45 protein-coding genes, 1 tRNA gene, 1 pseudogene and 1 riboswitch (1 of these 48 running past the window's edge) are annotated in these 57,671 nt (G+C 70.3%); of the genes and pseudogenes, 30 read left to right on the top strand and 17 right to left on the bottom strand.

Annotated features, from left to right (window positions below):
- The 4 genes from orn to OU415_RS20620 all read right to left on the bottom strand — a co-directional run.
- Nucleotides 1–337: the 5' portion of an oligoribonuclease gene (orn, locus tag OU415_RS20635; RefSeq protein ID WP_270950553.1), read on the bottom strand. It extends 305 nt beyond the left edge of the window; the window shows 337 of its 642 coding nt (coding positions 1–337); it begins with the start codon at nucleotides 335–337; its stop codon lies off the left edge, out of view.
- A gap of 48 nt (nucleotides 338–385) precedes the next feature.
- The gene (locus tag OU415_RS20630) at nucleotides 386–2,023 is read right to left on the bottom strand and encodes an AMP-binding protein (RefSeq protein ID WP_270950552.1); all 1,638 of its coding nucleotides are present in this window, start codon (nucleotides 2,021–2,023) and stop codon (nucleotides 386–388) included.
- 80 nt (nucleotides 2,024–2,103) lie between these two features.
- On the bottom strand, nucleotides 2,104–2,301 hold the full coding sequence (locus OU415_RS20625) for a hypothetical protein (RefSeq protein ID WP_270950551.1): 198 nt from the start codon (nucleotides 2,299–2,301) through the stop codon (nucleotides 2,104–2,106).
- Between the two features lie 169 nt (nucleotides 2,302–2,470).
- Nucleotides 2,471–3,205 carry a hypothetical protein gene (locus OU415_RS20620; RefSeq protein WP_270950550.1) on the bottom strand — a complete coding sequence of 245 codons (735 nt, stop codon included), beginning with the start codon at nucleotides 3,203–3,205 and terminating at the stop codon, nucleotides 2,471–2,473.
- Nucleotides 3,206–3,420: 215 nt separating this feature from the next.
- Here OU415_RS20620 and OU415_RS20615 point away from each other — a divergent pair, with 215 nt between their 5' ends.
- From OU415_RS20615 to OU415_RS20595, 5 genes are all read left to right on the top strand, one after another.
- On the top strand, nucleotides 3,421–4,209 hold the full coding sequence (locus OU415_RS20615) for an alpha/beta hydrolase family protein (RefSeq protein WP_270950549.1): 789 nt from the start codon (nucleotides 3,421–3,423) through the stop codon (nucleotides 4,207–4,209).
- Between the two features lie 213 nt (nucleotides 4,210–4,422).
- Entirely contained in the window at nucleotides 4,423–4,671 is a 249-nt protein-coding gene (locus tag OU415_RS20610; RefSeq protein ID WP_270950548.1) for an alpha/beta hydrolase, read from the top strand.
- 25 nt (nucleotides 4,672–4,696) lie between these two features.
- Nucleotides 4,697–4,794, top strand: a riboswitch (TPP riboswitch).
- Nucleotides 4,782–5,579 carry a bifunctional hydroxymethylpyrimidine kinase/phosphomethylpyrimidine kinase gene (thiD, locus tag OU415_RS20605; protein WP_270950546.1) on the top strand — a complete coding sequence of 266 codons (798 nt, stop codon included), beginning with the start codon at nucleotides 4,782–4,784 and terminating at the stop codon, nucleotides 5,577–5,579. (Overlaps the previous riboswitch by 13 nt.)
- 146 nt (nucleotides 5,580–5,725) lie before the next feature.
- Nucleotides 5,726–6,436 (top strand): thiaminase II, encoded by a 711-nt coding sequence (gene tenA, locus OU415_RS20600; protein WP_270950545.1) that lies wholly within the window; start codon nucleotides 5,726–5,728, stop codon nucleotides 6,434–6,436.
- 194 nt (nucleotides 6,437–6,630) lie between these two features.
- Entirely contained in the window at nucleotides 6,631–6,759 is a 129-nt protein-coding gene (locus OU415_RS20595) for a hypothetical protein (protein WP_270950544.1), read from the top strand.
- Nucleotides 6,760–6,788: 29 nt separating this feature from the next.
- Here the strand turns inward: OU415_RS20595 and OU415_RS20590 are convergent, their stop codons facing one another.
- Together OU415_RS20590 and OU415_RS20585 are read right to left on the bottom strand one after the other, a co-directional pair.
- Nucleotides 6,789–7,199 carry a hypothetical protein gene (locus OU415_RS20590; RefSeq protein WP_270950543.1) on the bottom strand — a complete coding sequence of 137 codons (411 nt, stop codon included), beginning with the start codon at nucleotides 7,197–7,199 and terminating at the stop codon, nucleotides 6,789–6,791.
- A gap of 12 nt (nucleotides 7,200–7,211) precedes the next feature.
- Nucleotides 7,212–8,123, bottom strand: coding sequence for a coiled-coil domain-containing protein (locus tag OU415_RS20585; protein ID WP_270950542.1), 912 nt, complete (start codon nucleotides 8,121–8,123; stop codon nucleotides 7,212–7,214).
- A gap of 266 nt (nucleotides 8,124–8,389) precedes the next feature.
- On the opposite strand from OU415_RS20585, the gene OU415_RS20580 reads away from it, so the two are divergent.
- From OU415_RS20580 to OU415_RS20540, 9 genes are all read left to right on the top strand, one after another.
- Nucleotides 8,390–9,730 (top strand): GNAT family N-acetyltransferase, encoded by a 1,341-nt coding sequence (locus OU415_RS20580; RefSeq protein WP_270950541.1) that lies wholly within the window; start codon nucleotides 8,390–8,392, stop codon nucleotides 9,728–9,730.
- Between the two features lie 75 nt (nucleotides 9,731–9,805).
- The gene (locus OU415_RS20575; RefSeq protein WP_270950540.1) at nucleotides 9,806–16,894 is read left to right on the top strand and encodes an amino acid adenylation domain-containing protein; all 7,089 of its coding nucleotides are present in this window, start codon (nucleotides 9,806–9,808) and stop codon (nucleotides 16,892–16,894) included.
- Between the two features lie 36 nt (nucleotides 16,895–16,930).
- Nucleotides 16,931–17,119: an MbtH family protein gene (locus tag OU415_RS20570; protein WP_270950539.1), complete on the top strand. Its 189-nt coding sequence runs from the start codon at nucleotides 16,931–16,933 to the stop codon at nucleotides 17,117–17,119.
- Nucleotides 17,119–18,498 (top strand): MDR family MFS transporter, encoded by a 1,380-nt coding sequence (locus OU415_RS20565; RefSeq protein WP_270950538.1) that lies wholly within the window; start codon nucleotides 17,119–17,121, stop codon nucleotides 18,496–18,498. Before OU415_RS20570 ends, OU415_RS20565 begins: the two co-directional genes overlap by 1 nt.
- 98 nt (nucleotides 18,499–18,596) lie before the next feature.
- Nucleotides 18,597–19,424: a siderophore-interacting protein gene (locus OU415_RS20560; RefSeq protein WP_270950537.1), complete on the top strand. Its 828-nt coding sequence runs from the start codon at nucleotides 18,597–18,599 to the stop codon at nucleotides 19,422–19,424.
- Between the two features lie 91 nt (nucleotides 19,425–19,515).
- Nucleotides 19,516–20,832 (top strand): lysine N(6)-hydroxylase/L-ornithine N(5)-oxygenase family protein, encoded by a 1,317-nt coding sequence (locus OU415_RS20555; protein WP_270950536.1) that lies wholly within the window; start codon nucleotides 19,516–19,518, stop codon nucleotides 20,830–20,832.
- A 288-nt stretch (nucleotides 20,833–21,120) separates the two neighbouring features.
- A complete protein-coding gene (locus OU415_RS20550) occupies nucleotides 21,121–22,215 on the top strand; it encodes an LLM class flavin-dependent oxidoreductase (protein ID WP_270950535.1) in 1,095 nt (364 codons plus the stop codon).
- A gap of 294 nt (nucleotides 22,216–22,509) precedes the next feature.
- Nucleotides 22,510–22,905: a DUF3817 domain-containing protein gene (locus OU415_RS20545; protein WP_270950534.1), complete on the top strand. Its 396-nt coding sequence runs from the start codon at nucleotides 22,510–22,512 to the stop codon at nucleotides 22,903–22,905.
- Complete coding sequence (locus OU415_RS20540; protein ID WP_270950533.1) at nucleotides 22,902–23,846, top strand: heme o synthase; 945 nt, start codon at nucleotides 22,902–22,904, stop codon at nucleotides 23,844–23,846. Before OU415_RS20545 ends, OU415_RS20540 begins: the two co-directional genes overlap by 4 nt.
- 112 nt (nucleotides 23,847–23,958) lie before the next feature.
- Here the strand turns inward: OU415_RS20540 and OU415_RS20535 are convergent, their stop codons facing one another.
- From OU415_RS20535 to OU415_RS20525, 3 genes are all read right to left on the bottom strand, one after another.
- Nucleotides 23,959–25,275 (bottom strand): amidohydrolase family protein, encoded by a 1,317-nt coding sequence (locus tag OU415_RS20535; protein WP_270950532.1) that lies wholly within the window; start codon nucleotides 25,273–25,275, stop codon nucleotides 23,959–23,961.
- A 161-nt stretch (nucleotides 25,276–25,436) separates the two neighbouring features.
- The gene (locus OU415_RS20530) at nucleotides 25,437–26,057 is read right to left on the bottom strand and encodes a maleylpyruvate isomerase N-terminal domain-containing protein (protein ID WP_270950531.1); all 621 of its coding nucleotides are present in this window, start codon (nucleotides 26,055–26,057) and stop codon (nucleotides 25,437–25,439) included.
- A complete protein-coding gene (locus tag OU415_RS20525; protein ID WP_270950530.1) occupies nucleotides 26,054–26,788 on the bottom strand; it encodes a PIG-L deacetylase family protein in 735 nt (244 codons plus the stop codon). Before OU415_RS20525 ends, OU415_RS20530 begins: the two co-directional genes overlap by 4 nt.
- 295 nt (nucleotides 26,789–27,083) lie before the next feature.
- Between OU415_RS20525 and OU415_RS20520 the strand changes: the two genes are divergently transcribed.
- The 9 genes from OU415_RS20520 to OU415_RS20480 all read left to right on the top strand — a co-directional run bounded on the left by OU415_RS20520 (nucleotide 27,084) and on the right by OU415_RS20480 (nucleotide 39,058).
- Nucleotides 27,084–27,632, top strand: a complete 549-nt coding sequence (locus OU415_RS20520) for a snapalysin family zinc-dependent metalloprotease (RefSeq protein WP_270950529.1) — start codon at nucleotides 27,084–27,086, stop codon at nucleotides 27,630–27,632.
- A gap of 228 nt (nucleotides 27,633–27,860) precedes the next feature.
- Nucleotides 27,861–28,511 carry a nucleotide exchange factor GrpE gene (locus OU415_RS20515; RefSeq protein WP_270950528.1) on the top strand — a complete coding sequence of 217 codons (651 nt, stop codon included), beginning with the start codon at nucleotides 27,861–27,863 and terminating at the stop codon, nucleotides 28,509–28,511.
- Nucleotides 28,504–30,150: an Hsp70 family protein gene (locus OU415_RS20510; RefSeq protein WP_270950527.1), complete on the top strand. Its 1,647-nt coding sequence runs from the start codon at nucleotides 28,504–28,506 to the stop codon at nucleotides 30,148–30,150. Before OU415_RS20515 ends, OU415_RS20510 begins: the two co-directional genes overlap by 8 nt.
- Before the next feature lie 258 nt (nucleotides 30,151–30,408).
- Nucleotides 30,409–32,748 carry a hypothetical protein gene (locus tag OU415_RS20505; RefSeq protein WP_270950526.1) on the top strand — a complete coding sequence of 780 codons (2,340 nt, stop codon included), beginning with the start codon at nucleotides 30,409–30,411 and terminating at the stop codon, nucleotides 32,746–32,748.
- Nucleotides 32,749–32,900: 152 nt separating this feature from the next.
- The gene (locus tag OU415_RS20500) at nucleotides 32,901–34,088 is read left to right on the top strand and encodes a TRAFAC clade GTPase domain-containing protein (RefSeq protein WP_270950525.1); all 1,188 of its coding nucleotides are present in this window, start codon (nucleotides 32,901–32,903) and stop codon (nucleotides 34,086–34,088) included.
- On the top strand, nucleotides 34,085–36,481 hold the full coding sequence (locus OU415_RS20495) for a GTPase-associated protein 1-related protein (RefSeq protein WP_270950524.1): 2,397 nt from the start codon (nucleotides 34,085–34,087) through the stop codon (nucleotides 36,479–36,481). Before OU415_RS20500 ends, OU415_RS20495 begins: the two co-directional genes overlap by 4 nt.
- Nucleotides 36,482–38,047 (top strand): TRAFAC clade GTPase domain-containing protein, encoded by a 1,566-nt coding sequence (locus tag OU415_RS20490; protein WP_270950523.1) that lies wholly within the window; start codon nucleotides 36,482–36,484, stop codon nucleotides 38,045–38,047.
- A gap of 55 nt (nucleotides 38,048–38,102) precedes the next feature.
- Nucleotides 38,103–38,231 carry a hypothetical protein gene (locus OU415_RS20485; RefSeq protein WP_270950522.1) on the top strand — a complete coding sequence of 43 codons (129 nt, stop codon included), beginning with the start codon at nucleotides 38,103–38,105 and terminating at the stop codon, nucleotides 38,229–38,231.
- A 218-nt stretch (nucleotides 38,232–38,449) separates the two neighbouring features.
- Nucleotides 38,450–39,058: an Rv1733c family protein gene (locus tag OU415_RS20480; RefSeq protein ID WP_270950521.1), complete on the top strand. Its 609-nt coding sequence runs from the start codon at nucleotides 38,450–38,452 to the stop codon at nucleotides 39,056–39,058.
- A 102-nt stretch (nucleotides 39,059–39,160) separates the two neighbouring features.
- Here OU415_RS20480 and OU415_RS20475 read toward each other — a convergent pair whose 3' ends face one another.
- The 4 genes from OU415_RS20475 to OU415_RS20460 form a co-directional block, all read right to left on the bottom strand.
- Nucleotides 39,161–39,820 (bottom strand): RES family NAD+ phosphorylase, encoded by a 660-nt coding sequence (locus OU415_RS20475; RefSeq protein ID WP_270950520.1) that lies wholly within the window; start codon nucleotides 39,818–39,820, stop codon nucleotides 39,161–39,163.
- Nucleotides 39,821–39,822: 2 nt separating this feature from the next.
- On the bottom strand, nucleotides 39,823–40,455 hold the full coding sequence (locus OU415_RS20470) for a hypothetical protein (RefSeq protein ID WP_270950519.1): 633 nt from the start codon (nucleotides 40,453–40,455) through the stop codon (nucleotides 39,823–39,825).
- A 135-nt stretch (nucleotides 40,456–40,590) separates the two neighbouring features.
- On the bottom strand, nucleotides 40,591–42,183 hold the full coding sequence (locus OU415_RS20465) for an Hsp70 family protein (RefSeq protein ID WP_270950518.1): 1,593 nt from the start codon (nucleotides 42,181–42,183) through the stop codon (nucleotides 40,591–40,593).
- Between the two features lie 12 nt (nucleotides 42,184–42,195).
- Nucleotides 42,196–45,918, bottom strand: coding sequence for a CHAT domain-containing protein (locus OU415_RS20460; protein ID WP_270950517.1), 3,723 nt, complete (start codon nucleotides 45,916–45,918; stop codon nucleotides 42,196–42,198).
- Nucleotides 45,919–46,085: 167 nt separating this feature from the next.
- On the opposite strand from OU415_RS20460, the gene OU415_RS20455 reads away from it, so the two are divergent.
- Entirely contained in the window at nucleotides 46,086–47,354 is a 1,269-nt protein-coding gene (locus OU415_RS20455) for an LVIVD repeat-containing protein (RefSeq protein ID WP_270950516.1), read from the top strand.
- Between the two features lie 146 nt (nucleotides 47,355–47,500).
- Here OU415_RS20455 and OU415_RS20450 read toward each other — a convergent pair whose 3' ends face one another.
- Entirely contained in the window at nucleotides 47,501–47,869 is a 369-nt protein-coding gene (locus tag OU415_RS20450) for a hypothetical protein (RefSeq protein ID WP_270950515.1), read from the bottom strand.
- Between the two features lie 72 nt (nucleotides 47,870–47,941).
- On the bottom strand, nucleotides 47,942–48,544 hold the full coding sequence (locus tag OU415_RS20445) for a dihydrofolate reductase family protein (protein ID WP_270950514.1): 603 nt from the start codon (nucleotides 48,542–48,544) through the stop codon (nucleotides 47,942–47,944).
- Between the two features lie 162 nt (nucleotides 48,545–48,706).
- Between OU415_RS20445 and OU415_RS20440 the strand changes: the two genes are divergently transcribed.
- Both OU415_RS20440 and OU415_RS20435 read left to right on the top strand, forming a co-directional pair.
- Entirely contained in the window at nucleotides 48,707–49,345 is a 639-nt protein-coding gene (locus tag OU415_RS20440) for a dihydrofolate reductase family protein (RefSeq protein ID WP_270950513.1), read from the top strand.
- 150 nt (nucleotides 49,346–49,495) lie between these two features.
- Entirely contained in the window at nucleotides 49,496–50,059 is a 564-nt protein-coding gene (locus OU415_RS20435; RefSeq protein ID WP_270950512.1) for a dihydrofolate reductase family protein, read from the top strand.
- A gap of 86 nt (nucleotides 50,060–50,145) precedes the next feature.
- Here OU415_RS20435 and OU415_RS20430 read toward each other — a convergent pair.
- Together OU415_RS20430 and OU415_RS20425 are read right to left on the bottom strand one after the other, a co-directional pair.
- Nucleotides 50,146–50,219: transfer RNA gene (locus tag OU415_RS20430), tRNA-Arg, on the bottom strand.
- Nucleotides 50,220–50,369: 150 nt separating this feature from the next.
- Nucleotides 50,370–50,936 carry a DUF3558 family protein gene (locus OU415_RS20425; protein WP_270950511.1) on the bottom strand — a complete coding sequence of 189 codons (567 nt, stop codon included), beginning with the start codon at nucleotides 50,934–50,936 and terminating at the stop codon, nucleotides 50,370–50,372.
- Between the two features lie 94 nt (nucleotides 50,937–51,030).
- Between OU415_RS20425 and OU415_RS20420 the strand changes: the two genes are divergently transcribed.
- The 4 genes and pseudogenes from OU415_RS20420 to OU415_RS20405 all read left to right on the top strand — a co-directional run.
- Nucleotides 51,031–53,058 (top strand): cytochrome c oxidase assembly protein, encoded by a 2,028-nt coding sequence (locus OU415_RS20420; RefSeq protein WP_456300263.1) that lies wholly within the window; start codon nucleotides 51,031–51,033, stop codon nucleotides 53,056–53,058.
- 157 nt (nucleotides 53,059–53,215) lie between these two features.
- On the top strand, nucleotides 53,216–53,611 hold the full coding sequence (gene ssb / locus OU415_RS20415) for a single-stranded DNA-binding protein (RefSeq protein ID WP_270950510.1): 396 nt from the start codon (nucleotides 53,216–53,218) through the stop codon (nucleotides 53,609–53,611).
- 131 nt (nucleotides 53,612–53,742) lie between these two features.
- A complete protein-coding gene (gene ettA, locus OU415_RS20410) occupies nucleotides 53,743–55,419 on the top strand; it encodes an energy-dependent translational throttle protein EttA (RefSeq protein WP_270950509.1) in 1,677 nt (558 codons plus the stop codon).
- 108 nt (nucleotides 55,420–55,527) lie between these two features.
- Nucleotides 55,528–57,671: pseudogene (locus OU415_RS20405) on the top strand (hypothetical protein); the annotation flags it as partial.

Genomic DNA, 57,671 nt, shown 5'->3' with positions numbered 1-57,671 from the left:
AGCCCCGGTCGGTGGCGATGGAGTTGCCCGCCAGCGGGGCCGAGCGCCCGTCCGGGACGTGCTGGCGGATGTAGTCCAGCACCTGCTGTTCGGCTTCGGCCAGGGTCACCGAGGACTGCCGCACCTCTTCGGTGAGCCCCGAGCGCTCGTGCATGTCCCGGACCACCTCGGGCATCCCGGCCAGGGTTTCGTCGTCGGCGTGGATGACGATGTCCACGCCTTCGCCGAGGATGTTCAGGTCGGCATCGGTGACCAGGGCGGCGATCTCGATCAGCGCGTCCTTGCTGAGATCGAGACCGGTCATTTCGCAGTCGATCCACACTAGACGGTCATTCACCCGAGGCAGCCTAGCTCGCCACGAGGTGTGATCGTGCATCCGTCCAGGTCATGTTCCGAGCCGTTCGCGGAGTTCGCGGGGCACGACCTTGCCGGTGGCGTTGCGGGGCAGCTCGTCCAGGAAGATCACGTCCCGCGGCAGCGCGAACTTCGACAGCCGGTCGCGGACCCGGTCGCGCACCTGCTCGGCGTCGAGGTCCTGGCCGGGGCGGAGCACCACGAACGCGGCGAGCCGCTGGCCGAAGTCCGGGTCGTCGACGCCGATGACGGCCGTCTCGGACACCTCCGGCAGGCGGCCGATGGCGTCCTCGGTCTCCTTGGGGTAGACGTTCTCGCCACCGGAGATGATCATGTCGTCCTCGCGGCCGACGACGAACAGCCGACCGGACGAGTCGGTGCGACCGAGGTCACCGGTGGACATCAGGCCGTCCACGACCTCCCGGCGCCCGCCGTTGGTGTAGCCCTCGAAGAGCATGTTGTTGCCGGCGAAGATGCGTCCGGTCTCGCCGCGCTTCACCTGGCTCCCGTCCTCGGCGAGGATGCGCACCGTCGTGCCGCGCGGCGGACGGCCAGCGGTGCCCGGTGCGGCGCGCAGGTCGCTCGGGTTGGCGATGCTGACCCACGAGACCTCGGTCGAGCCGTAGAGGTTGTAGAGCACGTTGCCGAAGGCGCGCTGGAACCGGGTCGCCAGGTCGGCGGGCAGCGCGGAACCGCTGCTCGCCACGATCCGCAGCGTGCTGTGGTCGTAGCGGTCGCGGATCGCTTCGGGCAGGTCCAGGAGGCGCTGGAGCATCACGGGCACCGCGAACAGCGCGGTGATCTGGTTGCGCTGCACGGAGGCCAGCGCCTGCTCGGGTTCGAACTTGCGGCGCAGCACCAGCGTCGAGTTGAGCACGGCGCCCAGCTGGAAGGCGGCCAGGCCCCAGGTGTGGAACAGCGGTGCGCAGACCAGCATCCGCTCGCCGCTGGTCAGCGGCAGGCGGGACAGGATCGAGGCGGCCGGGCTCAGGCTGGGCGGGTCCGGCCGGCGCGCGCCCTTGGGCGTGCCGGTGGTGCCGGAGGTCAGCACGATCATCCGGGCGTGCCGGCGCGGTTTGGCCGGGCGCCGCGGCGAGGACGTGGCGATCAGGTGTTCCAGCGTGTCGCGCCGGGTGGTGCCGTCGGTCCAGGCCAGCACCTGGTCGACCTCGTCGGGCAGCTCGGGCAGCTGGGCGCGGAACTCGGCGTCCAGGACCAGGACGCCGACCTGCTGCTGGGTGATCACGTCGGCCAGCTGCTGGCCGCTCAGCCCGGTGTTGAGCAGCACCACGTCCACGCCGAGCTTGGCCGCGGCCACCATCGTCTCGACCGGTCCGTGGTGGTTGCGGCACAGGATGCCGATGCGGGTGCCGCGCTTGACGCGCTTGCGCAGGCCGTTGGCCAGCCGCGAGGTGCGCTGCTCGAGCTCGGCGTAGCTGAACGCGCCGCGCTCGTCGATCACCGCCGCGCGGTCCGGGTACCGCACCGCGCCGATCGCGAAGCCGAGCGGCGGGGTGATGCCCCAGTGGCGCCAGGCGCGGACGATCCGCAGCACCTTGTCCGGCCGCAGCGGCCGGATGACGCCTTGCTTGGCCAGGATGAACGTCGTGTGCAAGCCCGGCACCACGCGGTGGAGCACGTTCCCGACCCGCTGCCTCAACACGCTCACGCATCCACCTCTCGGTCGCAGAGCTACTCGAGAGTAGATACTTACCCAAACAGCTCGGTGCTGGGAAGAGGCCGTCCCGGTCAGTCCTGATCGGCCGCCGACACGACCGCGTCGCGCAGCACCGCCCGCAGCCGTCCGACCTCCAGCGGCGAGAGCACCGCGGTCTCGCCGGGGGGCGCCACCAGCACGACGTCCCCCTGGTTGATGAACACCGACAAGTCCCGCCGCCTCCCTGCGACATCGCGGCAGCTCACGTGCCACTCCTTGGTGGGCTCCACGATTCCCCAGCCTCCCCTGGTGCAGTGCGCGCCTCCCGCGCGGTGTTGATCGAGGGACGGCGCAACGCACCAGGCGTGACGGCGGTTTTCGGAATATTCCAGAAATCCCAGCTCAGGAACCAAAAAGGCGCCGGGCGACTGCCCGGCGCCAACGTGGTGCTCGAGGCGATCAGACCGGTCGGACGACCAGGCCCTCGGGCTCGGCGGTGAAGGTGACCGCGCCTTCGAGGTCGGCGATCGGGAGCTCGTCGCGCACCAGGCGGTGCGGCGCCTCGGCCGTCTCCACCCGGAGCTCGGCAGTGGTGATCGACTGCTCGGCGATGCCCGCGCCACCGACCTGCACCTGCAGCTCGTGCCCCTGCACGGCCACGGTCAGCCAGCCGCCGGTGAGGGTCAGCTGCTCGCCGTTGTAGGTGAGCGTCAGCTGGCCGGCGGGGTCCTCGGAGCGCACCGCGACGTGCGAGAGCGCCACGTCGCGCTTGCCGGAGTCACCGGCCAGCGCGATCACGTCGCGGGTGACCTGCTCGCCCGCGGTCTCGCCCGGCTTCGGGCTGAGCACCGGGGCGCGCAGCTGCGCGGCGATGCGGTACGGCTGCCACGACTCGGCACCGATCAGGTTGACCACCGCGGTGACGTCGACGTCGGCCAGCAGCCGGTCGCTGCCCACCGCCGGAGTCACCTCGATCGAGGGGACGTCGCGCTGCTCCAGCAGATCGCGCAGCGCCTTGGCGCGCAGTCGGCTGTTGCGGTCGAAGCCGCGGGTGATCGCCACGGTCCCGGATCCGGCCGCGGCGACCGCGGCTTCGGTCAGGTCCGCCAGCGGAGCCCAGATCCGCGCGGGATCCTCCGGTCGGCGGGGCCGCCGGGAACGGGCGAAGCTCGGTGCATCGGTCGTGGTTTCCATCATCGCCGAGTTTAGTCCTCCACGAAGGGTCCCCTTGCCCACCGGTGGGCCCCTTCACCGTGTGAATTCGATCGCTTTCTCCTGATCTCCGGACCACGATTGCGCCCGCGGTGGTGATCGGGTCGGCCGGTGCGCTGATTTCGCCCGCTGTGAAGCGGATTCCGCTGATCGCGTAAGCGGGCGCCGCGGTGTGGCCGCGGTCATACCGTGGTCGCATGAACTCACCGATCACCGGCACCGCTGCGGGCGTGCCGTTCACCGCCTTGCCGCCGGCCACCGGTGGTCCGGCCCCGCTGATCGTCACCTGGCACATGCTCGACGCGCCGAGGTCGGACGCCGCGTTCGCCGCTGCGCTGCCGATGCACGACGTGCCCGCGTGGCGGGTGCACCTCGCGATGCCGATGTGCGGGGCGCGCATGGTCGACGGCAGCATGGACGCCGGTTTGGCGCTGCTCCGCGAGGATCCGCTGATGTCGGTGTTCCACCCGTTCGTCCAGCAGGCGAGCGAGGAGCTCCCGGCCGCGCTGGACTCGATCCGCGCGCAGCTGCCGGTCGACGACGGCCCGATCGGTGTGCTCGGCGGCTCGCTCGGTGGGGCCGTTGCGCTGCGGATCCTCGCCGACACCGCGATTCCGGTCTTCGCCGCAGCCGTGGTGAACTCCGCCATCCGGATCCGGACCGTCGTCGACATGTTCCCGGGCGAGTACTCCTACGACGCCGAATCCGCCCGGGCGGCCGACGACCTGGACTTCATCGCCAAGGCGGGCACCATCGCCGAGCGCGCGCCGCTGCTGGTCGTCAGCGGCGAGCTCGACGATCCACCGCTGCGCGCCGACGCGGTGAGCCTCGTCGACGCCGTGGGGGAGCGGGCCGAGCTGCTGTCCGTCCCGGGCCTGGCGCATCCGCTCGCCGACGAGCCCGGCATCGAGCCCGCACCCCAGCTGCCGCTGGCCCACGAGGTGGACGCCGGCCTGACCGCCTGGTTCCGCCGCCATCTCCCCTAGGTCGCTGTTTCCGCAGGTCACCACCCGTGAGTACTTTGAGTTGCTATAGCCCCCCAAAGTGCTCACGGGTGATGACCAGGCGAAACGCCGCGCTGATCGAGTTGGTGCTTTGGTCCGGTTGGCCGTGGGCCATTGGGTTGGTTCGGTTCCGCGCTCCTTGTTGGCGCGGACGGCCGGGGTGATGCTGGGGTGTTCGCGGAAAGGGGGGCGCGGATGACCGAGTTGGTGTTTCCGGAATTGCGGCGTCGTCCGGTGGCGAACCGGGCTCCGGTGCGCGGGGTGCTGGTGCGGTGGCTGGCCGCCGACGGGAGCTCTGTGCACGTCGGTGACCGGTTGGCCGAGGTCGGGACGGACGGCGAGGTCGTCGGGTGGGTGCTGGCGCTGGCCACCGGGACGCTCTGGCACCAGGCGCGGGCCGGTGAGGTGCTCAGCGCCGGTGCGGTGGTGGGGCTCATCGACTGATGACCCCGTCTCGGGTTAGGTTGGTGCGAGTGACGCGGGGTGCCCGGTTCCGGCCGGGCTGAGATCAGACCCGTCGAACCTGACCTAGCTCGTACTAGCGGAGGGACGTCATGGTTCCGAACGTGCTGACCATCGCGGGGACCGACCCCAGCGGTGGCGCCGGAGTCCAGGCAGACCTGAAGGCCTTCTCGGCGCACGGCGCCTACGGCATGTCCGTGATCACCGCCCTGGTCGCGCAGACCACCACCGGGGTCGCCGAGGTGCACGAGGTGCCGCCGGAGTTCATCACCTCGCAGCTGGTCACGCTGCTCGACGACGTGCGGGTGGACGCGGTCAAGATCGGCATGCTGGCCAACGCCGAGGTGATCCGCGCGGTGGTCGGCGTGCTCGACCGCTACGCGCCGCGGCACGTGGTGCTGGACCCGGTCATGGTCGCCAAGAGCGGGGACCGGCTGCTCGCGCCGGACGCGGTCGGGGCGCTGCGCGACGAGCTGCTGCCGCGGGTCGACCTGATCACCCCGAACCTGCCGGAGGCGGCCGACCTGCTGGAGGAGCCGGAGCTCGTCGGGGTCGACGGCATGGCCGCGCAGGCCGAACGGCTCGCCGGGCTCGGCGCCAAGCAGGTGCTGCTCAAGGGTGGCCACCTGTCCGGAGAGTCCAGTGTGGACCTGCTGTACGGCGACGGGGTCGCCGAGTTCCTGACCAGCGAGCGGGTCGTGACCACCAACGACCACGGCACCGGGTGCACCCTCTCGGCCGCCATCGCCGCGCTGCGCCCGCAGCGCCCGGACTGGCTGACGGCGGTGCGCGAGGCCAAGGAGTACCTGACCGAGGCGCTGCGCGCGTCCGAGCGCCTGGACGTCGGCCACGGCCACGGCCCGGTGCACCACTTCCACCAGTGGTGGTGATCTTCCCGCGGTTCTGATCGAACCCGCGGATCACCGGCGCGTCGGCCCGCGGCACGCCGGTCGTCGTGGACAACTCCCGCAAGTTCAATGGAATTTCGAGGTTCGATTTCCATTGAACTCGCGGTCCTTCGGAGGAGAGGACTTCGATGAGCAAGCTTCCCGCCCCGGCCGCCGACGGGTTCTGCGCGCAGGCCTGGGAGCACACCGCTCAGCTGCGGAAGGCGATCGTCGAGCACCCGTTCAACACCGGGCTCGCCGACGGCACCCTCGACCGCGAGGTGTTCGCCTTCTACATCGTGCAGGACGCCCGGTACCTGGTCGGGTTCGCGCAGGCCCTGGCCGCCGCGGCGACCCGGGCCGGCAACGCCGAGGACGCCGCGTTCCTGTCCGGTGCCGCCCAGGGCGCGCTGGTCGAGGAGCGCCGCCTGCACGCCGGGTACGTCACCGAGTTCGGGCTGACCGACGAGGAGATCGCCGGCATCGGGACCTCGCCGTCCTGCCTGGCCTACACCTCGTACCTGCGCGCGTGCGCGCTGACCGAGTCCTACCCGGTGCTGCTGGCGGCCGTGCTGCCGTGCTTCTGGGTGTACCAGCACGTGGGCAGCGCGATCCTGGAGTCCACCGGCGACACGTCCGGGCACCCGTACCGGGCGTGGATCGAGACCTACGCCGACGACGCGTTCGCCGAGGCGGTGCTGACCGCTCGCGAGCTCACCGACCGGGCCGCCGCGACCGCTGACGCCGAGACCCGGCAGCAGATGCTGGAGGCCTACATCCGCGCCACCGAGTACGAGTGGATGTTCTGGAACAGCGCGTGGATCAAGGAGGAGTGGCCGACCGCCGCGTTCCTCGGGTAGTCGTTGAAACCCGTTGCGGGACAAAGGAAAGCGCCGTCCGCAAATGTGACACGGGGCACACCGGCCGCCGGTTAACGAATTTCCGGATCTGGAACGATGTGCCCAGCGACACGCCCGTTCGGGCGTGGATTCTTCCCATTGCGGACGGGGCTTCGAGGGCCGTGGGCGGTTCGGTTCTGATCATTCTCCTGGGCATGTTGGTGCCCGTGCTCGCTGCTGCGCCGTTCTACGTGGCGGACCGCCGAAAAGAACAGCGGGAACTGGAACGGCCAGCTCGCGAGGGCGAGCTGGCCGAGGTGCAGACCGATGGTTCCAGCGACTGAGTGATAGCAGTCGCTGGAACCGGTGACGCTTACTCCTTGCTGATCTCGGCCCGGAGCCGGGCGATGCGCTGGCGGGACCGGTTGAACTTCGCCTCGAAGTGCTTCTCGTACAGGTCGGTGGGCAGTTCGGGGAGCTCGACCGGCTCCGACGTGCGCTGCGCCGGCGCGACGGCCTGAACTTCAGCCGCGGGCTGCTCCGCCTCGGCCTCGGTCGACTCGGCGGCCTCCGCAGACTCTGCGGGCTCCGCGGGCTCGGCGGCTGCCGTCGGCTCCGGGGTCCGGCGGGTGACCGTCGGCGGGGTGGGAGCGCGCAGCGCGTGCTTGCCGCGCGGGGCGGACTCCTGCTCGCCGAGCCGGCGGTTCGCTCGGTGCAGCAGCGGCCAGAAGATCAGTGTCGCCAGTGCGAAACCGGTGACGAACATCAGCACGAGCAGTTCCACGTGATGCTCCGATCAGTTCTGTCGGGCAGGTCCGGGCTGCGGGGTCGCACCGTTGTTGCTGGGGCGCTGACCGTTGATGGGGATGAGGTAGGTCTGCACGTTCTCGCGTTGCGAGGGCAGCTGGAGCGGTAGCTGCGCCTCGGGCTCGGCAGCGGGGGCGTGACCGCGCAGCTCTTCGGTCGAGGTGCTGAGCACTTGCCTTGCCTGGTCCATCGAGGACAGCACCGCGGCGCGCAGCTCTTCCAAGCGGCGCTGCTGGGAGTTGATCTCCTCCAGCGCTTCCAGGCGCATCTGCTCGGTCTCGGCGTCCCACTGCCCGCACTGCCTGCGGGTCTCGGCGATCAGCGCGTCGGCTTCTTCCTGCGCGGCGGTGACGATCCGCTTGTACTCGTTGCGGATGTTCTGGCGCATCCGGTGTTCCTGGGCGCGCAGCTCGCTGGCCTTCTGGTCGTGCTCGCGGTGCAGCCGGGCGCGGCGCTCTTCGACGTCGGCGATCAGCTGGCTGCACTCCTCGCGCATCTCGGTCGCGTTGCGCTCGGCCTCGCTGATCAGCTCGCGGGCCTCGGTCTCGGCGGTGCCGCGGATGATCTCGGCCTGCCGCCGGGCCTGGTCGCGGAGGGTCTGCACCTCCTCCTCGGCGATCGAGAGCATGTTCTGCACCCGCTGGGAGGCGGCGGGCAGGCCGGTGTCGGAGGACTCGATGCGCTGGAGGCGCTGCTCGGCGGCGTCCAGGCTGCGGCGGGTGTCGTCGCAGAGCTTGCGCAGGTCGCTGTTGAGCTGCGCGGCCTCGTTGCGGTCGATGGTGACCAGCCGCAGCTGGTCCTCCAGCAGCTCGATGTGGTCGACGACCTGGCTGCGGTTGAACCCGCGGACCTGGATGTCGAATCCCGGCCGGAGCGGAACGACGGAGTCGGCGTCATCCATGGGTGAACTCCTCTCCGGGCGGTGCGGCGGTTCGGTAGCTCGGAGAGTAGGGCTGATGGTCCGTGTTCGCCCAGCGAGACACAACGATCATCACCGGATCAGGTACTGATGGTCGATCGCTCGGTTGATCGCCTTGCGCTGGGTGATCAAAAACGCGGCCCGTCCACAGTGCACAGCCTCGGACGAGGGGTGTTTGTTGACACTGCCGTGTGAGGCAGTTATTAGGTTAGGCTCCGCTCACGTGTCCCCGGTTCGAGGAGCATTGCGTGACGAGTGGAGTCGACCTTCCCGGGCAGTCGCACCAGCGCGCGTCGGCGCTGCTGAGGCGGTGGTTGGCGGAGACGCACACGCCCGTCGTAGAGGGACCGCTGCGGCTGACCGTCGGAGCGCTGCGGTTGGGCACCGAAGTCGGGTACAGCTCGCCGACCGGTGCGCACGGATTCGGGACGATCCACGTGCTCGACGACTCCGGTGAGCCGGTCGCGGTCGCCGATCCCGCGCTGCTCGCCGCGGCCTGCTCGGCGGATGCGCGTGCTCGCGCGCTGCCCGATGCTCCGATCAACTCCGCGGACGCCGGTTCGCCGGTGGACTGGCTGATGCGCGCGCTGCCGAGGCGCGAGTTCGACCCGCTCGCGCTGTCGGAGGAACTGGTCGCGGTGGCCCGCTCGGTGTCCGACGCCGATGAGGCGCGGCGCTGGTTGGCCGCGCACGTCGAGGGCCGGCTGCTGCCCGCGGTGCTGGGCTGGGAGGGCGATGTCGCCGCCGCGACGGTGGAGCTGCTGACCCGCGGGCCGCTGGCGGTCATCGGGTTGTTGGGGCGGCGCGGCGTCGTCCACGAGGGCGATCTGCTCGCGGAGCTGCGGAAGTGGCTGGGCGGGGTCGCCGAGGCGCACCCGGGGTCCGCGTCGTTGGTCGAGCACTGGCTGGCGAGTTCGACGCTGACCGATCTCGCCGTGCTCAACGGCTCCGACCTGCGGTACCGGTCGAACACCGGCGAGGTTCAGATCCAGCCGGTCCGGTTCGAGGCGCCGAACCCGCTCTGGTCGGGCGCGGCCGAGGCGCCGGGCGTGCCGATCCCGGTGCTGGGCGGGGGTTGGTCGTTGCGGCCGGTGGAGGTCGTCGGCAGTGATGGCGGGCCGGACGTCGCGCTGGTGCACCGGTGGATGAACGCCGAGCACGTCGCGGTGAACTGGAACCAGGCGTGGCCGGTGGCGCAGTGGCACGAGGAGCTGGCCGGTCAGCTCGGCGGGCAGCATTCGGTGCCGTGCATCGTCGGGCTCGACGGGCGCGACGTCGCCTACCTGGAGCTCTACCGGGTGCAGCGGGACAAGCTCGCGCGCTGCTACTCGCACGATCCGCACGACCTCGGCGTGCACATCGCCATCGGCGAGCCGGATGCGATCGGGCGCGGGGTCGGTTCGGCGCTGCTGCGGGCGGTGGCCGACGGGTTGCTGGACGCCGACCGGGATTGCCGACGCGTGGTGGCCGAGCCGAACGTCCACAATGGAGCTTCGGTGGGCGCCTTCGGCAAGGCCGGTTTCAGCAGGTCGGGAGAGATCGGGTTGCCGGGCAAGAACTCGGCGCTGATGATCTTCGAGCGCGGGTGAGCAGCCCCACCTGTACTCCTGATCTCCAGAGAACTAAGGTAAGGCTTACTTACCTTGTTGATCGTGGGGAGAGCGATGCCGGGCCTAGCTGACCAGCAGTTGCCACTGTCGGCCGCGCAGGCGGGGATCTGGTTCGCCCAACAACTCGACCAGGCGAATCCGATCTTCAACACCGCCGAACGCGTGGAGATCCGCGGACCGGTGGAACCCGAGCGGTTCGCCATCGCGCTGCGCCGGGCGGTGGCCGAGGCCGACTCGCTGCGCATCCGGATCTGCGACGACGGGCCCGAACCGGTCCAGGTCGTCGAGGAGCCCGCCGAGTTCGACCTGCCGGTCGTCGACTGCTCGACCGCCGCCGACCCCGATGCGCAGGCGCTCGCCTGGATGGGGGCTGACCTGCGGGAACCGGTGGACCTGACGCGCGGGCAGGCCGGCCGGCTGTGGAGCGCCGCGCTGTTCAAGCTCGGCGAGCAGCGCTGGTGCTGGTACCAGCGGATCCACCACGTGGCCATCGACGGCTACGGCTTCTCGATCCTCATCCGCCGGGTCGCCGAGCTCTACGGCGACCTGAACCTCGGCCCGTCGCCGTTCGGCCCGCTGGAGTCGCTGCTGGACGACGAGCGGGAGTACCGGGAATCGGCGAAGTTCGAGCGGGACGCGGCGTTCTGGCAGGAGCAGTTCGCCGACCGACCGGACGTGGCGTCGCTGACCGGGAGCTCGCGGCCCACCGCGCACGACTTCCTGCGGCAGCGCGGGGAATCCGGGGCGGATCTGACCGCGGCGTCCGAGGAGGGCCGCACGATCTGGTCGGACGCGCTCATCGCCGCCTTCGGCGCCTACCTGCACCGGATGACCGGGGCGGACGACGTGGTGCTGGGGCTGCCGGTGATGGGGCGGCTCGGTTCGGCCGCGCTGCGGGTGCCCGGCATGGTCGTCAACGTGCTGCCGCTGCGGCTGCGGATCACCGCCGCGACCACGCGATCGGAACTGATCTCGCAGGTCACCAAGGCCGTTCGGCGGCTGCGCAAGCACCAGCGCACGCGCAGCGAGGACCTGCGCCGCGACCTCAAGCTGCTGGGATCGGACCGGCCGCTGTTCGGGCCGATGATCAACATCAAGGCCTTCGACTACGACCTGCGGTTCGGCGACAGCCCGGCCACCGTGCACAACCTCGCCGCCGGACCGGTCGACGACCTCACCGTCGCGGTCTACCACGAGGACGGGCAGCTGCGGTTCGAGTTCGACGCCAACCCCGACCGCTACCGCGAGGCCGACCTCACCGCGCACCGCGAGCGGTTCCTGCGCTTCCTCGGGAACTTCGCGGAATGCTCCGGCGAAACGCCGATCGGGCAGGTCGAACTGCTCTCCGCCGAGGAGCGCACCCGGATCCTGGAGGAGTGGAACGCGCCGATCGCCGGCGTGCCGGAGTCGCCCGCGGTGCCGCTGCCGCAGCTGTTCGAGGAACAGGTCGCGCGGACTCCCGGCTCGATCGCGGTCACCTTCGGCGACGAGCGGCTGACCTACGAGGAGCTCAACGCGCGCGCCAACCAGCTCGCGCACCACTTGATCGACCTCGGCGTCGGGCCGGAACAGCTGGTGGCGCTGGCGCTGCCGCGCTCGGCCGAACTGGTGGTGTCGCTGCTGGCGGTGCTCAAGGCAGGGGCGGCGTACCTGCCGCTGGATCCCGGGCACCCGGCCGATCGGATCGCCTACATCGTCGGTGACGCGCAGCCGACCGTGCTGATCAGCGACGCCGAACACGCATCGCGGCTGCCCGCCGGGATCACCTCCGTCCTGCTGGACGACCCGACCGCGCAGGCCGAGATCTCGCGGCACTCGCAGCGCGACCCCAAGCCCGGCGAGCGCGGGCCGCTGACCGTCGAGCACGCCGCGTACGTCATCTACACCTCCGGCTCCACCGGCCAGCCGAAGGGCGTGTCGATCCCGCACCACAACGTGGTCCGGTTGTTCGGCGCCACCGAGCCGTGGTTCTCGTTCGACGGCGACGACGTGTGGACGTTGTTCCACTCCTACGCCTTCGACTTCTCGGTGTGGGAGCTGTGGGGCGCGCTGCTGCACGGCGGACGGCTGGTGGTCGTGCCGCACGAGGTCAGCCGCTCGCCGCAGGAGTTCCGGCGGCTGCTCGTCGACGAGCAGGTCACCGTGCTCAACCAGACGCCGTCGGCGTTCTACCAGCTCAGCCAGGCCGATCGGGAGGATCCGGCGGGCGAACTGGCGCTGCGCGTGGTGATCTTCGGCGGCGAGGCGCTCGAACTGTCCAGGTTGGACGATTGGTACGAGCGGCATCCGGAGCTGCCCAAGCTGGTCAACATGTACGGGATCACCGAGACCACCGTGCACGTGTCCTACGTCGAGCTGGACCGCGAGCTGGTGGCCCGGCGCGACGGCAGCGTGATCGGCCGCGGCATCCCCGATCTGCGGGTGTACCTGCTGGATTCGCAGCTGCAGCCGGTGCCGCCCGGAGTGGTGGGCGAGCTGTACGTCGCGGGGGAGGGCCTGGCGCGCGGGTACCTCGGGCGCCGCGGTCTGACCGCGCAGCGGTTCGTCGCCGACCCGCACGGTGCGCCGGGAACCCGCATGTACCGCTCCGGTGACTTGGGGCGGTGGCGTCCGGACGGCAGCATCGAGTTCATCGGTCGCGCCGACCACCAGGTCAAGGTGCGCGGATTCCGCATCGAGCTGGGCGAGATCGAGGCGCACCTGGCCGCGCATCCGCAGGTCCGGCAGGCCGCTGTCGTGGTGCGCGAGGACCAGCCCGGCGACCAGCGGCTGGTCGGCTACACCGCCGGCGAGGCCGGGGAGGGGGAGCTGCGGACCCACTTGGCCGAGCGGCTACCTGGGTACATGGTGCCCTCGGCGTTCGTGCCGGTGGACGAGATCCCGTTGACCGCCAACGGGAAGCTCGACGTGCGTGCGCTGCCCGCGCCGGAGTTCGGCGGCGACATCGCGGGGCGTGCACCGCGCAACGAGGTCGAGGCCGGGCTGTGCCGGTTGTTCGCCGAGGTGCTCGGGGTGCCCGGGGTCAGCATCGACGACGGGTTCTTCGAGCTCGGCGGGCATTCGCTGCTGGCGGCGCGGCTGCTGGCGCGGGTGCGGGTCGAACTCGGCGCTGAGCTGACCATCCGCAGCCTCTTCGACCATCCGACCGTTGCCGGGCTGTCCGAGCAGCTGGGCGCCGTTGCGCGTCGACCGGAGCTGCGGCGGGTTGAGCGGCCTGAGCGGATTCCGCTTTCGTTCGCGCAGCAGCGTCTTTGGTTCCTCAACCGGTTGGAAGGTCCTAGCGCCACTTACAACTTGCCGCTGGTGCTGCGCATGTCCGGCGAGCTGGACGTCGAGGCGTTGCGCGCGGCGCTCGGCGATGTCGTGCAGCGGCACGAGAGCCTGCGCACGATCTTCCCGGACGAACTCGGCGAACCGCGCCAACAAGTCCTCGACTCCGGCCCGGAGCTGACCGTCGTTCAGGTCCCGTCGTCCGGTGATCCGCAAATTCCATTGAAATCGAACGTCCAATTTCCATTGAATTTGTGGAACTCCGCGACGGGGTCCGGTGTGGACGGTGCGGTGGCGGAGGCCGCTCGGGAGGGGTTCGACCTGGCGGTGGAGCCGCCGGTGCGGACCGTGCTGTTCGAGGCCGGGGACGAGCACGTGCTGTTGGTGCTGCTGCACCACATCGCCGTTGACGAGTGGTCGATCCGGCCGTTGGTTCGGGACCTGTCCACCGCGTACGCGGCGCGGATTCGGGGCGCGGCGCCGGAGTGGGACGAGCTGCCGGTGCAGTACGTGGATTACGCGCTGTGGCAGCGGGAACTGCTCGGCGCCGAGTCCGATCCGGCGGGGTTGGCCGGTCGGCAGCTGGAGTTCTGGCGCGGCGCGCTCGCCGATCTGCCCGACCAGCTGGAGCTGCCCACCGACTTCCCGCGGCCGGCCGTCGCGAGCCACCGGGGTGACTCGGTGAGCTTCGAGCTCGACGCCGAGCTGCACCGGGAGTTGCGGCGGATCGCCGGAGAGCACCAGGTCAGCGTGTTCATGGTGCTGCAAGCCGGACTGGCCGCGCTGCTGACCCGGCTGGGCGCGGGCACCGACATCCCCATCGGTTCGCCGGTGGCCGGTCGCGGCGACGACGCGCTCGACGAGCTGGTCGGGTTCTTCGTCAACAGCCTGGTGCTGCGTACCGACACCTCGGGCGAGCCCGGCTTCGCGGAGCTGGTCGACCGGGTGCGGCAGACCGACCTGGCCGCCTTCGACAACGCCGAGCTGCCCTTCGAACGGCTCGCGGAGGCGCTCAACCCGGCGCGTTCGCTGGCCCGGCACCCGCTGTTCCAGGTGATGCTCGCCTTCTGGGGCGCCACCGACGCCGTCACCGCGGACCTGCCCGGTTTGACGACCACTGTGGACACCGCGGATGCCGGTGCGGCGAAGTTCGACCTGGCGTTCAGCCTCAGCGAACGCGCTGATGGCGGGGTCGACGGGCTGGTGCAGTACAGCACCGACCTGTTCACCCGCCAGACCGTCGACGACCTGGCCGCGCGCTTCGTCCGGCTGCTGGCCGCAGCGGTGGCCGACCCCGCGAAGCCGATCAGCCGCCTGGACGTGCTGGGCCCGCAGGAGCGGCAGCGGGTTCTGGCCTGGGGCGATGCGGTCGGCGCGGTCGAACCGGCCGGGACGTTCCCCGAGCTGTTCGCGCGCGCCGCCGAGCGCGAGCCGGACAAGACCGCGCTGATCTTCGAGGACGTCGAGCTCAGCTACCGCGAATTGGACCGGCGGGTCACCGAGCAGGCGCGGCTGCTGGTCGAGCACGGCGTCGGGCCGGGCGACATCGTCGGCGTGCTGCTGCCGCGCTCGGCCGAACTGATCATCGGGCTGCTGGCCGCGATGCGCGCCGGGGCCGCGTACCTGGCGCTGGATCCGGAGTACCCGGTGGAGCGGTTGCGGCACATGGTCGAGGACGCCGAGCCGCGCCTGGTGCTCACCGACGACCTCGGCGCCGAACTGCCGACAGCCCTGCTGAGCTGCAACGATCGTCCGGAAGGCAGCTGGCAGCTGCCGACTCCGCGGCTCGACGACGCCGCGTACGTCATCTACACCTCGGGCTCCACCGGCACGCCGAAGGGCGTCGTGGTGCCGCACCGCGGCATCGCCAAGCTGCTGGCCACCCAGACCGAGCGGGTCGGCATCACCGCCGACAGCCGGGTGCTGCAGTTCGCCTCGCCGAGCTTCGACGTGGCGTTCTGGGAGATGTGCATGGGGCTGCTCAGCGGCGGCACGCTGGTCGTGGTGCCCGCCGATCGGCGCGTGCCCGGCGAACCGCTGGCCGAGTACGCCCGCCGCCACCAGGTCACGCACCTGGCGATCGGGCCGTCGATGATGGGCATGTTCCCGGCCGACACCGAGCTCCCGCCGAACGCGACCCTGTTGTGCGGGGCCGAGAAGGTGCCGTCCGACCTGGTGCTCCGCTGGGCGCGCGGCCGGAAGATGCTCAACTGCTACGGCCCCACCGAGGCGACGGTGAACTCCACGCTGTGGGACTGCGATCCGGACGCGGTGGGCAGTTCGGTGCCGATCGGCGTGCCCGACCCCGGTGCCCGGCTCTACGTGCTCGACGAGCAGCTGCAACCGACTCCGCCCGGTGTCGTCGGCGAGCTCTACGTCTCCGGCCTCGGCCTGGCGCGCGGCTACCTCAACCGGCCCGGCCTGACCGCCGAGCGCTTCGTCGCGGATCCGTTCGGGCCGGCCGGTTCCCGCATGTACCGCACCGGAGATCTGGTGCGCTGGCGCTCCGACGGGACGCTGGACTTCGCGGGTCGGGCCGACGACCAGGTCAAGGTCCGCGGATTCCGCATCGAGCTCGGCGAGGTCGAGGCGGTGCTCGCCCAGCACCCGGACGTCGCGCAGGTCGCGGCGGTGGTGCGCGAGGACACCCCCGGCGACAAGCGGCTGGTGGCCTACGCGGTGGGCGGCGGTGATGCCGGCGAGCTGCGCCGGCACGTTGCCGATGCGCTGCCGGACTACATGGTCCCGGCCGCCGTCGTGTTCGTCGACGCGCTGCCGCTGATGCCCAACGGCAAGCTCGACCGCCGCGCGCTTCCCGCGCCGGACCTGGGCGAATCGGTGGGCAACGCGATGCCGCGCAACCCCGCCGAGGAGATTCTCTGCGGGCTCTTCGCCGAGGTGCTCGGGCTGCCGCGGGTCGGCGTCGAGGACAGCTTCTTCGACCTCGGCGGGCATTCCCTGCTGGCGGCCAAGCTGATCGGCCGCATCCGCGACGCGCTGGGCGTGCGGGTCAACGTCGGAAGCCTGTTCGCGGCGCCGACCGTGGCCGGGCTCGCGGAGCGGCTGCACAGCGGTGGCGGTCGGGACGCGCTGGAGATCTTGCTGCCGCTGCGCACCGAAGGCAGCAAACCACCGCTGTTCTGCGTGCACCCCGCGGCCGGGCTGGCGTGGCCGTTCTCGGGGCTGCTCAAGCACATCGACGACGAGCGGCCGATCTACGGGATCCAGTCGCGCGGGCTCGCCGAACCGCAGCCCGTCGCGGCGAGCCTGAGCGAGATGGCCGCCGAGTACCTCGAGCACATCCGCCAGATCCAGCCGCGCGGGCCGTACTACTTCCTCGGCTGGTCCTTCGGCGGCGTGGTCGCGCACGAGATGAGCACCCAGCTGCAGCAGCAGGGCGAGGAAGTGCGGTTCCTGTGCATGCTCGACTCCTACCCGAAGGACGTGTGGGACGAGCTGCCGACCGAGACCGAAGCGCTCAAGGCCCTGCTCTACATGGCCGGCTACGACCTGGCCGCCATCGACGGCGACTCGCTGACCAGGGAAGGCGTGCTGGCGATCCTGTCCGCGGAGGGCAGTGCGCTGGCCAACCTGGAACCGCACAGCATCACCGCGATCATCGACAACTTCGCCAACTGCGCGGTGCTGGAGAACGAGGCCGACCACGACAAGTTCCGCGGCGACGTCCTGTTCTTCTACGCCACCGTCAACCCGGCGAAGGAGTCGCTGACCGCCCAGATGTGGCAGCCCTACGTCGACGGCGAGGTGCGCAACCACGACATCGCCTGCGAGCACAAGGACATGACCCAACCCGGACCGCTCGCCGAGATCGCCGCGGTCGTCGAGCGCGAGCTCGGCGAGGTGGACCGGTGAGGCGGGGTGTTCAGGTGACACTGGAGGAGCACGACGATGAGTAATCCGTTCGAGGACCCGGCCGCGGAGTACTACGCGCTGATCAACGATCAGGACCAGTACTCGCTGTGGCCGAGCGCGATCGCGGTGCCCGCCGGGTGGAGCGTCGCGCACGGCCCGGCCGACCGGGAGTCCTGCGTGGACCACATCGAGGTGAACTGGACCGACATGCGGCCCGCGCGCTGATGACCGCGCTCCGCCAGGTGAGCCCGCAGGCGGCGGTCTGCATCTGCTACGTCGCGGCGATGTTCATGAACGGCATGGACGCGACCATCGTCAACGTCGCGCTGCCGGCCATCGCCGGTGAGTTCTCGGTACCGGCCAGCGCGACTTCGGCGGTCAACGTCGGGTACCTGGTCAGCCTCGCGGTGTGCATCCCGGTGTCCGGTTGGCTCGGCGACCGGTTCGGCACCAAGCGGGTCTTCCTCGGCGCCTTCGGCGTGTTCGTGCTGGCATCGGCGTTGTGCGGGCTGGCCGGGGACCTGACCCAGCTGACCCTCGCGCGGGTGCTGCAGGGCGCGGGCGGCGGGGTGATGAGCCCGGTCGCGCTGACGATGCTGTTCCGCGCCTACCCGCCGGAACAGCGGATCCGGCTGTCCCGGGTGCTGCTGCTGCCGACCGCGGTGGCGCCCGCGCTCGGACCAGTCCTCGGCGGGTTCTTCGTCGAGAACCTCACCTGGCGCTGGGGTTTCTACGTCAACGTGCCGGTCGGCGCGCTGGCGTTGCTGTTCGGCGCGCTGCGGCTGGTCGAGCACGTCGAGGCCCGCGAGAAGCGGTTCGACGTGCTCGGTTTCGCGTTGGCCGCACCCGGGCTCGGACTGGTGATGTACGCGCTGGAATCGGTGGCGGGGAGCGGACTCGGCTCGCCGCACGTCTGGGGTGCCGGGCTCGCCGGGGTGATCTGCCTGGCGCTGCTGGTCAAAACCCAGCTGCGGGCCCGAGAACCGATGCTGGACCTGCGGCTGCTCGGCGACTCCTCGTTCCGCCGCGCGAGCCTGATCCTGTTCGCGTGCGTGGCCGGATTCCTCGGCACGCTCTACGGATTCACGCTGCTGTTCCAGCAAGGATTGGGCGCGTCGGCCTGGGAGACCGGGCTGGTGACGCTGCCGAAGGCGGTCGGGCTGATGATCGCCTCCCAGCTGGTCGGCTGGGCGCACCGCAGGTTCGGCGCGCGCCGGGTGATCGCCACCGCGATGCTCGGCGCGGCGATCTCGTTCGCGCTGCTCAACGCGATCAGCGCGGGGGACTTCTGGTTCGCCGCGTTCGTGCAGCTGCTGACCGGGTTCTTCGTCGGCGCGGCCTCCGCGGAGCTGCAGGTCGTCGCCTTCGCCACGATCAGCAAGTCCGCCACCGGGGGCGCCTCGACGCTGTTCAACGTGCAGCGGCAGGTCGGTTCCGCGCTCGGCGTGGCGCTCACCGCCTGCGTGCTGGCCGGTTCGCCGGGCTTGGACGGCTACCACCTGGCGATGTTCGTGTCGGCCGGGTTCGCGCTGGTCGGGATGGTGCTTGCGTTGCGCATCAAGGAAAAAGCACCCGAGAGGCAGCCGGTTGCGGTAGCGCGCTGAGAGATCTGAGCCACCGGGGGGAAGACAATCGGTGGATCTATGGTTAGGCTTGCCTTAACTGACATGATCGTTGGTGGACAGGAAGGAACGCATGGTCGATGGGTACCGCGGACCGAGTCCGGCACAGCCGGCCCCCAGCGCGCAATCTCCAGGTGCTGCGCACCGCTGAGCTGAGCCCCTCGATGCGGCGGGTGACCCTCGGCGGTGAAGAGCTCGAAGGCTTCCTGGATCAGCACAGCGGTCCGAACATCAAGGTCTTCGTGCCGCAGCAGGGCCAGCGGCGGCCGGTGCTGCCGACGCTGGACGAGGAGACCGGCCGCTACCGCTGGCCCGAACTGCACGAGCGCCCGACCATGCGCACCTACACCGTCCGCCGCTACGACGAGGCCCGCGGCGAGCTCGACGTCGACTTCGTGATGCACGGCGAGCACGGCGTGGCCTCCAACTGGGCGCGCAACGCCCGGCCCGGCGACCACCTCGGCGTGATGGGACCCGGCGGCAAGATCTGCCGGGCCGCCGACTACTACCTGCTGGTCGGCGACGAGACCGCGCTGCCGGCGATCTCCAGCATCGTCGAGGGCCTGCCGCCCACCGCGCGCGGCCAGGTGCTCGTCGAGATCGGCGGCGCCACCGAGCAGCAGCACGTCTCGTGCCCGCCGGACCTGCGGTGGACCTGGTTGCACCGCGACGGCGTCCCGGCCGGGCGCTCGCAGCAACTGGTCGACGCCGTGCAGCAGCTGGACGTGCCCGCCGACGTGGACGTGTCCGCGTGGGTCGCCGGGGAGTCCGGCATCGTCCGCGGCATCCGCCGCCACCTGCGCAACGACCGCGGCATGGACGCGAAGTCCGTGCTCGCCATCGGCTACTGGAAGTACGGGCTGGCCGAAACCGAATACCACGACAAGCACAACCACGACCGGGACTGACGGACGTGGACCGGGGTCCGGCGCGAACGCTCGATTCGCGCCGGTGAATCCGCGTGCCCGCGAACGGGCACCAGCGAGGCGAGGGGACAACGTGTCTGCCGTACCGAGCGAGGAAGAAGTCCACGACGTCCTGGGGATCGGTTTCGGACCGTCCAACCTGGCGCTGGCGATCGCGCTGGAGGAGCACAACCGCACCGCGCCCGCCGCCGACCGGCTCACCGGGGTCTTCTTCGAGCGCAAGCCCGAATTCGGGTGGCACCAGGGGATGCTGATCGACGGCGCCACCATGCAGGTGTCGTTCCTCAAGGACCTGGTCACCATGCGCAACCCGGCCAGCGACTTCTCCTTCCTGAGCTACCTGCACGACAAGCAGCGGCTGGTCGACTTCATCAACCACAAGACGATGTTCCCGACCCGCGTCGAGTACCACGACTACCTGGAGTGGGCGGCGGAGCGCGTGGCCGAAGCGGTGCGCTACGACGCGGAAGTCGTCGAACTGCACCGCTCCGGCGAGCTCTTCGAAGTGGTGGTCCGCGTCGGCGGGCAGCTGGAGCTGCACCGGGCCCGCAACGTCGTGCTCGCGGTCGGATTGGAGGCGAGCCTGCCGGACGGAGCGGAGCGCGGAGAGCGCGTGTGGCACAACCTCGACCTGCTGCACCGCGTCGACGAGCTGACCGAGCCACCGCGTCGATGCGTGGTCGTCGGAGCCGGCCAGAGCGCTGCGGAGGTCACCGAGTACCTGCACCGGACGTTCCCGGCGGCCGAGGTGTGCGCGGTGTTCAGCCGGTACGGCTACAGCCCGGCCGACGACAGCCCGTTCGCCAACCGGATCTTCGACCCGCAGGCGGTCGACGACTTCCACACCGCCTCGCCCGAGGTCCGCCGCGAACTGCTGGACTACCACCGCAACACCAACTACTCGGTGGTCGACCTGGACCTGATCGAAGACCTCTACGCCCGCTCCTACCAGGAGAAGGTGCGCGGCGAGGAGCGGCTGCGGATCCTCAACGCCTCCCGCGTGCGCGACGTCGTGGCCGGCGACGACGGGGTGGCGGTGACCGTCGAGTTCCTGCCGTCGGGGGAGCGCGCGGAACTCGCCGCCGATCTGCTGGTGTACGCGACCGGATGCCGCCCCCGCGACCCGTTCCCGCTGCTCGGCGACACCGCGCAGGACTGCGAGCGCGACGAGCACGGGCGCCTCCAGGTGGAGCGCGACTACCGGCTGCGCACCACGGCGGACCTCCCCGGCGGCATCTACCTCCAGGGCGGGACCGAGCACACCCACGGCCTGACGTCGTCGCTGCTGTCCAACGGAGCGGTCCGAGCCGGCGAGATCCGCGACTCGATCCTCACCCGCCGATCCCGCCCGAAGACCGCTCAACCGGACAAGGCCGTCACCTACGCCTGATCCAGTTCGGGGCTCCGTTCGCATTATTCCCCTGCGCCGTCCGTGTCAAGTCGAAACTGCAGTTTCAATTGAAACTGCGGATCCCAGCCACGGCGGATCACAGTTTCAATTGAAACTGCAGTTCTCCGGCGGCGTGTCGGGTGGGGGATGCGGGGAATCGGGGATGGGATTTCCGAGGGATTTTTGGGTTGAAGAGCGGGGGTTTCGCCGAATTCGGGAGTTCTGGACCGGTTGTAACCGCGGGCACAGGTGGGAACAAGGTGCGGGGTCGGGTGGTTGGACGTTGAGATGGACACCAATGCGACTCCGGAGCGCGCCGAGGGCGGTAGCGCGACCGCTGACCAGGCCGATCAGATCAGGGGCGTTGCGCGCGGTGACTCGCCGGTGCCGCTGTCGGTGCTCGACCTGTCCACCGTCGGCGTGCAGCACAGCGCCTCCGACGCGCTGAGCACCACCACCGAACTGGCCCGCCGGGTCGAGGAGTGGGGCTTCCAGCGGATGTGGCTCGCCGAGCACCACGGCATGCCCGGCATCGCCAGCTCCGCTCCGGCCGTCGTGATCGCCCACCTCGCCGCGCACACCAGCACCCTGCGGCTGGGATCGGGCGGCGTGATGCTGCCCAACCACGCGCCGCTGGTCGTCGCCGAGCAGTTCGGCACGCTGGAGGCGCTGCACCCCGGGCGCATCGACCTCGGCATCGGCCGCGCTCCCGGCACCGACCAGGCCACCGCCCGCGCCCTGCGGCGCACCAGCGGTCCGCTGTCCGCCGACGACTTCCCGCAGCAGCTCGGCGAGCTGCTGGCCTTCCTCGGCGACGACTTCCCGATCGACCACCCCTACGCGGCGATCCAGTCCGTCCCGAACGGGCCGGTGCCGCCGGTCTGGCTGCTCGGTTCCAGCGGGTTCAGCGCGCAGCTGGCCGGTCAGCTCGGCCTGCCGTTCGCCTTCGCGCACCACTTCAGCGCGCAGAACACGCTGCCCGCGCTGGAGCTGTACCGGCGGTCCTTCCAGCCGTCCTCGGTGCTCGACGAGCCGTACGCGCTGATCGGGGTCCAGGCGGTGGCCGCCGACACCGACGAGGAAGCGCTGGACATCGTCCGCCCGATCGCGCTGAGCATGCTCCGGCTGCGCCGCGGCATGCCCGGCAAGCAGCCGACCCGGCAGGAGGCGCGCGAGTACGCCTACACGGAGCTGGAGCAGAGCTTCGTCGACAGCTGGCTGGAGGACGCGGTCTACGGCTCGCCGGAGACGGTCCGCGGGGGCCTGGACGAGCTGCGCGAGCGCACCGGTGTGCAGGAGCTGATGCTGACCGCCAACGTGCCCGACCGCGACACCAAGCTGAACTCGTTCGAGCTGGTCGCCAAGGCCTACCGGATGATCTGACCCCAGCTGTTCGGCCTGGTCAGAGCCCGTGAGTACTTTGGGGTGCTATAGCAACTCAAAGTGCTCACGGGCTCTGACCTGCGGAAATGGGCTGGTCGAGGATGAGTCCGGGCCACTGGAATCCTGGTGGGGCGGGTTTGCGGCGGGTGCATCGGCGAGCAAACCGGTCATAGGGGCTCGCGCATGGTGTGCGGGGCCACTCGGGTCGAGGTCCGGCGCAGGCGTTGGTTTCGCGTGGCGTACGGTCTGTTGACACCGTTCTTTCTAGGCACGAGGCGGGATTGAGGGATTGGCGTGAAGCCTGGTGTGCTGATCTTCTACCGGATCATGGCGTACGTCACCGCGGTGCTGTTGATCCTCCTGTGCGCCGCGATGGTGCTCAAGTACGGGCACTACGCCGGGTTGTGGGAAGAGGGCACCTCGACCCAGCAGCTCGGGACCGACTGGACCTTCCGGATCGGTGTCGCGCACGGCTGGCTGTACATGGTGTACCTGCTCGTCGCCGTCGTCGCCACGACCCAGCTGCGCGTCCCGATCGGCCGCATGCTGCTGGTGCTGCTGGCCGGCACCATCCCGTTCGGTGCGTTCGTCGCCGAGCGCAAGGTGACGCACTGGCACGAGCTGCGGATGGCGGGCAAGCCGTTGACCGAGCCGCACACCCGGACCGCGGAGGAATCGCCGGCCTCATGACAGCAACCCACGAGTCCGCCTCGGCATCCGCTGAAGCCGCCGCACCCGCTGCCGGGCGCCGGCGCGGTGTCGTCGCCGCCTACTTCGCGCTGACCAAGCCGCGCGTCATCGAGCTGCTGCTGGTCACCACGGTCCCCGCTATGTTCCTCGCGCAGCGCGGCATCCCGTCGCCGTGGCTGGTGATCGTGACGCTGGTCGGCGGCGCCATGTCCGCCGGTAGCGCCAACGCGCTCAACTGCGTCGCGGACTCCGACATCGACGCGGTGATGCACCGGACCAAGAAGCGCCCGCTGGTGCGCTACGAAGTGCCGCGCCGCAACGCGCTGATCTTCGGCATCGTGCTCGGCGTGGTGTCCTTCGCCGTGCTGTGGGCGGGTGCGAACCTGCTGGCCGCGGTGCTGGCCACCAGCGCGATCCTGTTCTACGTCTTCGTCTACACCCTGGTGCTCAAGCGCCGGACCTCGCAGAACATCGTGTGGGGCGGCGCTGCGGGCTGCATGCCGGTGGTGGTCGGCTGGGCCGCGGTCACCGGCAAGGTGGAGTGGCCCGCGCTGGTGATGTTCGGCGTGGTGTTCCTGTGGACGCCGCCGCACTTCTGGTCGCTGGCCATGAAGTACAAGGACGACTACGCCCGCGCCGGGGTGCCGATGCTGCCGGTGGTGGCCACCACCCGCCAGGTGTCGGCCCGCATCCTGGCCTACAGCTGGGCGACGGTGGGCTGCACGCTGCTGCTGGTCCCGGTGACCAGCTGGGTCTACGTGGCCTTCGCGGTGCTGGCCGGAGCGGCGTTCCTGATCGTCGCGCAGCGGCTGCACACCGCGGTGCGCAACGGCAAGGCCGTCAACCCGATGAAGCTCTTCCACCTGTCGAACTCGTACCTGGCCCTGCTCTTCGTGGCCATCGCGGTCGACGCGGCGGTCGGTCTCCCGGTGCTGGGCTGAGCCCCCGCCGCGAAGCGGCGAAAGCGAACGGGCCGTTCACCTCTGTACGCGAGGTGAGCGGCCTTTTTCGTGTCCTCAAGCGGCCGGCGAGCCGGGAACTCATCGGTGCCGCTCACGCACGGTGCAACGCCGTGGTCACCTGGGTCCGGGCGACGAGTCGGCCGCGGTGGAAGACCGCGCGGTCCTCGGTCGCGCCCGCCACGGCCTCGTCCAGATCCGCTGCGCGGATCGCGAGGAGCTCTGCCGGGTCGCCCGGGCGCAGGCCCACCGGCGGCAGGTTCAGCACGGTCCTGGCCTGGTCGGACACCGCCGCGTAGGCCGCTGCGGTGTCGAGGTGGCCCGCCGCGACCAGCAGCGAGGCGATCTCGAACGGATCCGCCCGGCCGACAGCGTTGAACGGGTCCCGCCAGTTGTCGCCACCACCGGCCAGCACGGCGCCCGCTCGGCGCAGCGCGTCGATGGCCGTCAGCCCGCGCGGCACCCGGATACCGGCCTCGCGCCCCTGCAGGTACAGGTTGGTCTGCGGCAGCGTGATCACCGCGACACCCGCGGCCGCCGCCTCCTTCGCGACCAGGTCCGCGGTCTCCGGGTCCTGCTGGCCGAGGCTCACGCAGTGCGATGCGGCGACCTTCCCGCCCATGCCCGCGCGGGCGGTCTCCGCGATCAGCTCCCGCAGCGAGAGCACGTTCGCATCGGTGGTCTCGTCGGTGTGCAGGTCGACTAGCCGCCCGTGTTCCTTCGCGGCGGCGAGGTATTCGCGCACCGCCTGGGCCGGGTCGGGGTCGGCGTAGGGCAGGCCGCCCACGACGTCGGCACCCAGCCGCAGGCCTTCGTCCAACAACTCGCGGGCCTGGGCGCCGGCCGCGCCGGAGACCGGGCCGACGAACGCCACCACTTGGAGGTCGACGATGTCGGCGTACTGCTGCCGCAGGTCGAGCAGCACCTTCAGCGGCCGCGTGCCGTTCTTCGCGTTGACGTCCACGTGCGTGCGGATCGCGGTGTAGCCGTGCCGCACGGCCAGTTCGATGCCCCGGCTCGCCCGTTCCCGCACGTCTTCGTCGGTCATCGTGGGCGCGAGCGCCGACATGACCTCGATCGCCCCCGCCAGGTCGCCGGTCGGGTTCGGCACCCGCCGCCCCAGGAACGCTTTGTCCAGGTGCGCGTGCGTTTCCGCCCCGGACGGCAGCAGCAGGTAACCGGTGAGGTCGAGCTCGTCCGCTCCTCCGCCGTCCCCGCCTATCGCGGCTATCTTGCCCTGGTCCAGCAGCACATCGGCGCGGCGGCCGTCGGGCAAGGTGGTACCGCGCAACAACAAGCGCTCACCCGTCGAGCCAGTGGCGGATCCGCCGGTGCACGCGGCGGCACCGGCGGCGATCAGCGCACCGGCCATCACCGCGCGCCGGGAAATCTGCGTGTTCTGAGCAGCCAAGCCTGTCAATTCGATCCCAACCGTCGGCGGGCGCCAAGCACCCTCGGGAGCGTTCGCGGGGGCTCCCTCGACACCGGCCGGGATGATCACCGTAGCGGCTCGACCACGCGCTGACATGCCACCGTTCGGACGCAGTGGGCGACGGCAGCTGTCATCCCTGATCAGTGCAGCACCGGGAACACCGCCGGGGTTCCGCGTCCGGTGGCGGCGTCGACGAGCGCGACCGGGTCGGCGGTCTCGGCCAGCAGGCGCACCGTCTCGCGCACCGGGGCACCGGCCATGGGACCCGGTGTCGGGAGGTCCAGCGCGGTGGCCATGTCGAAGTAGTGCACCACGGCCTCCATCGTGAAGATCCGGAGCGCTTCACCCGCGGGCACCACGGCCAGCCCGCCGTAGTCGACCTTGCGGTTCAGGTCGGTGGTGCGCAGCGCGGCGATGACCGCCGGCGCGACGTCGGTGAACTGCTCGACCAGCTCGGCGGTCGGGCTCTCGGCCCGTCGGATCGCTTCGGTGCGGACCTCCTCGCAGGTCTGGTCCGCGATGCCGCCCGGCTGCTGCATGAAGGCGAGCAGTTCGGCGGCGTCGGCGTGCGTCACCGGGGCAGCGGGTTCGGACGCTTCGATCCCGGCCGCGGTGCCCGCGGGGAAGTCGCTGTGGTGGGCGAAGACGTCCTGGACCGACCAGTCGGGCAGCCGGGTCGGGCGGCGCCACTGCGCCTCGTCCAGCTCGCGGCCGAGTGCGGCCCACGCCTGCCAGGCCTGCTCCAGCGCATCGACGATCATTCGGCTCCAATCAGTTCGAAGGTCACGCACGGTTGGCCGCCGAAGCGGGCGGCGTGGTGCTGGGCGGACTCCAGCACGATGCGGCGGGCGTGCTCCTCGGCCGGTTCGTCGCTCAGGGCCTCCAGGTAGGTCTGGTGCGCCGCCAGCGAGGCCACCCCCTGTTCCAGGTAGTCGGCGATGCCCACCGCGTGGGTCGGGTTCGGGGATGCGGCGATGCCGATCCAGCGCACGCCCTGCCACGGCTCGTAGCCCTGTTCGAGGAGCTCGGGGAAGATCCACCGGTTCCCGGCGTCGGCGACCGCGTCCAGGGCGGCCCGGCCCACCGCGCGGTGGTCGGCGCTGTTCCAGCTCCCCGGGCCCCAGGAGTCGTGGTGGTTGAGGGTGATCACCAGACCTGGTCGGTGCTCGCGGATGGCTCGGCAGAGGTCCCGGCGCAGCCGGAGGCCGTACTCGATCACGCCGTCCTGGTGGTCCAGGAACTCCACCGAGTGCACGCCGACCTTGGCGGCGCTCGCGTGCTGCTCGAGCTCGCGCAGCGGCGCGGCCTCCGACGGGGCTAGGCCGTCGATGCCCGCCTCGCCGCGGGTCACCAGCAGGTAGGCGACGTCGTGGCCGGATGCGGTCCAGGCGGCGACCGCGCCCGAGCAGCCGTACTCCAGATCGTCCGGGTGCGCGACGATCGCCAGCGCCTGCTGCCAGTCGGTCGGCACGGGTTCCAGCTCCTCGACCATCTCACTGCCTCCTGGGAAAGCTGCGGTCGATCAGAGTGTGGCGCAGCCGGGCCGGTGCGGCCGCATGTTTTCTCGGACAGCTGAGAAAAGCCGCTCATACCTGCGGGAACTGTGCGGTACGACACGCGGGCGGTGTGTCGGATTCCGTGCCGGAATTGCTGTCCCCAGCTTTTTCCGCCCGTTATCCGGCAAATTCGCGCAGTGGCATCTCTACGCCACCTAGACGTCGTTGGTGATCGGTCGCAATACGTTCGTCAAAGACCGAGATCCGGACGGCTAAGGGAGGTTGGTGCAGATGATCCTGCCCAGGACGCTGCGGCCCGTTGTCGGCTTGTTCATCGCTTTCCTGCTGGCTTTGGGAGTTCCGGTGGTGGCCTCGGCCGCCCCGGAGAACGTGCGGGTGGTCACCTACGACGCGGGCCAGTCCGCGGAGTTCCGCGACGCGGTGGACGCCGGTGCGAAGGTGTGGAACGACAACGTGCAGAACGTCAAGTTCGAGCCGGCCAACGGCGGCGCCGCCGACGTCGTGGTGCTCGCCGACGACGGTTGGCCGCGCACCGAGATGCGCGGGCTCGGCGAGGGCACGGTGTGGATGGGGCGCCAGGCGGTCAACGAGGGCCACGACACGATCCGCATCGCCGCACACGAGCTCGGGCACATCCTCGGGCTGCCGGACAACCGCACCGGTGTGTGCGAGGACCTGATGTCGGGCGCCAGCGCCGGCCCGACGTGCACCAACTCGAAGCCGAACCCCGACGAGATCGCCGAGGTCGAGCGCAACTTCGCCGATGGCGTGCGGATGGCTCCGCGCCTGTTCACCGAAGACGTGCTCGCCCTGCGGTGAGCACGCGGGCTGCGGTGGTCATCGCCCCGACCACCGCAGCCCAGCAGGTCATCCGCCGTGAGCACTTTGCGGGGCCATAGCACCGGAAAGTGCTCACGGGAACCGTTCTCGCCGTCGCATCGTCGAAATCGGTGAATCCAGCTCAGGTCGGGGTGGGGCCGGGCTAGGCTTGGTGATCATCATCCGGTCACCCGTGCGACGACGGCGAGCAGCGAGGCGGGCGAAGCGATGCACGACCAGCCAGGGCAGGACGACCAGCGCGAGGAGGCCGCGGCCGCCGCGCCGGACGACGCCGCCGAGTTACCGGAAACTCCCGAACCGGTTGACACCGCGGGAGAAACGCCGGACCCGGTCGCCGAGATCGCCGGGGCGGTTTCCGAGCTGACCGACCAACTGCGCCAGCACCACGACCGGGCTGCTGCGCGGGAACGGGTCATCGACAAGCTGCACGCCGAGGTGGAGCGGTTGCGCGCCGGGGAGCAGAACCTGCTGCTGCGCCCGATCACCACCGATCTGCAGAACCTCCGCAAGGACCTGCTGCACCAGGCCCGCACCCTGCCGCCCGAGCTCACCCGGCAGCAGGTCGCCGACCTGCTCGAATCCTTCGCGCTGAGCGCCGAGCAGGCGCTGGAGCGCTGCGGCAGCGCGCCGATCCGGCCCGAGGTGGGCGCGGAGTTCTCCGCCCGCGAGCACCGGGCCGTGAAAACCCTGCCCGCCGAGGAACCCGAGCAGCACGAGCGGATCGCCCTCGTGGTCTCCGACGGCTACCTCGACACCACGACCGACCGCGTGACCGTCCCCGCGCGCGTGCACGTGTACCGCTGGAGCGCGACCACCGAGAACGACCCGCGAGCAGAGGGGATGAGCGCTGATGTCTGACGGCGATCTGCAGGTGTTCGGCATCGACCTGGGCACCACCTATTCGGCCATCGCCTACGTCGACGAGACCGGTCGCCCCGCGGTGTGCCGCAACACCGACAGCAGCGAGACGACGCCGTCGGTGGTGTTCTTCGAGAACGAGTCGAACGTGGTCGTCGGCTCGGTGGCGAAGAACTCCGCGATCATCGACCCGGACCGGGTGGTGTCGCTGATCAAGCGGCAGATGGGCAGCGAGGCCGAGTTCGAGTTCGACGGCAGCACCTACACCCCGGAGTCCATCTCCGCGCTGATCCTCAAGCAGCTCGCGCAGGACGCCGCCGCGCACACCGGTGGTGAGGTGGCCCGGGCGGTGATCACCGTGCCCGCGTACTTCGGCATGCAGGAGCGCAGCGCCACCAAGCAGGCCGGCACCATCGCCGGGCTCGACGTGATCGGCATCGTGCCCGAGCCGGTCGCCGCCGCGCTGCACTACGAGGCCACCACCGGGGCCGACGACAAGACGATCCTGGTCTACGACCTGGGTGGCGGCACCTTCGACACCACGGTGATCCGGGTGTCCACGGACGAGATCGTGGTGGTGTGCACCGACGGCGACGACCACCTCGGCGGCGCGGACTGGGACCTGCGGCTGCGCAACCACCTGCTGGCGAAGTTCCAGGAGCAGGCTCCCGACGACGTCGAGGTGGAGGACGACGAGGAGTTCCTGCAGTCGCTGGCCACCACCGCCGAGGACACCAAGAAGCAGCTGTCCAAGGCGGAATCCCGCGCGGTCGCGCTGCGCGGTGCCGGGGTCAGCGCGCGGGTGGAGGTGAGCCGCGCGCAGTTCGAGACCGAGACCCAGGACCTGCTGGACAAGACGGTCGACATCGTCAAGCGCACGCTGGCCACGCTGGAGTCCAAGGAGCCCGGCACGAAGATCGACGAGGTGCTGCTGGTCGGCGGTGCCACGAAGATGCCCGCGGTCACCGAGCGGCTGCGCGCCGAGTTCGGCTGGGACCCGAAGCTGCACGATCCGGACCTGGCGGTGGCCAAGGGCGCCGCGCTCTACGCGCTCGGCCGGGTGGTGCACCGGGAGGCGTCCGAGGACGGGGCCGCCGGTGTGTCCGAAGCCGTGCGGAACGTGGCTCAGCAGACCGGGATTTCGGTGCGGGCGCTGGAGAACCTGGCCGCCAAGCAGACCCGCAACGTGCTGCCCAAGGCCTTCGGCGTGAAGGTCGTCGACTCCTCCGACCCGGACTGGCGCAGCAAGCCCCTGCAGCACATCGTCAAGCACATGGTGCACGCGAACGATTCGCTGCCCACCGAGGAGCGCACGCTGGAGACGGCCACCGTCCAGGAGGGCCAGACCGGGGTGAGCATCGAGCTCTACGAGCAGTCCGGGGTGGTCGCCGGTCCGGATCTGGCGGAGAACAAGGAGATCAGCGAGGGCAAGGGGCTCATCGACGGGCTGCCGCCGATGCCGATCGGCTCCCCGGTGAACATCCGCATGACCGTCGACGACGAGGGCTTGCTCGAACTCACCGCCACCGAACCGTCGACGGGGAAGTCGCTGGACATCAAGGTTCGGGTGAGCGTCCGAAGCGATGAAGAGGTCCAGGAAGCAGCGAAGAAGATCGCCGGCATCACGGTTTCCGGCTGAAATACGGTGTTCCAGGCTCGTTTTGCATAGCGGTGCCGGTGGCGGAACCTCAGAGGCCGCCTGGCTGCGGGATCCCGTTCTTATGTATGTCCAATACACGGCGAACGGGCTGTCCTCGCCAGACGGCCCCTGAGAACCCGCGGCGGTGCAGGCGGCGAGGGTGGGCTAAACGCCTTCGGCGTTTCAAAGACGAAGAACCTTGGAACTGACTCAACTTGCGCAATACAAGATCAGAACCCTTCTCGGAGACGGGCTGCGATGCTGGTTTTTGATCCGAAGGCGTACGAGCGGGAAGTGGTGCGGCCGTTGCGGGGGCGCAGCGGCCGATTACCGGACGATCTGCTCACCCGGTACGCGATCGGGGCCGACTTCTCAGACGCGGACCTGGTGCAGCGGTTGTCGCAGGTCCGCTCGCACTGGAACAAGAGCGCCCAGTCCACCGCCAAGTCCAGCTTCACCACCAGCGTCTACAAGGCGTTCCTGCGCGAGGACGAGGAGCTGCGCCGCGAGCACGGCGCGGCGATGGAGCGGATGTCGTGGTGGCGCGCGCGGGACGACGACCGGGCGGCCGCCGGGCGGGCGCAGATCGACGAGCTCGTCCAGATGCTCCGGACCAACTTCGGCGAAGTCGGGCTGATCACGCCTGGTCAGCTGGAGGCGATGCGCGAGGCGTTCGGTCAGCTCGCACCCGCTGAAGTCGGTGAGGCGCTGGCCAAGGCAGGCGTGCGGACGCAGGCCCCGCTGGACCTGCCGAAGACCTCCGGTCTGCCGGACACCCTGTTCCGGCGGTTGAAGGAACTGCTGGCCGATGCCGAGGTCACCGGCATCCCGGAGCTGCTGCACGGCAAGCTCAAGAGCTACGCGCTGCTCAACGAATTCCGCTGCACGCCAGAGCATCCGGACGGGTTGAGCGCGAAATCCGTTGAGGCGGCCGTTGATCGGGAGAACCGGCGCTCTGGAAACCGCGCAGCGCGCGAAGCGCTCGGTCTGGTGAACACCGCGGTCGGGCGCACCGACCTCCGGCTGCTGGCGCTGTACCACCTGCTCGACGACGTCCGCAGGCTCCGCGAGAACGGTGCTCCGGCCGGGGCGTTGCTGCGGGTGCTGCGCCAGTCCGGGCTGGAGGAGGGCGAGGCCCAGCAGGTCGTGGTGAGCGTGCTCAGCGAAACGGGTGCGACGAAGGTCGAGATCAGCGGCCTGGCCAAGGTCACCGAACTGCTCGCCGCCGGACAACTGGTATCCGCCCAGCAGGCCCTGGCGGGCATCACCGACGCCGAGGAGGCGGCGACCGCGAAAGCGGCCGTCGACCGGCACGCGGCGCAAGTGCGCTCGCTGCGCGAAGCCGCGCATCGCGCGCTGGAGCGCGGAGCCGAAGGCGAAGCGCGGCGGCAGCTGGCGGAAGCAGCGCGGTTGGCGGCCGACGACGCCGCGATAGCGTCGGAGGTGCTGCGGATCCCGGTGAGCCCGGTGGCGGACCTGACGGCGCAGCCGGAAGGCCTCGGGGTGCGGTTGTCGTGGCGGGCGCAGCCCGACCACGACGGGAGCACCCGGTACCGGGTCGTGCGGCGAGCCGGGCGGGAGCCCGGTGATGCCGCCGACGGCGACGTGGTCGCCGAGGGGGCGGAGACCGCCGTGGTGGACACTGCGGCGCCGGCCGGGGTGACCGCGGGGTACGCGGTGTTCGCGGCGGAGCCCGACGGGGCGTGGTCGCGGCCGGTGGGGGCGACCGTCGACGTGCTGCCGCCGGTGCACGGGGTGCGGCTGGCGGTTCGCGGTGGAGCCGTGGAGGGGCAGTGGAAGCTGCACCGGGACGCCGTTGGCGTGGACGTGGTGCGGCGGGACGAGTCCGGTGAGGTTGCCGTGCCCACCAGCGGCGGGACGTCGTTCCGGGACTCCACTGTGGACGTCGAGGTGGACTGCACCTACCTGTTGACGGCTCGCTACCGGCGTGCGGACGGAACCGAGGTCGGCGCCGAGGCCGTCGCGGTGCGCCACGCCGCGCGGGTGGCTCCGACGTTGCCGCCCGTGACCTCGTTGGAAGGGCGGCACTTCGGGAACGAGTTCGTGCTGTCCTGGGTGTGGCCCGACGACGTGCGGATGGCCGAGGTGTGCTGGACCGGCGCCGCGACAGGCGGGTCGCGGCGGTTGACGCGGCAGCAGTACCAGGCCGAAGGCGGTTGCCGGATCGACATCGGACCGGGCGAGGCGAGCGTGCAGGTCACCTCGATCGCCGCCACCGATGCCGGCGAAGGGCGCTCCAAGCCCAGCGAGCTGACCGTCTCCGGACCCGCTGCGCAGGTCAGCTACCAGGTCGAACGCCGCAACCGGCTGTTCGGGGCGAGCACCGCGCGGATCGTGTTCCGCAGCGACCACCCGGTGCCGGAGTGCTCGATCGTCGTCGTCATCGCCTCCGGTCGGGTCATGCCGCTCGGACCCGACGACGGGGACGTCGTGCACCGCGAGGTGCACCGGATCGACGGCACCGCCGAGGTGACGGTCGAGCTTCCGCGGCGCAAGCCCTTCTGGGTGCGGTGCTTCGTGCGAACGCCCGGTATCGAGTTGGTGGATCCGCCCGTTTCGCAGCTGAAGGTGTCCTAATGTGCACCCCCGGAGCGGCCCGGAGATGCGCAGTTTCAATTGAAACTGCGGAACCCAGGCACGGCGGATCGCAGTTTCAATTGAAACTGCGGTCTTCCCGGTGCGGAACGGGCTCGGCTCGATCAGGACGCAACGAGCGCAGGGAAGACTAGATGGCCAAGGTCGCGTGCCCCTACTGCTACCACCGGTTCTCGGCGGGCAGCCTGCGGTTCCAGTGCACCGGTCGGCCCGCGCCCGGGCGCGAGAAGTGCGCCAAGTCGGTGGATCCGGAGCGCCAGCGGCTCACCGGGTTCTCCGGGATGGCCGGCCCGACCTTCGAAGCGCAGGGCCGCTTCGGGCGCAGTCCGCGCAAGGCCGACTGCCCGGATTGCGGGACCAGCAGCGGAATCCGGGCCTGCCCGGTGTGCCACACGCCGCTGCCTGCCAACTTCGCCGACGGCGAGAGCCCGCTGATCGGCGTGGTCGGCGGCAAGAACGCCGGGAAGACCGTCTACACCACGGTTCTCGTGCACGAGCTCCGCAACAACATCCGCCGCCGCTTCGACGCCGACATCTCCTTCGCCGGGGAGCAGGCCGGGGTCGGCACCGCGCAGTGGCTGGAGCGCTACGAGCAGGCGCTGTTCGACGACCAATCGCTGTTCGAGTCCACCACCAGTTCCGCCGACGGCATCCGGACCCCGCTGGTGGTGCAGTGGCGGCAGCCGCGCGTCCAGCTGGGCAGACGCGTGCACCGGACGACCACGCTGTCGTTCTACGACGCGGCCGGTGAGGACATGACGAGCCAGGAGTTCGTCAACAGCCAGGCCTACCTGACCTCGGCGGACGGGCTGATCGTGCTGCTCGACCCGTTCCAGCTGCCCGGCGCGGCGGACCGGATCGCCGTGCCCGACGCCGGTCGCCGCGACGCCGAACCGCCGATCGGCGTGCTCAACCGCGTGACCGAGATGCTGCGCTCCAGCACCGGGCTCGGCGACGGCAAGCAGCTGCGCACCCCGATCGCGGTGGTGTTCTCCAAGATCGACGCGTTCTTCGGGATGCTCGGCGCCGACCACCCGCTGCTGAGCCCGCCGAGAACCGGCCCGGAGTACGACGAAACCGCTGGTCAGAACACCGACGAGCACCTGAGAGCGCTGCTGGCGGAGCTCGGCGCCGACGACGTCGACGCCCACCTGCGGGCGCACTACCGGACGTTCCGCTACTTCGCGGTGTCGGCGCTCGGCGCGGAGCCGGACTACCGCAGCAAGCAGATCGACCCGGCCGGTGTGCGACCGTTCCGCGTGGACGAACCACTGCTGTGGCTGCTCAGCAACTTCAAGGTCATCGATCGGAGCCGAGCATGAGCGCGCGGGAATTCCACTCGTTGTACTACACCGACTGCAGTCCCGGTCAGGGCCTGCGCGGCGGTGCCGGGTTCCAGTTCCAGGCGGTCTCGCCGGGGACGACCGACGAGATGATGAGCGTGGTGCAGCGCTCGGCGCTGTACGAGGCGCCGGTCGGGTGGATGCGCGAGCAGCGACCGGTCGAGGAGTACCCGCCCTCGCTGGTCCACGTGCACAACGGGGTTTACGCCACCGCGCGCGGCATCTACCTGGGCGCGGAGACCGGCGGGGTGCGGGAGGGCAACCAGTTCACGCACGCGCTCGTGGCCACCGATTCCCAGCTGTACGGACCGATCCGGCCGGCGCAGCTGTGGGGCGCGCCATGGTGGGTCGAGCAGCCCGCGCCGAGCACCGAATGCCCTGCCGTGTCCGCCGAACCCGAGGCCGGGCCGTTCGGGGTGGAGGCGCTGCGGGAGTGGGTGCGCGGGCAGAAGGACGGTGAGTCCTGGCTGCTCGCAGTGCATTCCGCGATCGACCGGGTGCACGACGAGGGCGCGCCGCGCGTGGTGTTCGTCAGCGAGGACGCCGACGCGGTGGTGCGCTGGATCGCCGCTGCGACGCTGCTGCTGCCGCAGGAGCGGGCGCTGAAGGTCGGATTCCGGGTGTTCGCGACCAACCCGCAGTTCAGCGCGCAGGAAGTGCTGGCGTTGCACCCGGACTGGGCGGGCTCGCTGGCCGATCCGGAGCGGCACACCGAGTTCGCGGTGTTCAACCTGGTCACCGGCAAGTACCGGGAGGCCGAGCACAGCGACTCCGCGCGGCACTGGGTGTCCCGATTCCTCAACACCGACCCCTACGACGTGGTGGACGCGATCGAGCTGTCCCACCAGTTCGCGCGAGGCCGGAGTGCGGACCGCCCGGGCACCGCGGACCGGTTGGCCGCCGGGGTGCTGGCGCTGGACGAGGAGGTGACCGGGGCGGAACCGGCATTGGCGCTGGCCGAGTGGCTGGCAGAGCCACCGGCCGTGTCCGCGGCGGAGGTGCTGGATCCGGTGCTGACCGCGGTCCTGGACTCCGAACCGGGCACGCCGGTGCTGGCCAAGCTCGCCGACACCGACCTGGAGCAGTCCGGGCAGGTGCGAATCGCGTTGCTGCGCGCGGAGATCGACGAGATCCTGCGCGGCACACCCGCCGACACTCGGGCTCCGCTGAAGGCCCGCGCGTGGAGTCCGGACGAGGCCGAGCAGGCCGCTGTGCTGGTGGAGTCCGCGGCCGGTGCGGTGCTCCCGGAGCGGATGGATCTGCTGCTGCGCACCGCGACCCGCTTCGACGTGCGGCCCCGGTTGGGCAACTTCACCGAGGCGGCCGGGCGGTTCGCGGACTGGTGGGCGCACCACCCGAACGCCGGAGTCGACCCGGAGCGCTGGCCGTGCGGCCCGGAGCTCGTCGACCTCCTGCGCGACGTGCTGGCGCGCCGACTCGAAGGGCCGCGGGCGGACGAGGTCTCCAAGGACATCAAGGAGCACTGGTGGCGGTTGCTGGCCCGCACCGCCACCGACCCGTTCAGCCCGTTGGACCGCGCGATCGCGGCAGCTGCGGTGGCCGCGGGCGGTTCCGTGCGGAAGGAGACCATCGCGGTCTTCCGCGAGCAGATGCGCGCGCCGGAACGGCCCGGAACCGGTGAGGCGGTGTTCGACGCGCTGTTCGGCGATTCCGCGCCGACGCTGGTGGAGCTTTCCGACTTCCTCGCCGAGGTGCCGTCCACCTCGGTGTCGGATGCGTTGGCGCAGCGGGCTTTCGGGGTGCTGGTGAAGTCCAAAGTGTCCGGACGCTACCTCGACGTGCTGCGCGGGCTCAGCCACCACATCGGCGACCGGCAGGACCTGCGCAAGCTGTGGGAGGACGATAGCCGCCTGCGCGTCTGGCTGGCCAACTACCGCCGCAAGGGCGCGGAAGTGGGAAATCCTGGCGACATCTCGGAAGACGTGCTCGCCGCGCGCGCCGGGAAGATCGTCGAGGCGCTGCTCGACACCGATCCGCAGGTCTCGGCGGAGATGGCGATCACCAGCGGCGAACCGCTCCAGCAGACCCTGATCCGCGAACTGCCCGCGGTGTGGAACGACGAGGACGTCGCGACGGAGCGCCAGGACCGCGCCGTCATGCTGGCGTTCGTGGCGGCCTGGTCGGACGAGGCGACCGGCACGGTGCGCGCGGCCTTCGACCGCGAGCTCGAGGCCTGGATGCACGCGCACAAGCAGACCGACTACCGGCGCGTCAGCAAGTTGCTGCGCAGCGTGGAAGCCGACCACGCCGCGGCGTGGCACGAGTGGTTGCGGGAAACCGCCCAGCGCAAGCCGAAAGAGGCGCGCACCCGCCAGGTCGCGCGGCGGCTGTTCGGCAGACGGGAGCGGTGAATGCCCTACCTGCTGCTGTTCGGCGGGCTGGCCATCGGCGGGGTGTTCGTCCTGCTGCTGATGGCTGCGGTGGCCACCGCCCTGGCCCCGCTGCTGTTGCTCGGCGGGGTCGGAACAGCCCTGGTCATCGCGCTGCTGACGCTGCTCGACCGCGGCCCGAGACGGCCGGTCCTGGCCACGCCTGACGATGTCGTCGGAGGAACAGGCGGACTGCGCGCGCCGAAGGGTCCGTTCGCCCGCGACTGGGCTTGGCCGGGATATCTGGTCACGCAGTGGCGGCGCGATCTGGCGGCGATCCTCGGCGGTTGGGGCGGGTTGGTCGCGCGCATCTGGGGATGGGCGTTCGGGCCCGGACAGCTCGGTGCGCAGCGCTGGGTTCGCGTCCTCGCCACCCTCTTCCTGGCCCCGGCGTTCCTGGTCGGCGGTGCGGTGGGGGCGGTGCAAGCTCTCGTCCTCAGCGTCGTCGTGCTGCTGCTGGGCTGGCTCGGTTGGGGTGCGGCGATCGGGTTCATGCGCGGATGCGACAACGCCGTGCGGAAGCTGCGCCGGGCCAGCGCCAGCTGCCCGACCTGCTACCACGTGACGCCCGTGCCTGCCTACCGGTGCAGCGGGTGCTCGGCGGTGCACCGCGACCTCCGTCCCGGACTGCTGGGTGCGGTGTGGCGGACCTGCGGCTGCGGACGACGTCTGCCGACGACGGTGCTGCGGGCGTCCCGGCGGTTGGAAGCGCTCTGCCAGCGTTGCGAACGGCCGCTGCGCGGCGGGTCCGGCGCGGTCACCGACGTCCGGATCCCGGTGTTCGGCCCGGTTTCGGCGGGCAAGACCCGGTTGGTGCACGCGGGGCTCGTGGCGCTGCGCGATCTGGCCGCGGCCGACGGCGCCCGGTTGGAGTTCCTCGACGAGACCAGCCGGGAGGCCTTCCAGCACGGGGAACAGCTGGTCACCAGCGGCGCCAACACCACGAAGACCCCGGCCGGGCAGCTGCCCGCGGCGATCACCGCCCAGCTGGTGAAGTCGCGGGGGAAGGCGCTGCTGCACCTGTTCGACGCGGCGGGGGAGTTCTTCCAGGACCGCGAGGACAACAGCGAGCTGGAGTTCCTCGACCACGCCGGCGGACTGGTGTTCGTGATCGACCCGTTCACCATCGGCTGGGTGCGCGACCAGCTCGGCGGTGCCCTGGAGTCGCGCCTCGCCGAAGCGCACCCGGCCAGCGGCGATCCCGAGCAGATCTACCACGTCACGGCGCGGCGGCTGCGCGACTACGGCGTGGAAACCGGCAAGCGCGCGCTGGCGGTCGCCGTGGTCAAGGCGGATCTGCTGGCCGACCTGCCGTGGGCGGCGGACCTGTGCGCGGGCTCGGTGCGGGAATGGCTGGTCACCGCGGGTCTGGACAACTTCGTGCTGGCGGCGGAGCGGGACTTCGCCGAGGTCCGCTTCTTCGTGGTGTCCTCGGTGACCGGAACCCGGCCCGGACACCGGATGACCCCGGCCGCACCGTTCCGGTGGCTGCTGGGCCGCGGTGGTTTTCCGCTCGGCGACGACGAGGAGAAGAAGGCGGCCGTATGAGCGGTAACGGCATATTTCCCATTCATACCGCCGATCGCAGATCCCTGGAGGCGGCATGAACGCCCGGCCACCGGTCGGCCACCGGGTCTTCCGCTGGGTGTTGGTGGTGGTCTTCGCGGTTGCGCTGCTGCTCAGCACCTATTGGCTGCTCACCGATTACGTCCAGTCCTTCACCACGCCCTGAGCCGTGGGAATGCCGGAATTGTCCGGCGGTGATGGGGAAATTCGCAGTGCGAAAAACGTGATCTGGTGCACCCCGGGTGTAGGGGTGGTCACGTTGTGATAACAATGAGCTCGTTAGGAGAGATAATCAGCTTGGAGGTTGCCGCGCACAACCATCAGGGCACGACCACGTGACGGTGGTCCGCGGCGCAAAGGGTGCACCGGAGTCTGGAGGTTGGCATGGTCGCGGCGCTGAAAGCGCACGCAGCATGGTTGGTGAACGCGCTGGGTGTGAACCGGAATCCATTGCGCAGGCCCATCGACCGGCTGGCAGCGGGGATCACGGTCCTGCTGCTCATGGTGGCCCTCATCGCGATCCCGGTGGCGGGCATGCTCGGCTTCTCGCTGCACAGCGACCTGACCCAGCGCGCGGAGCAATCCGCAGCGACCACCCGCCCGGTGGACGCGGTGCTGACCACCGCCCCGGAGATGGATATCCCGGTCTCCGAGGTCTACAGCCACGACGCGCTCAGCTCCACCGCCGTCGCGGAATGGCGCACCGGTCTCCACACGAACAGCGCGACCGTCCAGGTCCCGGCCAACGCCTCGGCCGGTGAGACGGTGACCGTGTGGGTCGACGAAGCGGGCAACCGCGTCCCGGCGCCCGCCAGCAGCGGCTCGATCGTGACCTCGGCGATCTTCGCCGCGATCCTCACCCTCGTCGTCGCGGAGCTGGCCTGCATCGCCCTGATCACCGGCACCCAAGGCCTCGCCCGTCGGCTCAGCATGCGCACCTGGGACCGCGAATGGCTCTACCTGCAGCACGGCGGGAAGTCTTCCCAGCTCTGATTTCGCAGGTCATCGCCCGTGAGCACTTTGGGGTGCTATAACGCCCCAAAGTGCTCACGGGCTTTTACCAGGCGAAACGGGCGGAGCTTCCGGCAGGCCCCATCAGTTGGGGCTGGGGGCGATCGCTGCGCGGTAGGGGGCCAGCATCCTGGTGAGCCAGGCTTCACCGATCGGGGTGTCCAGGTCGATCTGGAGCTCCGGTTCCGCGCCTTCCAGCGCATCGGCGCAGCGGTCGCCGAACAGCACCACGGCGGGGTTCCCGGTGTCCCTCTTGGAGGGCCAGATCAGGCCGTCCGCCCACGGTGCCTGCGAGCGGATCCACGCCGCCCAGCGGCGCGTGTGCGGGTAGGCGTCCCGGCCCTCGGCATCGACCAGCCAGGAATCCTGCGCCACCGCAGCCAGATCCGGTGCCGTCAGCAGGCTGACCAGGGTCAGCTCCCGGTTGGTGCGCACCGAGCTGAACCGGCGGCCGGCGATCTGCTGGCGGCGGATCAGCCGCTGCCCGTCGCCGTCGAACCCGAGGTTGCGCAGCAGCACCTCGGCCAGCGCGGTCGTCGTGTGCAATCCGGCGTAGTAGCTGGAGAACGGGTCGTCCGGGGTTCCGTCGAACCGGCCGCCCGGCGATCCGAAGCTCACGTGCGCGGGCTTGAACTCGGCGGCGTGGCGCTTGCGCTCGTGGATCCGGAACAGCTCGGTGTCGGCGGGCACGGCGTGCCGGTTCGGGGTGGCGGCGTACTGCAGGGGAGGGGAGGCCTGCGGCATGCTCACACCTCCGCCGACTCGTCGCGGGCGGCCTCGACCAGCACGTCGTCGTCGACCTGGCCGAGCAGCTGGGCGGGCACGCCGCCGAGCCAGTCGTTGGGGCCGAGCCACCAGTCCGCCGCGCCCCACGGGTCCGCCGCGGCCTGCAGCTGGCGGTTCACGGCGCGCACCGGTTCGCGCGGCGACCCGTCGGCGTCGAACTGGAACGCGGGCCACCGGTTGTCACCGGTCCCGGAAGGCAGCCGGATCAGGTCCGGATCGGCCGGGTCGACCCCGGCGGCCGCGATCTGCTGCGCGTCCAGCGATTCCACCGCCCGCAGCCGGTCCAGCCGGGGACTCGGCGCGGAGCCGGTCAACCGGTCGCGCAGCCCGGTGCTCAACTGCTCCCAGGCCACCTCGGGACGGCGGAACCGCGACTCCGGTTCGGCCAACGCCCGCCGCACCGGGTGCTCCACGGGCAGCACGTCGCCGAGCAGCCCCGCGATGTCCTCGGCGACCATCGCGGCGGTGTCGGCATCGGCTTCCTGCAGCTCGGCGACCAGCGAGACCAACCGGGTGAACGTCTCCGGATCCAACCGATCCGCCACGTCGTCCCACTCGGCGGTCAGCGCGTCCAACATCCCCTGCTGGCTCACGACGTCCTCCTCGCCGCAAATTCAATGGAAATCAGACCTCCGATTTCCATTGAATTTGCGGGGAGTTGTCCACAGGTACCGGCGTGTCGGGTGCGGACACGCCGGTGAGGCGCGATTTCCGTTGAACTTGCGCTCCTAGCCGCTGACGGAGTGGCCGGCGATGTCGGTGCGGGCCTTGGCGATGGTTCCGCGGTCCGCGCCGCCGATGTTGAGTTCGAAGCGCACATCGTTGCCGGTCTCCAGTTCCTTGGCGTGCACGGTGAGTTCGCCGGTCTCGGACATGGCGAAGGTGACCTCGATCCGGCAGCCGGCCGGCCGGGCCGGGATACCGGTGAGCATGCCGTGCCCGATCTTGGTGTTGTCGGCCAGCTCCTCGGAGGGCGTCGGCCCGGCCTGCTCCCAGACCTCGATCTCGACCATCCGCTGGTTGTCGATGGCCGTCTGGAACGGGTACGGGCCGGTGTCGGCGGGCAGCCGGGTGTTGGCCTGCAGCAGGTGCGCCACCATCTGCCGGGCGCGCATGGGATCGGTCAGCGCCAGCGGATCGCGCGGATCGACGGCCTTGACCCCGAACGCCCTGGGCACCACGGTCGACACCCGCTTCTTGGCCATCGCCGCGGCATCGGCCTCGGTGATGCCCAGCTGCCGAGCCGCGCCGCGAGTGCTCTTGGCCTGCCTGATCAGCGCGAACAGCGCGGCTCCCTTGGCGACCGCCAGGTCGGGTTCGGACAGCCGCGGTGACAGCCCGAACCGCGCCTGCAGCGCTGCGGCCACCACGGGCATCCGGGTCATGCCGCCGGCCAGCAGCACCTCGTCGAACCGGTCGACGCCCTTGCGGCGGGCGGTTTCGACGATCCGCTCGGTGATCGCCGCAGTCCGGTCCAGCAGGTCCGCGGTGAGCTCCTCCAGCAGTTCCCGGGTGAACCGCACGTTGACCGCAGCTCCGCCGAACCGCAGCGCCACGTTGCGGGACATCGTCGCGCTCAGCGCCTTCTTGACCTCCTCGGCCCGGTCGGTGAACTCCTGCACGGCCAGGTCGTCGGCGCTGGGGTCCAGGTTCGGGTGCGCGTCGCGGAAGGTGCTGAGCAGGTGCTCCACGATCCGCTGGTCCCAGTCCGCGCCGCCCAGCTCGCCGTCCCCGTCGGTGCACACCACCTGGACGTCGTCGCCGGAAACCCGGATCACGGTGGTGTCGAAGGTGCCGCCGCCCAGGTCGTAGACCAGCACGTGCCGGGTGCCCGGCGTCTCGTCCACCGCGTGGTGGTGCAGCGCGGCGGCGACCGGTTCGGCGAGCACGTCCAGCACGTTCAGCCCGGCGATCTCCCCGGCCCGCCGGGTGGCTTCGCGTTCGGCGATGCCGAAGTAGGCGGGCACGGTGATCACCACGTCCCGCACCGGCAGGCCGGTGTTCTCCTCGGCGGCGCGGGCGAGTTCGCGCAGGACCAGCGCGGAGATCTTCTCCGGCGTGTACCGCTCGCGGTGGTAGGTGAACTCGACGCCGGACCGCCCCATGTCCCGCTTGACCAGCTGCGCCACCAGGTGCGGGGCGAGCAGTGCGGAGTTCTTCGCCGCCGTGCCGACGAGCGCGACGCCCGGCCGCTCGAAGTAGACCACCGACGGCGTGGTGTCCTCGCCGATCGCGCTCTTGGCGATCACCGGTCGGGTGGACTCGTCGACGTAGGCGATGCACGAGTGCGTCGTGCCGAGGTCGATGCCGAACGTCGCCACCGGTTTCCTCCTTCATCGGCCTTGGTAGGTGAATGCTGCCCAGTGCTGCGGTGCGGTGGGGTCGACTTCGGTGAAAAAGGCCGCCAGCTCCTCGGGAATCCCGGGCAGCGGGCGGCGCCGCGGATCCAGCATCCACAGCTGCGCGGCGCGCAGCGCGCCGGCCGGGTCGGTGCTGCCGGAGTTGAGGAAGTGGTGGAAGACGATCATGAACATGGCGGTGGGCAGGTCCAGCACCTCCCACCGGGTGCCGATCACACCGGCGGCTCCGGCGGCGAGGAACGCGGTGGACAGCGTCAGCACTTCGTCGTGCTGCCGGTCGGTGAGGTCGCTGGCGCAGGCGGCGAGCACGACCAGCGCCCCCGCCGCATCGCGCGGCCGGTCCCGGGCCTGCCGCAGGACGTCCTGCACCGGCAGCACTTCGCGCGCACCCAGCAGCAGCGCCGACTCCACCAGCAGTTCGGCGGGGGTGGCGTGGCAGGCCAGGTGGAGCAGCGAGGCGGTGGGCAGCAACGCCAGCACGTCGTCGGGCTTCGGCGGCGGCTGCCGGTCGCGGCGCCGAGGATCGCGCGGTTTTCCCAGGTAGGAGCCGTGCTGGTAGTGGGTGCGGTGGATGTGGCCCATCTCGTGCCGGCTCCAGTGCAGCTCCGGTGTCCGCAGCAGGACGGGTTCGCTGTCCCAGGGCCGGACTTCCCGTCGAGCTGCGTCGAGGAACTGCCGTGCCGAAGCGGCGTAGCAGAGCACGGCGTCTTGGCAGGCGTACCGGACCTTCCCGCCGGGAACCCGCCGCCGCGCGGCGTGCCACGGCACGGCGCCCAGCTTTCCCACCGGTACCAGCACGATTCGCTGCCGCCCCGATCCGGCCAGCAGGTCCAGCACCGGGTTCAGCACCGCCGACCAGGCCCAGTCGCACACCGCCTCCAACGCCGCCCGCCACTCGTCCTCGACGGGCTCACCGCGAGCGCGCTGACGCTGCGCCTGGTCGAACCGCGCGACCGGTCCGTCCTCGGTGAGCTGCAGCGACGTCACCTGCTCGACCTGGCCGTCGGCGGTGACCAGCACCGCGACGCCGGGCAGCAGGTAGACCAGCGCCCGGGTCCGCGTCGAGCTCAACCCAGCGGCGATCTCCTCGACCGGAGGCGGCGAGAGCAGCTGCGCCTCGACGTCGGTGCCGTGGAAGGTCCGCAGCACCTGCGTGCGCAGATCGCTGGGCACCACGACATCGGTTCCGCCGAGCGCGCCGACGTCCCACGGTTGTTGTTGCCCCATCTCGGAAATCCACCGCTCGGCGAGGTCCGCGCGGCCGTGTTCGCGCAGCAGATCAGGCATGGTCGCCTCGACCGTCGCAGCGTGCAGGACCATCCCGCGCCCCAGCTCGAGCGCCTGCACAGCGTCTTCCGGCTGCCCGAGGGCGAGGCACCAGTGGCTCACTTCGGCGGCTTCACCGGTCGCGGCGCTCGCGGTCTTCAACGCTCGATGCGCGCTCGACTGCAGCAGCACGGTGCGGGCGCGTTCGCGCAAGCCGTCGAGGGCGGTCGCGATGGCCCGCTGCGGATCGCGGCGCATCCGGTCGTTGCGGGTGAAGTAGCAGTTGGCCAGCGAGTTCAGCACGCTCGCGTTCTCGAACTCGCCCGGCTCGAACTCGAACTCGCGCAGGATCTGCTCGAACCGGTTCACCGCGTTGCTGAGATCCCGCGGATCCCGCGTGAGCTCGTAGCGATGCCTCAGCGAGGTGGCCAGCATGCCGAGCGCGTTCCGGCGTTCCCGGGGGAACAGGTCGGGTTTCGAGCTGAGCCCGGCCAGCATGCTGATGCCCCGGTTGACCAGCGGCAAGTCCTGCATCGCGAAGGCCGAGGTGATGCAGATGCTCGCGGCGCTGAGCATTTCACCGGTCTTGTCGATGTGGTGGTCGGGCACTTCCTCGGCGGCGTCGAAGACGTTCTGGAGGGTGCGGCGCATTTCGTCGCGTTCGCGCTGGTCCAGGTCCGAACCGTAGCTCGTGAGCGCTTTCTGGAGCAGCTGGAACGTCGCCAGCGAGCTTTCCGCCCTGGGACGCAGCACGTTGTTGTGCGGCATGTCGGCCAGGAGCCGTTCGAGCTCTTCAGCGGATCGACCGAGCCCTTCGGCGTCGTCGAGGTGGGGCGAGAAGTGCCGGAAGGCGGCGTTGTACCGCGCGTGGAGGTCGTCCCCGCCTGACTCGGCTGCGAGTTGCCGGGCCGCTTCGAGGTCTTCGTTCCCGCCGGAGGTCATGTACCGCTGGGTGAGCAGATTTCCCAGCCATGACTTGAGAACTCTTCGAGTGCGGTGCTCCGCGGGCAGCAGTTCGTCGGCGCGCTGGACGTTCGCCACCGCGGAGTTCAGCAGTTGCCCGTCGCGGTTGTTGATCGCGTGGAAACCTTCGGCCATGCTCAGGAAGACGTGGTTGATCCCCATGTTGACCGGATCGGCCGCACTTCGCTCGATCGCCTGCTCGGTCATCTCGCGGACGCGGTCGAGCAGATCGGGCGACTCGTCCCGGCTCGTCGCGACCGACAGGAACAGAGCACCTACCAGCTGCGTCAACACCTCGGCGCGGTCGGGGTCGTCGTCGGCGAAGTGCTCCAGCGCGTGCTCGAGGCGCCGCACCACGGAGCCGACGTCCTCCAGGTCCAGATCCCCCGGTTCCTGGGCGAAGCCGGTCGAAGTCATCCGCAATCCGCTCAGCAGCAGCGACCGCATGGGGCTGTCCGGCGGAAGTGCAGCGGCTGCTGCGGCGAGCTGCGCGGATGCCGTGTCGGTGTCCTCGGAGCTCCCGCTGGTCTTGGCGAGCATGGAGGCCAGAGCGGCCTGCAGCCCGACGAGTTCTCGCTCGCCGGGCTCGTCCTCGGGCCAGTTCGCCCGCGCGCTGTCGAGTTCGCCGATGGCGTTCGCCCAGTCCTCCGGCGTCGAATCGTGGAAGTCCGCTCCGGCGCGGAACAGCACGTTGACGACGTTCATGGCCGGATCCTCGGCCGCAGCGGGGGAAAGCGCGCTGAGATGCCGGCGCGCATCGGCGAAGTCCTCGGTGGGCACGGACTGCGGCAGTGGACCGGCGAAACCCCGGCCGCTGCGCAGTTCAGCGGGAACGCTCTTGTGGGAGTGGAGCATCGCGAGCCCCAGGTGGCACGCGTCCGACGTCCGCTCGTCGGAGAACACCTCCAACGTCGCGGTGAGGTCCTCGGTCGCGGTCAGGCGGTCGGTCTCGTCCCCGCCCTGCGCCAGGTACCGGAAGAGGTGCATCGAACCGCGCCGGAAGCGGACCTGGTCCCGCAGCGGTGAATCGGGGAGCAGGTCGTACGCCGTGCGCAGGTCGGTCAGCGCTGCGTCGACGTGCTCGAGCTCCTCCAACGCCGCGACCGCGAAGCTGGTGATCAGCCCGATCCGGGCGATGACCTCGGGAACGTCCACCAGTGGTCGCGCCTGCTGCAAATAGCCCACCGCAGTGCGGAATTCGGCGGTGTCCCCGCGTTCACCGCGCACCGCATGAGCGAGTCCGAGCTGGTAGAGCGGCGCCGCACGGGCCGGTGATGATCCGTCCAGCGCGTCGAGGAGGCTCCCGGCGACCGCCAGCACCTCGTCCACGTCGGCACCGGTCGTCCGAGCGCGCTCCAGCAGCAGATCCCCGAGCTCCACCAGCAGCTGGTAGGCGGTCTCGTCGTCCAGCTCCTCGCCGAGCTGCGCGCAGCGGCGCGCGATCGCCTCGTCGAGTTCGCTCGACATCGCACCCCTTCCCGCCGCGGTGAGCCTACTGCGCCGCTCCTCGGACGTCGCTGCTTCCGGGAAGGTTCCGGAGTGGGCCGAACGGGCGCTCATGGGTGCTTTTTCGGGAGAACTTCCGCAAAATCACCCCGTGCCGATCTCGGCGCGCGCGGAGTGAGGAGACCCCGGTGGGGAAACGACATCTAGCGACCGCATTGGCCGTGGCAGCGGGTCTGGTGACCGCCGCCCTACCAGCATCCGCGGCGGCAGCGACGCCACCATCGCTGGCGGACTTCCAGCTCGAGCCCACGAACGCCGACCTCCAGGGCGTCGTCGACCAGCTCGACGCCGAACTGCCCAAGCTCGGCGTGCAGAACATCCTCGAGCAGGCCAACCGCGACGACGCCCCGAAGGGCGCGGACTGCACGTCACCGGCGCTCGCGCCGAACACCCGGCCGGTGGCGCGGAAGTTCTGCTTCAACAAGGGCGACAACGACACGACCGAGTGGTACCCGCAGGGCATCACCACGGTCGCCGACGCGCAGGACGACCAGCACTGGGGCACCAAGCAGGCGATCCTGGTCAGCTGGTACGACAAGCAGACGGACCCGGTCAAGGGCGTGCGGGTGTCGTTCCTGGACACCGATACCGGCAACTACCAGCACGTCCTGCTGGCCTACCCGTACATCAACAGCTACGGGAACCCGAGCTACGAGCCAGTGACCACCCCGCAGGCCGGTGACGGCAGCAGCGTCCACGCGGGCGGCATCGTCTGGTACGGCAACTACCTGTACGTGGTCGACACCCGCCGCGGCATCCGGGTGTTCGACATGCGCTACATCTTCGACATCAAGTCGGCGGCCAACGGCGACGTCACCGACAGCAGCCAGATCGGCCGCCAGAGCGGCACGTACTACAGCTACGGCTACCGGTACATCATGCCGCAGGTGAAGGGCTACTCGAATCCAGGCGGTTTGGCGACCTTCCCGGCGGACAACAAGTGCAACGCCAGCGGTCCGCAGAAGTTCTCCTACGCCAGCCTCGACCGGAGCTCCACCCCGGACGTCCTGACGACCGGCGAGTACTGCGCGGACCAAGGCGACCCGAACCTGAACGGCCGCGTGGCCCAATGGCCCCTGGACGGCAACAGCGGACTGCCCCAGCTCGACAGCCACGGCATGTGGCGAGCGGCCACCGCCCACCGCCTGCCCAAACCCAGGGTCCAAGGCGCCCTGTCCACGGGCGGCAGCTGGTACCTGAGCAGCACCGGAGGCGGAACGACAGGACCGGGCCACCTCCAAGCGGCAACGGGCGACGGCGTCCTCCAACCGAGCGGAACCGAGTACGACGTGGCGATCGGCGTGGAGGACCTGTCCTACTGGCCGGGCCGCGACGAGCTCTGGACGGTCACCGAACACGACACCCAGCGGATCATGTACAGCACACCCCTGCCCTGACCGCGAGGTCGTGAGCACTTTGGGGCGCTAGAGCACCCCAAAGTGCTCACGACCCCGACCGGGCGCCCGCTTTCGGGATGTGCGGGGTTTCGGCGGCGCGTTGGCGCACTTCTGCATGGCGGCTTCAATGCCGTTGTTCAGGCGTGTCAACGAGCTTTGGCCGGGAAGAACTCGCGGACCGGAACCAGCAGACCGGCGAGCGAGAGCACGATGAAGACCACCTGGTGGACGTGGTCCTGCCCGGGCGGCAACTGGCCGACCAGGTGCACCACCCAGAACACCGGGTAGAACCACAGCACCCACCAGGCCCACCGCTCTCGACGCCGGAACGGCACCAGCACGAGCGCTCCCCCGAAGAGGCCGACCCCGATCGAAGCCAGCCCGTCCGCGCGGTACAACAGCGCATCACCTGCTGGCGGTGCGACCACCACGGCCGCGCCGAATCCCAGGATTCCCAGGCTGATCGCCGCCAGGAAGATCCACCCGACCCGCACTGCGATGCTCTCGCGCTGCATCCGACGAACCTACTGCCGAACACGGCGGCCGAGAAGCTCCGAGAACGCCGGGGGATCTGCTCGGCGGCCGGCCTACTTCTTGACCCGGTAGCGCAGGTGCGTGACGCCGGTGCCCTCGACCACCACGACGGGCCCCTCGAACTCCACCGGCGTCGCACCGAGTTCCCCGAACAGCGTCTTCCCGCCGCCCAGCACGACCGGCACCAGCTCGATCCCGACCTCGTCGAGCAGACCGGCCTCCAGGCACTGCCGGGCCATCTGCCCGCCGTTGACGACGACGTCCTTCTCCCCGGCCAGCTCCTTCGCCTTCGCCACCGCGGCCTCGATGCCGCCGGTGACGAAGACGAAGTCCTCGTCGTCCACCGGACGGTCGCCGGGGCGCTGGTGGGTTAGCACGACCGTGGTCACGTTCATCGGGTGGCGCCCACCCCAGGCCCCGGTCATGTCGTAGAGGTACCTGCCGACGACCAGTGCGCCGGTGTTCGCCCACTCTGCCTCGACCAGCTCCGCGCTCTCCGCTGAGATGCGGAAGGCGGGCACGTCGGGGCTGGCCGACGGGATCTCGACGTCGCCGTTGCCGTACCACTGGAACAGCAGGTCGAAGCCGCTCTCCCCGGGGCCGGCGATGTAACCGTCGAGCGACATCGTCGTGCTTCCGGTGGTGACCTTGCCCATCTCGTCGTCTCCTTCGTGTCGACTGCGTCGTCAACGCATCGAACGGCGGGCCCCGACTTCGACGAACGACTGCGAGATTTTCGGTGGACGGTTCCGATGAGTTCTCCGACGCACGCAGGTCCTACCTGCTGACCGAGCCGACCGATTCATCAGGAGCAAGGAATGGGCCGCATCCAGATCGAGCTCTTCGCAACCCTCGACCTCGTCGGGCAGGCGCCCGGCGGCCCCGACGAGGACCCGGTGGGGTTCACGTTCGGCGGCTGGCAGGCACCGCTGATGGACGAGGTCACCGGCGCGCAGATCGGTGCCGCGTACGAGGGCACGGACGCCCTCCTGCTCGGCCGGCGGACGTACGACATCTTCGCCGCCTTCTGGCCGCACCAGGAAGGCGGTGTGGACAGCGAGATCGCGACGCTTTTCAACAGCATCCCGAAGTACGTCGCCTCCCGCGGCAAACCCGACCTCTCGTGGGCCGGGTCCACGCAGATCGGTTCGGATCTGGCCGCCGAGGTCCGCGAGATCCGCGACCGCCACGAGAACGTCAAGGTCGTCGGAAGCCTGAACCTGGTGCAGACCCTCCTGCGCGAGAAGCTCTTCGACGTGCTCGACCTCTGGGTGCACCCGCTCATGCTCGGCGCCGGGAAGAAGGTGTTCGACAGCGGCGCGGTCCCCACGAACCTCACCCTCCTCGAACCCCCGGCAGCCGGCGCGAAGGGCACCGTCCACCTCCGCTACGGCCTCGCCCCCGGAACCCCCGGAACAGGAGACCTGAGCAACCCCGACCGCAGCACCGGCGACTGAAGTCCCCCGTATAGCTGGGCTCAGGACGTGGTTCCCCTTCGCACGCACATCCGCTCGGCGGGGTGGTGAACCGGCCCTCGGTGTGGCCTGACCGATGATTTTTCCGCGCCGCGCTGGTCCGTACACCGAGACTCTCGGGAGGCTGGCACTATGCGAAAACTGACCTTCGGCATGAACCTGAGCGTGGACGGCTACATCGCTGCGCCCGGTGACGACCTCGGCTGGAGCGAGCCGAGCGACGAGCTGTTCCAGTGGTGGTCCGACCGGGTGGGGGCGACAGGCCTGGCGCTGTACGGGCGCAAGCTGTGGGAGACGATGAGCTCCTACTGGCCGACCGCCGACCAGCAGCCGGGCGCCACACCGGCGGAGATCGAGTTCGCCCGCCGCTGGCAGGAAATGCCGAAGGTGGTGTTCTCCTCGACGACCAGCACGGTCGACTGGAACACCCGCCTGGTCACCGGCGACGCGGTCACCGAGATCACCCGGCTCAAGGCCGAGGACGGCGGCCCCATGGATATCGGCGGCGCCACCCTCGCCGCAGCGGCCATGCGGGCCGGGCTGATCGACGAGTACATGATCGTCACCCACCCGGTCCTGGTAGGTGGCGGCACGCCGTTCTTCGCGGCCCTGGACAACTGGGTGAACCTGACCCTGGTGGAGACCAGGACGTTCCCCGACGGCGTGGTCCTGACCAGGTACGAGACCAGGCGCTGAGCACCCCGGCCTCGGATCGCCCCGGGCTCGACCGCGCGGCGGTAAAGTGGGGGTTGATCTCGAACGAGATCAACCCCTGCGGCTTGCGCCCCCAGCAGGACTCGAACCTGCGACCTAAGGATTAGAAGTCCTTTGCTCTATCCAGCTGAGCTATGGGGGCTCCTTCGGCGCACAGCTCCTCTGAGCTGCAAGCATGCAGGGTAGCGGCACGTGGCCGTCCCCGTGGCATCGGCGCTGCACCGTTGCCGACCCGGTACCTAACGGCAAGCTGATCGACAGCTGGAACCGTAACGGTGGGCGTTGCCGCTGGTCAGGCGGGGGGCAGCTTGTGCAGGGCCGCGGTGGTGAGACCGAACAGGTGGTCGGTGGTGTCCGCGGCGGAGGCGTCCTGGAGGGACAGCATGGTCAGCAGGGAGCGGTCCGGTCCGAGCTCGGTGGCCGCCGTGCAGGTCTGGTGGGCGTCGATCAGCTCGCAGTACAACCAGGCCGAGCGTCCCTCGACCTCCACCGCCACACCGCGCGGCTGGTGCTGGGCGACCACCGGCACCGGGTCGTAGAACCCCGCGCCCGCGACGTTGTCCGGGCCGCTGGTCAGCTGGTGCGTGCACGCGCCCGGAACCGGCTGGTCCGGGTGCGGTTGTCCGACCGGGCCGCCGAGCGCAGCCAGGTCTTGGGGCGCCAGGAGGCTGCACGGGTCGATCCCGGCGCCGTCACGTGGAGTGGGCGACTCGCTCCGCTGAACGGCGGTCGAGGTCTGCGGCTCGTCGCGGAACCCGGCGGCGGGCACCGGTTCGCCCGGAACCGGCGGGGTGCATGCGGTGGTCGCGCACAGGAGCAACATCGGCACCACGAGCGCACGGCGACGGACAGCGGTCACCCTGCAACCGTAGCGGTGACCGGGGGCGGAGATCACCTGCTGACCCGGCCTCCCTGCAAGCTGAATGATTCAAATCGACGGCTACGCTCGGTTTGTGCCATCCGAGACCGCGCAGGAAAAACAACCGGAACGGCGCAGCACGTCCAGCTCCGTGGGCGTGCTGGTCGTCACCGCTGCTGTGCTCGCAGCCCTCGTCGCCGCTGCGCTGACCACGCTGTCCGCCGGGGCGTCCTACGAGCTGTTGGGGCTGCCGGATCCGGGCCCGATCACGCAGTACGGGTTGCCGGTGGTCCGCGTGATCGCCGAGTCCGGCGCGGTCGTGTGCATCGGCGCACTGCTGTTCGCCGCCTTCGCCATCCCGGCCAAGCGTTCGGGGGCACTGGCCGCTGACGGCTACGCCGCGGTCCGCACCGCCGGTTGGGCCGCCGCCGTGTGGTGCGTGGGTGCGGTCCTGATGGTGCCGTTCATCGCCGCGGACGCCACCGGGCGCCCGGTGGGCGACGTGCTCAACACCGAGGTCCTGTTCGGCCTGGTGGACGCACTGGAGCAGGCCCAGGCGTGGCTGCTCACCGCGGTGATCGCGTTCGTGGTCGTGCTGTGCTGCCGGATCGTGCTGTCGTGGGGCTGGACGGTCGTCGCCTTCGGCCTGAGCTTGTTGGCCTTGTTCCCGGTGATCGCCACCGGTCACTCCGCCAGCGGCGGCGCGCACGACATCGCCACCAACAGCCTGCTGTTCCACCTCTTCGGCGCGGCGCTGTGGGTGGGCGGCCTGGTGGCGCTGCTGGCGCACGCCGCCCGCCGCGGTGCGCACCTGCCGCTGGTCGCGAGGCGGTACTCGCTGATCGCGCTGATCTGCTGGGTGGCGCTGGCGCTGTCCGGCGTGATCAACGCGTTCGTGCGGATGACTCCTGAGCAGCTGTTCACCAGCACTTACGGGCTTCTGGTGATCGTCAAGACCGTCTGCCTCGTGGTGCTCGGCGTGTTCGGGTACTTCCAGCGGCGCAGTGCCGTGCAGCGCATCGAGGAGAGCGCCGGCGTGGCCGCGCTGCTGCGCCTCGGTGCGGTCGAGGCGCTGGTCATGTTTGCCACGGTCGGCGTCGCCGTCGCGCTCGGGCGCACCCCGCCGCCGGACGGCCTCGCGACCGTCCCGAACCGGACCGAGTTGCTGATCGGCTACCCGCTGGACTCGCCGCCGACCGCGTTCCGGTTGATGTTCGACTGGCGGTTCGACCTGGTCTTCGGCACGCTCGCGCTGGCCATGGCGGCCCTGTACCTGCTGGGTGTGCGCCGGTTGCGGCAGCGCGGCGACCGCTGGCCGGTCGGGCGGACCGTCGTGTGGCTGCTCGGCTGCGCCACGGTGCTGGTGGCCACCTCTTCGGGCATCGGCAAGTACGCGCCCGCGGTGTTCAGCGTGCACATGGGCCAGCACATGCTGCTGTCCATGCTGGCCCCGGTATTCCTGGTGATGGCCGGTCCGACGTCGCTGGCGCTGCGCGTCTTCAAGCCCGCCGGCAAGGAGCAGCCGCCCGGACCGCGGGAGTGGCTGCTGGCGTTCGTGCACTCGCCGATCACGCGGGTGCTGACCAACCCGATCGTCGCCCTGGTGCTGTTCGTCGGTTCCTTCTACGCGCTGTACTTCAGCGGCCTGTTCGACGTGGCGCTGACGCAGCACTGGGCGCACCTGGCGATGAACGCGCACTTCCTGCTGGTCGGCTACGTCTTCTACTGGCCGGTGATCGGCATCGACCCGGCGCCGCGCAAGTTGCCGCCGATGGGCAAGGTCGGGCTGGTCTTCGCGTCCATGCCGTTCCACGCCTTCTTCGGCATCGCGCTGATGATGTCCACGAACGTGATCGGCGGCGACTTCTACCGCGGCCTCGACCTGCCGTGGCTCACCGACCTGCTCGCCGACCAGCGGCTGGGCGGCGGCCTGGCGTGGGCGTCCGGCGAGGTCCCGCTGGTGGTGGTGATGCTCGCGCTGCTGATCCAGTGGTCGCGGGCGGATGGCCGAACGGCTCGCCGGATCGACCGGAAGGCCGATGCGGACGGCGACGCGGATCTGGTGGCGTACAACGAAATGCTGAAGCGACTGGCCGACAAGGACGACCAGCGGAGCAGGTGACCTGGCCGATCGGCCAGAATCCGCACGGAGAGTGCCAAATCAGTCGCGCTGAGTGGTGATCCTCCGGCAACCTTGGGTGGCGAGCCGGAGATTGGCCGCGAAATTTCCCGAGGTGGCAGCGCTCGTCGAGCGCTGCGCGGAGAGGAGCGCGACGGACATGTACGAGACCCAGGTGACCGTGGTCGGCTACGTCATCACCGAACCGGTCGTCCGCGAGACCGCGGGCGGGAACAAGCTGGTCAACTTCCGGGTGGCGGCGAACTCGCGCCGGCTTGACCCGAGCACCGGCCAGTGGGTGGACGGTGATCGCGTCCTCGCCACGGTGAGCTGTTGGAAGCGCCTCGCCGAAGGTGTGGCCGGCGGGCTGTCCAAGGGTGATCCGGTGGTGATCACCGGTCGGTTGCGCACCCGCGACTACGAGTCGGGCGGGCAGTGGCGCACCGCCGTCGAAGTGGAGGCGAGTGCGGTTGGACTGGACCTCGCACGCGCAACTCCACCACCCCGGGCCGAGGTGCGGGCGCTGGAACCCGTCGGCGCTCCGCCACCCGGCTGACCTTCGCGAACTGCGACGAACACCGATCGGGAGGAGGTGGTGGCAGCCGGTGCCGCGGGTGCGGAGATCGGCCGCCGGACGCTGGGGGACCGCGTGCGCGGGCCGACACGGGGCGCAACTACGATTCGGGTATGGCCGAGTTCATTTACACCATGAAAAACGTGCGCAAGTCGCATGGCGACAAGGTCATCCTCGACAACGCGACGATCCAGTTCTACCCGGGCGCCAAGATCGGCGTCGTCGGGCCGAACGGCGCTGGCAAGTCGACCGTGCTGCGCATCATGGCGGGACTCGACCAGCCGAACAACGGCGAAGCGTTCCTGTCGCCCGGCTACACGGTCGGCATCATGCAGCAGGAGCCTCCGCTCAACGAGGAGAAGACGGTCCTCGGCAACGTCGAGGAGGGCGTCGGCGAGATCAAGGTGAAGCTCAACCGCTTCAACGAGATCGCCGAGCAGCTCGCGACCGACTACTCCGACGAGCTGATGGAGGAGATGGGCAAGCTCCAGGAGGACCTGGACCACGCCGACGCGTGGGAACTGGACTCCCAGCTGGAGCAGGCCATGGACGCGCTGCGGTGCCCGCCGCCGGACGCCGAGGTCAAGAACCTCTCCGGTGGTGAGCGGCGCCGGGTCGCCCTGTGCAAGCTGCTGCTGAGCAAGCCGGACCTGCTGCTGCTGGACGAGCCGACCAACCACCTGGACGCCGAGAGCGTGCTGTGGCTGGAGCAGTACCTGGCCAACTACCCGGGCGCTGTGCTCGCCGTGACCCACGACCGGTACTTCCTGGACAACGTCGCGGGCTGGATCCTCGAGCTGGACCGCGGTCGGACCTTCCCGTACGAGGGCAACTACTCGACCTACCTGGAGAAGAAGGCCGAGCGCCTGGCGGTCCAGGGCAAGCGGGACGCCAAGCTGCAGAAGCGCCTGAAGGACGAGCTGGACTGGGTCCGCTCCAACGCCAAGGCCCGCCAGACCAAGTCGCGGTCCCGTCTGAACCGCTACGAGGAGATGGCTGCCGAGGCGGAGAAGACCCGCAAGCTCGACTTCGAGGAGATCCAGATCCCGCCGGGCCCGCGGATGGGCAACGTCGTGGTCGAGGTGGAGAACCTCAAGAAGGGCTTCGGCGACAACCTGCTCATCGACGACCTGTCGTTCACCTTGCCGCGCAACGGCATCGTGGGCGTCATCGGTCCGAACGGTGTCGGCAAGACGACGTTGTTCAAGACCATCGTGGGCCTGGAGGAGCCGGACTCCGGCACGGTCAAGGTCGGCGACACCGTCAAACTGTCCTACGTGGACCAGAACCGGGCGAACATCGACCCGGAGAAGAACGTGTGGCAGGTCGTTTCCGACGGACTGGACTACATCCAGGTCGGCCAGGTCGAGATGCCGTCGCGCGCGTACGTGAGCGCGTTCGGCTTCAAGGGCCCGGACCAGCAGAAGCCAGCGGGGGTGCTCTCCGGTGGTGAGCGCAACCGGCTGAACCTCGCGTTGACGCTCAAGCGGGGCGGCAACCTGATCCTGCTGGACGAGCCGACCAACGACCTCGACGTGGAGACCCTGAGCTCGCTGGAGAACGCGCTCGAGCAGTTCCCCGGCTGCGCCGTGGTCATCTCCCACGACCGGTGGTTCCTGGACCGCGTCGCCACGCACATCCTCGCGTGGGAGGGCGACGACGAGAACCCGGCGAAGTGGTTCTGGTTCGAGGGCAACTTCGAGGGCTACGAGCAGAACAAGATCGATAGGATGGGCGCGGAAGCGGCTCGTCCGCACCGAGTGACGCACCGCAAACTGACCCGGGGCTGAAACGGAGGCGCCTTGGCGAGCGTGTCCGGTTCACCTGATTCCAGTTCGGCGCAAGGACTCCTCGAACCCGCGCACCAGATGCGGTGGAGGGTCCCCGAGCTCGCGTTGGTGCTCAGTGATCGCGCTGGCGCGCTCGCCAGGCACTCCGGTGACCTGGCGGCGCGGCTGCGCGCGGAAGCGCTCGCCCTGTTCGCCTCGAACCGGTTGGGGCGAGGTGTCCCGGCCACCGGCCGGGCCCTCGCCGCGGTCCGCGATGCGGAAGCCGCGGGCGACGCCGAGGTGACGGCCGAGCTGCGCGTCGAACTGGCGTGGTGCGCGTGCGCCGCGGGCAGTCCGGAGGTCGCAGCTCGGATCCTGCGTCCCGTGCTGGGGCAGGAGCGGATCGAACCGTCGCTGCGGGCGCACGCACTGCTGGCGTCGGCTGCCTCGATGCCGGTGCACCAGCAGGACGGCGCTCGAACCGAAGCCCTCGACGAGGCCGAGCGGCTGTACGGAGCGGGGGAGGGCAACCGGGACACCGCTCGGCTGCTCAAGGCCCGCGTCTGCGCGGCTCGTGCCGGTCACCACCGGCGGATCGGTGAGTTCGCCGAGGCGACGGAGGTCGCCGACGCGGGTTTGGAGCTGCTCGGTCAGCTCGGTGATCCGGCGGCCGACAGCGGCGAGATCCGGACCCGGCTGGTGCTGGAACGGGTCCAGTCGCTGCTGGAGCTCGGTCATCGCGCCGAGGCCGTCCAGGCCGCCGAACGAGTGCTGGCCGAGCCGGTGCGCGCTGCGGCGGCGGGACCGGTCGGCTGGTTGGGGCTGGCGCTGGCCACGCGGGTGCACCTGCCCAACGGTGACCACGCGGCGGCGTTGCGGGTGCTCAGCGACACGGCGGCCATCTCCGAGCGGCACAAGCTCGACGGTCTGCTCGCCGAATCCCTCAACACCCTGTCCCAGGTGCACGAACAGGGGACGGAGCTCGCCGAAGCGCTGCGCGCCCTGCGCGGCGCGTACGCGGCTGATCGGCGGTGGCGTGCTGCGGTGCACCACGCTCGGATGCGGCTGCTCGCCGAGTACCCGGTGCTCACCGAGGACGTCGACGTGCCCCGCCAGTCGCGGGGGCACTCGGCGATGACCGAACCCGGCCTGGACGTCGTTCCGCCTGTTCCGCAGGTCGGGAACGAGGAGCCGGAGATCCAGTTCCCGGAGGCCGAGCCGGACGAGCCGATGCTCGACGCGGAGCCCCATGAGGCTCTTGGGGCTGAAGTTCAAGCTGTTGAGGTCGAACCGGCCGAATCCGAGCCGGTCGAGGACTTGATGCTGGACGACGCGGAGCCGGAGCTGCCGCGGCCCCGGCCGGAGTCCGACGATGCGGCGGACGTGGCTCGCCGGTTGATGGACTCGCTCACCAGCCGGGCCGCTGAGCTGCGCGAAGAGCGCCGCCTCCGGCAGGAGGCGAGCGAATCGCAGGCACCCGACGAGCCGACCGTGGTGCTCGACTCCGCGCTGCTCGAGGACTTGAAGACCCGCGCGCACCAGCCGACCGACGAGCACCCACCTGCCACAGCGGACGACACGGTTCACGAATCCGCTGGTGAGAGCTTCGGGAAGTCCGATTGGTGGCCTGCGGACCCCTGGGAGCGGTCGGCCAGCGCTGAGGACGCGTTCCCCGAGACGTCGTTCGTCCCGGAGCCGTCGCTCGAGCAGCCCGACGAAGCAGCGTCGCCGCTGGACAGCGCGTTCGCGCTGGATCCGTCCCAAGCCGCGGCCATCCTGGACGCATGGCCCTCGTTCGGCGCGGACCGGCCCGCCGCCGACGCCACGACGATCCTGCCCGCGATCGAGCCGGAACCCGCCGACGCCACGACGATCCTGCCGGTGATCGAGCCGGAACCCGACGACCGGCAACCTGCGGAAACGGCCGCGCCCAGGCACGGCGCTCCGGAACCGGTCGTCGTCGAAGCTCCCGACGAGGACCACCAGCGCGGCGAGGCTGTCGCGAGCGAACCCGCCGACGACGCGGACCGGGACCGGAGCGAGGCCGGCGGCCGACGTTCGCGAGGCCGGTCGTTGGCCGAGATCAGGGCGAGCCTCCAGCTGCCCGAGCAGCCCCGCGGTGGTCGCCGCCGAGCTCGCCACGCCGAGCCGGAGGAGCCCGCCCCGGTCGCGGAGGCACCAACCCCAGCCGTCGAGGAGCCCGCCGCTGCTGCGGAGGAGCCAGCCCCGCCCCCAGCGGCGGTCGCACGGCACCGCCAGCCGGACCGAGCCGC

It is taken from the genome of Saccharopolyspora oryzae (assembly GCF_027853915.1).
GTDB classification, from domain to species: domain Bacteria; phylum Actinomycetota; class Actinomycetes; order Mycobacteriales; family Pseudonocardiaceae; genus Saccharopolyspora; species Saccharopolyspora oryzae.
This window is presented reverse-complemented; position numbering and strand designations above follow the sequence as displayed.

Coding starts and splice junctions, on each gene's coding strand:
- OU415_RS20620 (WP_270950550.1), bottom strand. CDS start 3,205: ATGGAAACCACGACCGATGCACCGAGCTTCGCCCGTTCCCGGCGGCCC.
- OU415_RS20615 (WP_270950549.1), top strand. CDS start 3,421: ATGAACTCACCGATCACCGGCACCGCTGCGGGCGTGCCGTTCACCGCC.
- OU415_RS20610 (WP_270950548.1), top strand. CDS start 4,423: ATGACCGAGTTGGTGTTTCCGGAATTGCGGCGTCGTCCGGTGGCGAAC.
- thiD (WP_270950546.1), top strand. CDS start 4,782: ATGGTTCCGAACGTGCTGACCATCGCGGGGACCGACCCCAGCGGTGGC.
- tenA (WP_270950545.1), top strand. CDS start 5,726: ATGAGCAAGCTTCCCGCCCCGGCCGCCGACGGGTTCTGCGCGCAGGCC.
- OU415_RS20595 (WP_270950544.1), top strand. CDS start 6,631: ATGTTGGTGCCCGTGCTCGCTGCTGCGCCGTTCTACGTGGCGGACCGC.
- OU415_RS20585 (WP_270950542.1), bottom strand. CDS start 8,123: ATGGATGACGCCGACTCCGTCGTTCCGCTCCGGCCGGGATTCGACATC.
- OU415_RS20575 (WP_270950540.1), top strand. CDS start 9,806: ATGCCGGGCCTAGCTGACCAGCAGTTGCCACTGTCGGCCGCGCAGGCG.
- OU415_RS20570 (WP_270950539.1), top strand. CDS start 16,931: ATGAGTAATCCGTTCGAGGACCCGGCCGCGGAGTACTACGCGCTGATC.
- OU415_RS20565 (WP_270950538.1), top strand. CDS start 17,119: ATGACCGCGCTCCGCCAGGTGAGCCCGCAGGCGGCGGTCTGCATCTGC.
- OU415_RS20560 (WP_270950537.1), top strand. CDS start 18,597: ATGGGTACCGCGGACCGAGTCCGGCACAGCCGGCCCCCAGCGCGCAAT.
- OU415_RS20550 (WP_270950535.1), top strand. CDS start 21,121: ATGGACACCAATGCGACTCCGGAGCGCGCCGAGGGCGGTAGCGCGACC.
- OU415_RS20540 (WP_270950533.1), top strand. CDS start 22,902: ATGACAGCAACCCACGAGTCCGCCTCGGCATCCGCTGAAGCCGCCGCA.
- OU415_RS20530 (WP_270950531.1), bottom strand. CDS start 26,057: ATGATCGTCGATGCGCTGGAGCAGGCCTGGCAGGCGTGGGCCGCACTC.
- OU415_RS20525 (WP_270950530.1), bottom strand. CDS start 26,788: ATGGTCGAGGAGCTGGAACCCGTGCCGACCGACTGGCAGCAGGCGCTG.
- OU415_RS20520 (WP_270950529.1), top strand. CDS start 27,084: ATGATCCTGCCCAGGACGCTGCGGCCCGTTGTCGGCTTGTTCATCGCT.
- OU415_RS20515 (WP_270950528.1), top strand. CDS start 27,861: ATGCACGACCAGCCAGGGCAGGACGACCAGCGCGAGGAGGCCGCGGCC.
- OU415_RS20510 (WP_270950527.1), top strand. CDS start 28,504: ATGTCTGACGGCGATCTGCAGGTGTTCGGCATCGACCTGGGCACCACC.
- OU415_RS20505 (WP_270950526.1), top strand. CDS start 30,409: ATGCTGGTTTTTGATCCGAAGGCGTACGAGCGGGAAGTGGTGCGGCCG.
- OU415_RS20500 (WP_270950525.1), top strand. CDS start 32,901: ATGGCCAAGGTCGCGTGCCCCTACTGCTACCACCGGTTCTCGGCGGGC.
- OU415_RS20495 (WP_270950524.1), top strand. CDS start 34,085: ATGAGCGCGCGGGAATTCCACTCGTTGTACTACACCGACTGCAGTCCC.
- OU415_RS20490 (WP_270950523.1), top strand. CDS start 36,482: ATGCCCTACCTGCTGCTGTTCGGCGGGCTGGCCATCGGCGGGGTGTTC.
- OU415_RS20485 (WP_270950522.1), top strand. CDS start 38,103: ATGAACGCCCGGCCACCGGTCGGCCACCGGGTCTTCCGCTGGGTGTTG.
- OU415_RS20480 (WP_270950521.1), top strand. CDS start 38,450: ATGGTCGCGGCGCTGAAAGCGCACGCAGCATGGTTGGTGAACGCGCTG.
- OU415_RS20475 (WP_270950520.1), bottom strand. CDS start 39,820: ATGCCGCAGGCCTCCCCTCCCCTGCAGTACGCCGCCACCCCGAACCGG.
- OU415_RS20460 (WP_270950517.1), bottom strand. CDS start 45,918: ATGTCGAGCGAACTCGACGAGGCGATCGCGCGCCGCTGCGCGCAGCTC.
- OU415_RS20450 (WP_270950515.1), bottom strand. CDS start 47,869: ATGCAGCGCGAGAGCATCGCAGTGCGGGTCGGGTGGATCTTCCTGGCG.
- OU415_RS20445 (WP_270950514.1), bottom strand. CDS start 48,544: ATGGGCAAGGTCACCACCGGAAGCACGACGATGTCGCTCGACGGTTAC.
- OU415_RS20440 (WP_270950513.1), top strand. CDS start 48,707: ATGGGCCGCATCCAGATCGAGCTCTTCGCAACCCTCGACCTCGTCGGG.
- OU415_RS20435 (WP_270950512.1), top strand. CDS start 49,496: ATGCGAAAACTGACCTTCGGCATGAACCTGAGCGTGGACGGCTACATC.
- ssb (WP_270950510.1), top strand. CDS start 53,216: ATGTACGAGACCCAGGTGACCGTGGTCGGCTACGTCATCACCGAACCG.
- ettA (WP_270950509.1), top strand. CDS start 53,743: ATGGCCGAGTTCATTTACACCATGAAAAACGTGCGCAAGTCGCATGGC.